General features: G+C 34.4%; 56 protein-coding genes, 4 tRNA genes and 1 riboswitch (2 of these 61 cut by a window edge). Of the genes, 10 read left to right on the forward strand and 50 right to left on the reverse strand.

Annotation, left to right across the window (positions count from 1 at the left end; genetic code table 11):
• Positions 1–626 carry the 5' portion of a hypothetical protein gene (locus H0Z29_00220; protein MBO8129925.1) on the reverse strand. It extends 502 nt beyond the left edge of the window, so 626 of the gene's 1,128 nt are visible here — the first part of the coding sequence; its start codon is at positions 624–626; its stop codon lies beyond the left edge, outside the window.
• Positions 623–1,837, reverse strand: coding sequence for a peptidoglycan DD-metalloendopeptidase family protein (locus H0Z29_00225; GenBank protein MBO8129926.1), 1,215 nt, complete (start codon positions 1,835–1,837; stop codon positions 623–625). The genes H0Z29_00220 and H0Z29_00225 overlap by 4 nt, the downstream gene beginning before the upstream one ends.
• Positions 1,838–1,931: 94 nt before the next feature.
• On the opposite strand from H0Z29_00225, the gene H0Z29_00230 reads away from it, so the two are divergent.
• Both H0Z29_00230 and H0Z29_00235 read left to right on the forward strand, forming a co-directional pair.
• Entirely contained in the window at positions 1,932–2,444 is a 513-nt protein-coding gene (locus H0Z29_00230) for a cyclic nucleotide-binding domain-containing protein (protein ID MBO8129927.1), read from the forward strand.
• On the forward strand, positions 2,444–3,520 hold the full coding sequence (locus H0Z29_00235) for an AI-2E family transporter (GenBank protein MBO8129928.1): 1,077 nt from the start codon (positions 2,444–2,446) through the stop codon (positions 3,518–3,520). The genes H0Z29_00230 and H0Z29_00235 overlap by 1 nt, the downstream gene beginning before the upstream one ends.
• Here H0Z29_00235 and H0Z29_00240 read toward each other — a convergent pair whose 3' ends face one another.
• On the reverse strand, positions 3,521–5,269 hold the full coding sequence (locus H0Z29_00240; protein MBO8129929.1) for a hypothetical protein: 1,749 nt from the start codon (positions 5,267–5,269) through the stop codon (positions 3,521–3,523). It lies immediately after the preceding gene.
• 125 nt (positions 5,270–5,394) lie between these two features.
• Here H0Z29_00240 and H0Z29_00245 point away from each other — a divergent pair, with 125 nt between their 5' ends.
• Entirely contained in the window at positions 5,395–6,036 is a 642-nt protein-coding gene (locus H0Z29_00245) for a SagB/ThcOx family dehydrogenase (GenBank protein ID MBO8129930.1), read from the forward strand.
• A gap of 98 nt (positions 6,037–6,134) precedes the next feature.
• Here H0Z29_00245 and H0Z29_00250 read toward each other — a convergent pair whose 3' ends face one another.
• The 6 genes from H0Z29_00250 to H0Z29_00275 form a co-directional block, all read right to left on the reverse strand.
• Complete coding sequence (locus H0Z29_00250) at positions 6,135–6,875, reverse strand: DUF1295 domain-containing protein (protein MBO8129931.1); 741 nt, start codon at positions 6,873–6,875, stop codon at positions 6,135–6,137.
• Entirely contained in the window at positions 6,868–7,860 is a 993-nt protein-coding gene (locus H0Z29_00255) for an NAD-dependent epimerase/dehydratase family protein (GenBank protein ID MBO8129932.1), read from the reverse strand. The genes H0Z29_00250 and H0Z29_00255 overlap by 8 nt, the downstream gene beginning before the upstream one ends.
• 231 nt (positions 7,861–8,091) lie before the next feature.
• Positions 8,092–8,865, reverse strand: a complete 774-nt coding sequence (locus H0Z29_00260; protein ID MBO8129933.1) for a hypothetical protein — start codon at positions 8,863–8,865, stop codon at positions 8,092–8,094.
• Between the two features lie 201 nt (positions 8,866–9,066).
• Positions 9,067–9,654 carry a hypothetical protein gene (locus H0Z29_00265; protein ID MBO8129934.1) on the reverse strand — a complete coding sequence of 196 codons (588 nt, stop codon included), beginning with the start codon at positions 9,652–9,654 and terminating at the stop codon, positions 9,067–9,069.
• 121 nt (positions 9,655–9,775) lie between these two features.
• Positions 9,776–9,979, reverse strand: coding sequence for a hypothetical protein (locus tag H0Z29_00270; GenBank protein MBO8129935.1), 204 nt, complete (start codon positions 9,977–9,979; stop codon positions 9,776–9,778).
• 15 nt (positions 9,980–9,994) lie between these two features.
• A complete protein-coding gene (locus H0Z29_00275; GenBank protein MBO8129936.1) occupies positions 9,995–11,152 on the reverse strand; it encodes an ATP-dependent Clp protease proteolytic subunit in 1,158 nt (385 codons plus the stop codon).
• Between the two features lie 193 nt (positions 11,153–11,345).
• Between H0Z29_00275 and H0Z29_00280 the strand changes: the two genes are divergently transcribed.
• A complete protein-coding gene (locus tag H0Z29_00280; GenBank protein MBO8129937.1) occupies positions 11,346–11,492 on the forward strand; it encodes a hypothetical protein in 147 nt (48 codons plus the stop codon).
• 415 nt (positions 11,493–11,907) lie between these two features.
• On the opposite strand, the gene H0Z29_00285 is transcribed toward H0Z29_00280, so the two are convergent.
• The 33 genes from H0Z29_00285 to H0Z29_00445 all read right to left on the reverse strand — a co-directional run bounded on the left by H0Z29_00285 (position 11,908) and on the right by H0Z29_00445 (position 45,913).
• Positions 11,908–11,979 (reverse strand) — tRNA-Ile (locus H0Z29_00285).
• A gap of 60 nt (positions 11,980–12,039) precedes the next feature.
• On the reverse strand, positions 12,040–13,359 hold the full coding sequence (locus tag H0Z29_00290; protein MBO8129938.1) for a nucleotide sugar dehydrogenase: 1,320 nt from the start codon (positions 13,357–13,359) through the stop codon (positions 12,040–12,042).
• 2 nt (positions 13,360–13,361) lie between these two features.
• A complete protein-coding gene (rfbB, locus tag H0Z29_00295; GenBank protein MBO8129939.1) occupies positions 13,362–14,378 on the reverse strand; it encodes a dTDP-glucose 4,6-dehydratase in 1,017 nt (338 codons plus the stop codon).
• A complete protein-coding gene (locus tag H0Z29_00300; protein MBO8129940.1) occupies positions 14,379–15,704 on the reverse strand; it encodes a UDP-glucose/GDP-mannose dehydrogenase family protein in 1,326 nt (441 codons plus the stop codon).
• Between the two features lie 62 nt (positions 15,705–15,766).
• A complete protein-coding gene (locus tag H0Z29_00305) occupies positions 15,767–17,617 on the reverse strand; it encodes a hypothetical protein (GenBank protein MBO8129941.1) in 1,851 nt (616 codons plus the stop codon).
• 255 nt (positions 17,618–17,872) lie between these two features.
• Positions 17,873–18,874: a tRNA (adenosine(37)-N6)-threonylcarbamoyltransferase complex transferase subunit TsaD gene (gene tsaD / locus H0Z29_00310; protein MBO8129942.1), complete on the reverse strand. Its 1,002-nt coding sequence runs from the start codon at positions 18,872–18,874 to the stop codon at positions 17,873–17,875.
• 2 nt (positions 18,875–18,876) lie between these two features.
• Positions 18,877–19,881: a hypothetical protein gene (locus H0Z29_00315; GenBank protein ID MBO8129943.1), complete on the reverse strand. Its 1,005-nt coding sequence runs from the start codon at positions 19,879–19,881 to the stop codon at positions 18,877–18,879.
• A gap of 72 nt (positions 19,882–19,953) precedes the next feature.
• Entirely contained in the window at positions 19,954–21,942 is a 1,989-nt protein-coding gene (locus H0Z29_00320; protein ID MBO8129944.1) for a 30S ribosomal protein S1, read from the reverse strand.
• Between the two features lie 3 nt (positions 21,943–21,945).
• Positions 21,946–22,626, reverse strand: coding sequence for a (d)CMP kinase (locus H0Z29_00325; GenBank protein MBO8129945.1), 681 nt, complete (start codon positions 22,624–22,626; stop codon positions 21,946–21,948).
• 83 nt (positions 22,627–22,709) lie between these two features.
• Entirely contained in the window at positions 22,710–23,264 is a 555-nt protein-coding gene (gene scpB, locus H0Z29_00330) for an SMC-Scp complex subunit ScpB (GenBank protein ID MBO8129946.1), read from the reverse strand.
• Positions 23,245–23,985: a segregation/condensation protein A gene (locus H0Z29_00335; protein ID MBO8129947.1), complete on the reverse strand. Its 741-nt coding sequence runs from the start codon at positions 23,983–23,985 to the stop codon at positions 23,245–23,247. Before H0Z29_00335 ends, scpB begins: the two co-directional genes overlap by 20 nt.
• Positions 23,986–23,987: 2 nt before the next feature.
• On the reverse strand, positions 23,988–24,980 hold the full coding sequence (gene trpS / locus H0Z29_00340; protein ID MBO8129948.1) for a tryptophan--tRNA ligase: 993 nt from the start codon (positions 24,978–24,980) through the stop codon (positions 23,988–23,990).
• A gap of 15 nt (positions 24,981–24,995) precedes the next feature.
• Positions 24,996–25,508 (reverse strand): HNH endonuclease, encoded by a 513-nt coding sequence (locus H0Z29_00345; protein MBO8129949.1) that lies wholly within the window; start codon positions 25,506–25,508, stop codon positions 24,996–24,998.
• Positions 25,509–25,513: 5 nt separating this feature from the next.
• On the reverse strand, positions 25,514–25,975 hold the full coding sequence (locus tag H0Z29_00350; protein MBO8129950.1) for a hypothetical protein: 462 nt from the start codon (positions 25,973–25,975) through the stop codon (positions 25,514–25,516).
• A 431-nt stretch (positions 25,976–26,406) separates the two neighbouring features.
• Positions 26,407–26,479, reverse strand: a tRNA-Ala gene (locus H0Z29_00355).
• A 128-nt stretch (positions 26,480–26,607) separates the two neighbouring features.
• The gene (locus H0Z29_00360) at positions 26,608–27,093 is read right to left on the reverse strand and encodes an ACT domain-containing protein (GenBank protein MBO8129951.1); all 486 of its coding nucleotides are present in this window, start codon (positions 27,091–27,093) and stop codon (positions 26,608–26,610) included.
• A gap of 94 nt (positions 27,094–27,187) precedes the next feature.
• Positions 27,188–27,574 (reverse strand): response regulator, encoded by a 387-nt coding sequence (locus H0Z29_00365; protein MBO8129952.1) that lies wholly within the window; start codon positions 27,572–27,574, stop codon positions 27,188–27,190.
• Positions 27,549–28,028, reverse strand: coding sequence for a hydrogenase maturation protease (locus H0Z29_00370; protein MBO8129953.1), 480 nt, complete (start codon positions 28,026–28,028; stop codon positions 27,549–27,551). Before H0Z29_00370 ends, H0Z29_00365 begins: the two co-directional genes overlap by 26 nt.
• A gap of 2 nt (positions 28,029–28,030) precedes the next feature.
• A complete protein-coding gene (locus tag H0Z29_00375; protein ID MBO8129954.1) occupies positions 28,031–29,332 on the reverse strand; it encodes a Ni/Fe hydrogenase subunit alpha in 1,302 nt (433 codons plus the stop codon).
• 20 nt (positions 29,333–29,352) lie between these two features.
• Positions 29,353–30,099: an NADH:ubiquinone oxidoreductase gene (locus H0Z29_00380; protein MBO8129955.1), complete on the reverse strand. Its 747-nt coding sequence runs from the start codon at positions 30,097–30,099 to the stop codon at positions 29,353–29,355.
• Positions 30,096–30,938, reverse strand: coding sequence for an FAD/NAD(P)-binding protein (locus H0Z29_00385; protein MBO8129956.1), 843 nt, complete (start codon positions 30,936–30,938; stop codon positions 30,096–30,098). Before H0Z29_00385 ends, H0Z29_00380 begins: the two co-directional genes overlap by 4 nt.
• Before the next feature lie 23 nt (positions 30,939–30,961).
• The gene (locus H0Z29_00390; GenBank protein ID MBO8129957.1) at positions 30,962–32,023 is read right to left on the reverse strand and encodes a 4Fe-4S dicluster domain-containing protein; all 1,062 of its coding nucleotides are present in this window, start codon (positions 32,021–32,023) and stop codon (positions 30,962–30,964) included.
• 138 nt (positions 32,024–32,161) lie between these two features.
• Positions 32,162–32,821, reverse strand: coding sequence for a hydrogenase nickel incorporation protein HypB (hypB, locus tag H0Z29_00395; GenBank protein ID MBO8129958.1), 660 nt, complete (start codon positions 32,819–32,821; stop codon positions 32,162–32,164).
• Complete coding sequence (locus H0Z29_00400; protein ID MBO8129959.1) at positions 32,781–33,176, reverse strand: hydrogenase maturation nickel metallochaperone HypA; 396 nt, start codon at positions 33,174–33,176, stop codon at positions 32,781–32,783. The genes hypB and H0Z29_00400 overlap by 41 nt, the downstream gene beginning before the upstream one ends.
• A gap of 1 nt (position 33,177) precedes the next feature.
• Entirely contained in the window at positions 33,178–34,185 is a 1,008-nt protein-coding gene (gene hypE, locus H0Z29_00405) for a hydrogenase expression/formation protein HypE (protein ID MBO8129960.1), read from the reverse strand.
• 2 nt (positions 34,186–34,187) lie between these two features.
• Entirely contained in the window at positions 34,188–35,276 is a 1,089-nt protein-coding gene (gene hypD / locus H0Z29_00410) for a hydrogenase formation protein HypD (protein ID MBO8129961.1), read from the reverse strand.
• 63 nt (positions 35,277–35,339) lie between these two features.
• Positions 35,340–35,588, reverse strand: a complete 249-nt coding sequence (locus H0Z29_00415) for a HypC/HybG/HupF family hydrogenase formation chaperone (protein ID MBO8129962.1) — start codon at positions 35,586–35,588, stop codon at positions 35,340–35,342.
• 1 nt (position 35,589) lies between these two features.
• Positions 35,590–37,902 (reverse strand): carbamoyltransferase HypF, encoded by a 2,313-nt coding sequence (gene hypF / locus H0Z29_00420; protein ID MBO8129963.1) that lies wholly within the window; start codon positions 37,900–37,902, stop codon positions 35,590–35,592.
• Between the two features lie 302 nt (positions 37,903–38,204).
• Entirely contained in the window at positions 38,205–38,615 is a 411-nt protein-coding gene (locus H0Z29_00425) for a carboxymuconolactone decarboxylase family protein (protein ID MBO8129964.1), read from the reverse strand.
• The gene (locus H0Z29_00430; protein ID MBO8129965.1) at positions 38,594–39,622 is read right to left on the reverse strand and encodes a branched-chain amino acid aminotransferase; all 1,029 of its coding nucleotides are present in this window, start codon (positions 39,620–39,622) and stop codon (positions 38,594–38,596) included. Before H0Z29_00430 ends, H0Z29_00425 begins: the two co-directional genes overlap by 22 nt.
• Positions 39,623–41,644, reverse strand: coding sequence for a transketolase (locus tag H0Z29_00435; GenBank protein ID MBO8129966.1), 2,022 nt, complete (start codon positions 41,642–41,644; stop codon positions 39,623–39,625).
• Between the two features lie 291 nt (positions 41,645–41,935).
• Entirely contained in the window at positions 41,936–42,574 is a 639-nt protein-coding gene (locus H0Z29_00440) for a response regulator transcription factor (protein ID MBO8129967.1), read from the reverse strand.
• Positions 42,575–42,586: 12 nt separating this feature from the next.
• Entirely contained in the window at positions 42,587–45,913 is a 3,327-nt protein-coding gene (locus H0Z29_00445) for a response regulator (protein ID MBO8129968.1), read from the reverse strand.
• Positions 45,914–46,095: 182 nt separating this feature from the next.
• Between H0Z29_00445 and H0Z29_00450 the strand changes: the two genes are divergently transcribed.
• Positions 46,096–46,479 carry a hypothetical protein gene (locus H0Z29_00450; GenBank protein MBO8129969.1) on the forward strand — a complete coding sequence of 128 codons (384 nt, stop codon included), beginning with the start codon at positions 46,096–46,098 and terminating at the stop codon, positions 46,477–46,479.
• A gap of 149 nt (positions 46,480–46,628) precedes the next feature.
• The gene (locus H0Z29_00455) at positions 46,629–48,002 is read left to right on the forward strand and encodes a TrpB-like pyridoxal phosphate-dependent enzyme (protein MBO8129970.1); all 1,374 of its coding nucleotides are present in this window, start codon (positions 46,629–46,631) and stop codon (positions 48,000–48,002) included.
• Between the two features lie 6 nt (positions 48,003–48,008).
• Here the strand turns inward: H0Z29_00455 and H0Z29_00460 are convergent.
• Positions 48,009–48,092: transfer RNA gene (locus H0Z29_00460), tRNA-Leu, on the reverse strand.
• Between the two features lie 93 nt (positions 48,093–48,185).
• Between H0Z29_00460 and H0Z29_00465 the strand changes: the two genes are divergently transcribed.
• A complete protein-coding gene (locus H0Z29_00465) occupies positions 48,186–49,994 on the forward strand; it encodes a TonB-dependent receptor (protein MBO8129971.1) in 1,809 nt (602 codons plus the stop codon).
• Here H0Z29_00465 and H0Z29_00470 read toward each other — a convergent pair.
• From H0Z29_00470 to H0Z29_00480, 3 genes are read right to left on the reverse strand one after another with little or no spacing between them, the layout of a single operon-like run.
• Positions 49,991–50,344, reverse strand: a complete 354-nt coding sequence (locus H0Z29_00470; protein MBO8129972.1) for a response regulator — start codon at positions 50,342–50,344, stop codon at positions 49,991–49,993. The genes H0Z29_00465 and H0Z29_00470 overlap by 4 nt on opposite strands.
• A complete protein-coding gene (locus H0Z29_00475; protein MBO8129973.1) occupies positions 50,341–50,988 on the reverse strand; it encodes a LysE family transporter in 648 nt (215 codons plus the stop codon). Before H0Z29_00475 ends, H0Z29_00470 begins: the two co-directional genes overlap by 4 nt.
• Entirely contained in the window at positions 50,957–52,291 is a 1,335-nt protein-coding gene (locus H0Z29_00480; protein ID MBO8129974.1) for an MFS transporter, read from the reverse strand. The genes H0Z29_00475 and H0Z29_00480 overlap by 32 nt, the downstream gene beginning before the upstream one ends.
• A 198-nt stretch (positions 52,292–52,489) precedes the next feature.
• Here H0Z29_00480 and H0Z29_00485 point away from each other — a divergent pair.
• A tRNA-Pro gene (locus tag H0Z29_00485) sits at positions 52,490–52,564 on the forward strand.
• A 119-nt stretch (positions 52,565–52,683) separates the two neighbouring features.
• Positions 52,684–52,866, forward strand: coding sequence for a hypothetical protein (locus H0Z29_00490; GenBank protein MBO8129975.1), 183 nt, complete (start codon positions 52,684–52,686; stop codon positions 52,864–52,866).
• Between the two features lie 91 nt (positions 52,867–52,957).
• Here H0Z29_00490 and H0Z29_00495 read toward each other — a convergent pair whose 3' ends face one another.
• The 3 genes from H0Z29_00495 to H0Z29_00505 are packed head-to-tail and all read right to left on the reverse strand — an operon-like array spanning position 52,958 to position 55,713.
• On the reverse strand, positions 52,958–53,149 hold the full coding sequence (locus H0Z29_00495; GenBank protein ID MBO8129976.1) for a hypothetical protein: 192 nt from the start codon (positions 53,147–53,149) through the stop codon (positions 52,958–52,960).
• Positions 53,150–53,182: 33 nt separating this feature from the next.
• Positions 53,183–53,572: a YjbQ family protein gene (locus H0Z29_00500; GenBank protein MBO8129977.1), complete on the reverse strand. Its 390-nt coding sequence runs from the start codon at positions 53,570–53,572 to the stop codon at positions 53,183–53,185.
• Entirely contained in the window at positions 53,560–55,713 is a 2,154-nt protein-coding gene (locus H0Z29_00505) for a TonB-dependent receptor (GenBank protein MBO8129978.1), read from the reverse strand. The genes H0Z29_00500 and H0Z29_00505 overlap by 13 nt, the downstream gene beginning before the upstream one ends.
• Before the next feature lie 40 nt (positions 55,714–55,753).
• Positions 55,754–55,960, forward strand: a riboswitch (cobalamin riboswitch).
• Positions 55,961–56,069: 109 nt separating this feature from the next.
• On the opposite strand from H0Z29_00505, the gene H0Z29_00510 reads away from it, so the two are divergent.
• Positions 56,070–57,110, forward strand: a complete 1,041-nt coding sequence (locus H0Z29_00510; GenBank protein ID MBO8129979.1) for a hypothetical protein — start codon at positions 56,070–56,072, stop codon at positions 57,108–57,110.
• 34 nt (positions 57,111–57,144) lie between these two features.
• On the opposite strand, the gene H0Z29_00515 is transcribed toward H0Z29_00510, so the two are convergent.
• Positions 57,145–57,671, reverse strand: the 3' end of a protein-coding gene (locus tag H0Z29_00515; protein ID MBO8129980.1) for an asparagine synthetase B. It continues 697 nt past the right edge of the window; the window shows 527 of its 1,224 coding nt (coding positions 698–1,224); its start codon lies off the right edge, out of view; its stop codon occupies positions 57,145–57,147.

Raw genomic sequence — 57,671 nt, forward strand, 5'->3', positions numbered from 1 at the left:
TTGATACTCGGGATGTAAACATGTTGACATCTCGACTTTATTGTTGGCAAAATCATCTCTGGATGATCACTTAGAATCAAAAATGTTGTATCTGGAGGCGGCTCCTCGAGTATTTTTAAGAAAGCATTGCTCCCTTGCTCTGTTAGATTATGAGCATCAAAAACAATAACCACTCTTCTTGATGATTCCTGCGGTTTTAAATAGGCTCGTTTACGTATCATTCTTATAAAACTTATCGGTATACTGCGTGCGTTTGTTACTTGGAATTTTTTATAAGGATCTACTGCTTTTTCACGCAATATTGACTCTATTTCATCAAAAATCCTATTTGATACGCCCTTAAAAGGATCATCACCAGGAGATTCTTCTCTTTTTGGTAAGGGATACACAAAATCAAGATCTGGGTGTTCTAAATACTTTACCCTTGTACATGATTCACATAACCCACATGGTGTCGATTCATTATTCTCACATAAAAGCATCCCTGCAAATTCAAGAGCTATAGCTTCAATGTTTGAAATATCTTTCCCATGCAAAAGATATGCATTGGAAATTCTTTTACTGAAAATTATTATTTTAAATTTATTTAACAGCTCTTCATTGTCCAAAATGTTAAAAAGGCTCATGTCTTTCTAGCTAACCACTCTTCTGGATTTAGCTTCGTCTTATTTTTCCATACCTCAAAGTGTAATAACGCACCTTCGAGTGAACCAGTATCACCAACAGATGCAATTACTGTACCTATTCGAATATATTGTCCCTCAGCCACATATACTTCGTCTACATGAGTGTAGACCGTGTAAAATCCTGATCCATGATCAATTATTATGGTATTTCCATACCCTCTGATATATGTAATGGTTGTTACAACACCATCGAGAACAGCTCTTACTGGGGCACCCTTTCTCGCTCTTATATCAATACCCGGATTTTCAGTTATGGTCTTTAACCTTGGGTGTTTATGTAATCCGAACCTTCCAATGATTTCACCTTCAACAGGCCAAATGAGGCTCCCTTTCATACTATAGAAAGGCTCTTTCTCTCGTACTCCAGCAATCTCTCTTTGACGATCAATTTCCTTCTGCCTTTTATCTCTTTCCTTTTCAAGATCAGCTATAAGATTCTGTAATTCCTTTATTGCTTTTTCCTTTTCTTTAACTTTTGAAGCTAAATATTTCTTATTTCTCCTTGCCTGAGCCAGCTGTCTCTCTCTGCTCCTTTTAATCTTTCTGATTCTATTCTGATACCTCTCTTTCTCTTTTATAATTTTTTCCCTCTGCTCAAGCTCCTTTTCTAAAACAATTTTCCTTTTATCTAATTTGGTAATGTTATCCTTTATTTCATTTATGTTTCTTCTATCAATTTCAGCAAGTATATTGAGATATTTATAACGATAAATAGCCTGATTTATCGAATTAGAACTTAAGATTAAACTCAAGTCGTGAGTCCTGCCATTCTTATATAGATAAACCACCCTTTTCGCAAAATTCTCCTTTAGCTTATCAAGCTTATACTTCAGCTCATTAATTACCAACCTCGACCTTTGAATTTCAATTTCGCACCTTTTTTGTCCTTCCCTTAGCTCACGCAGAACCTTTTGTATGATCATTATCTCTTTTTCAGTATCCGCTAATTTAGACAACAAATCTCTTTCTTTTAGTCTTTCAGATTCAAGTTTCTTCCTGAACTGCTTAAGCTCTTTTTTCACTCTCTCAAGCTCCTGCTCTCGTACCTTTATCTGGTTATCAATCGCTCTTATTTCTTTATCAGTTAATTGAGCAAAAACCTCCAGACTCGAGATTAATAGTAATGCAACCATTACAACTTTGTTTTTCATTTCAATATCATTTCTTTATATCAACACCAATAAGTTATAAAATTTTTTTAATAATTTTATTATATTAATAAAATAGACAAATGGGTGCTTTATCATGGAAACAATCTGGGAATCAATTTTAAAAACTGAAAAATCAAATGAAGAAGACTCCCTTTCGATCCTCAAAAAAATTCCACTTTTTAACAATCTATCGAACAAAGAATTAAAGGAAGTTGAAAAGATTATGTACTACCGCCATTTCAGAGAAAATGAGCATATCTTTCATCAAGGAGACCCAGGACTTGGAATGTACATAATCGTAAAAGGAATGGTAAAAATTATCGATGAAAAAGCTGAAACAGGCAAAAACATTATAGCAATTTTAAATAAAGGAGATTTTTTTGGTGAACTTTCACTCCTTGCGGAAGAACCAAGAAGTGCATCCGCAATCTCCAGTGAAGAATCGGCAATATTGGGATTTTTCCGCCCTGATTTTCTTGATCTATTAAAAAGAAAGCCTAAACTCGGTAATAAAATATTACTTAATCTTGCTAATATCATAGGGGAACGATTAAAAAAAACCAATCAACTTTTAATTGAGGAAAGAAAAAAATCTGGGAAAATTTGATGAACAATGGAAATCCAACTGAAAAATTTTATCAATTTTTAACAAGAATAATAATCGTAGTTCTTACTTTCGTAGCTATTTATTTAATATTTCCATATACAAAAACTTTCATAGTAATACTTATTATTTCATGGTTATTGAGCTTGTTATTCGGTCCAATTGTTGATTATTTTGAAAGCATCAGTATATCAAGAACAGCTGGTTCAATAATAGTCATCTTGTTTATAATAGCTGCTACAGCTTTCTCACTAAGTTTTTTAATACCGGTTATTATAAAATCAATAGAAGCTATTATTGGAAAGTTGCAGGGAAATACCATTTCTATTTTTAGAATAAAGTTAGAAGAATTTTTCACTCGCTATTTTAACAAACCAGAGATGGCCGATGAAATTATATCCAAGGTGAATAATTACTCTGTCCAGCTTTTATCATCTTCCCTAAGTGCTTTAAAAAATATCGGTTCCCTTATAGCAACGGCCGTAATAATACCATTTGTAACTTTTTTCTTAATGAAAGATTCAAGAAAATTTAAAAAGGCATTAATATCTCAGATACCCAATAAATATTTTGAATTGAGCCTGAACGTAATGCATAAAATTGGGGATCAGGTATCAAGCTATCTTCGTGGGCAGGCTATCGATGCATTGCTCGTTGGTATTCTTTCAACTATAGGTCTATTTATTGTCAATATATTCCTGAATAATCCAGTTCCATACTTTATTTTTGTTGGGATGCTTGCAGGACTTGCTAACCTCATTCCCTATTTAGGACCTGTCGTTGGAGCCATTCCAGCTCTCGTAATTGCGATAATAACAAATCCACCAAATCTATTAATGGTTCTAATATGGATTGTTATAGCATTTATTTTAGTTCAGCTGATAGACAATACCATAATATCACCCCTTGTTGTATCTAAAAGCGTTAATATGCATCCCCTTACTGTTGTGGCGGCGGTCCTTATAGGCAGTAAACTAGCAGGTCCCCTAGGAATGCTTTTTGCCGTTCCTTTCGTCGGCGTTGTTAAAGTAATGATTTCAGAAATTTCCTGGGGTATAAAAAACTACCAATCTATTTAATTAATATTTCTCAATGGCAAATAAAATACCGTTTTGAAAATATAAATGGAGCTCTCCTTCCGGTAATAGATAATATATCCAGAGTGAATATTCATTTTTCACCCTATCCTCAACTACAGATTTAAAAATTGGTTCTCCAGCAATTTTCAATATTTCCGAATTGGTCATCCCTATATCAATCATCTCCATACTGGTCACACTTACAATTTTTGCCCTATATTTATTTAATTGTTCCCTCGAAACAGCATTTCTTTCATTTTCAATTTTAATCTGAAGTAGATCCACAACATCCTGAATCTCAGGTTTTATATCATCACTTATCTTTGAAGCTTTTTTTAAATACTCGATAGCAAGCTCAATATTCTTTTCTGAAATTAATGCTTCTGCATCAGACAGATACCCTTCAGCTACCTTTTTCAGCCAGGCGTTAACTTTTGGCTTAAGGGAAGGATCAGACCGGACAGCCTTTTCAAAATATTCAGTGGCTCTACCCCAGATTCCATATTTAGCAAGTAATTCACCCCTCTTAAGATAATAATAACCAATGTATTTCCTTGTATATTTTGCAGAACCCTTTACTTTAGATTTTAAAACTAATTCAATTCCCTTCGATGCCTCATCAAAATTACCTCTATCAAGCAAATTATCAAGTTCTTTCTCAAACTTTTTTATTGCTACCAGGGAAATAGAATCAACCTGTCGCAAAATTTCAGGGTTCTTTGAAACACAAGCGCTCTGTAAATGCTCCAGCGCCTTTAAATTTTCCCCCCTATAAATCTTACTAACTGCACTATCTATATGAATTGTGGAAATTTTGTCATTACATAGCTCAATCATATATTCAGCTTTTTTTACCTTTGGGTGCTCTGGGTAATTCTTTATAAATTCCAAAAATTTTGCTTTAGCAAGTGAATAATTACTGGATATATATAATTTTCTGCCTTCGTCACCAACAGTTGGTTTACCTCCCTTTAGAAAACTAACTGATAGTAATAGAGAGATTGAGTTCAATTTAATCCTATCGATCGGGGAAATATTATATTTATCATTAACCTCCTTCATTTTATCAAAATTCAGTCTGAATTCAATTCCGATTGAGTTCCTGAAACCTGATTCATATTCCTGAGATGAAAGTCTACGATAACCGAAGGAAATAGATAGTAAATTTCCCGTTGTTGTCAGGTATTTTTTCCCCTCAATATTTCTATAAAACGATGCCATTAAGCTAGCATAATCCAATTTTGTAAATATTATATCAACATAACTTAGCTGATATATAAAACTCTGAGTCAATTTGAAACCATATGCCTCAGATTTAAAAAACATTTCATGGCCAGATACCGGGATTTTATTATGCCAGTGAGAAGGTAGACCAACCCTGCTTGGGCCTACTCCATAAAAAAAACCAACGCCAATTAATATATCGATAAAATTTTGTTTGAAAAGTCTATTTAAAATATTGTATTTAATAGGTTCAAGCTCCGCAAATATTAAAAATCTTGAATTGAAATTATTGAAGCCGGGAAATTCCGTCTCAGTAGAATCAAGTCTTAAGGAACTTCTCACAGAAGGCATAAAAAGGAATCCGGTTTTAAAATCGATTAAATTATACGTAAATGGGATACGGTATTCTATCGGACTTTTAAATATATCTGAGGCTTTAAAAAAAATATCATACTTTTCCCATGGATATATTGTTCCTATAATGGAAAGTGTAATTACTGCTAATTTTAATATTGATTTATTCATTCCATACATAAAATATAAAACTGTTTTAAATTAAAAAAGGATAGAATTGATTGGAAAAAGTATCTCAATCCCTTTGAAAAACCTGAAAATTATTTTAAAATCTATGACAATTACAGGAGGTGATAATGAGGTTAAATTTTTGCTCATTGCTAATTATATCCATATTTGTATCAATTGCATTTTCTAAAGCACCAGAAATCATCAAACTAAACCCACCCGATATGAAGAAAGGAAGTTTAACAATGGAAGCATTCAAATTAAGAAAATCTACAAGAGAATTTGACACAAAGGATTTAAGCCTTCAGGATCTATCAGATCTTCTCTGGGCTGCCAACGGGGTAAATCGCCCTGAAGAGAAAAAACGTACTGCACCATCTGCAATCAATGCGCAGGATATAGACATATATGTAGTCACAAAAGAAGCAGTATATCTCTATAATGCTTTTGAAAATCAATTAGAAAAGATTACTGATGGTGATTACAGGAACATTGTTGCTGGAAGACAGGAAAATATGGCTGTAGCTCCGGTGTTTCTCGTACTTGTATCCGACTTATCAAGATTTAGGTTTGGAGATGAATCAACGAAATTAACCTGGGCAGCGATGGATGCGGGAATTGTATCCCAGAATATATCGATCTTTTGTGCATCCAGAAACCTTGCAACTGTACCAAGAGCGACAATGGACAAAGATAAACTAAGAAAAATATTGAAACTAAAAGATTCACAAAAGCTAATGCTAAATCATCCTGTGTCGTATATGAAATAACATTAAATCTGACCCCTGATCTCTAAAACGAAGAAATTTTATTAAGCTCCTCTCTCATGCCTGAAACTTTATTGGACAAAAAATTTTGCCAGAAGCCTTTAGATCAAAAAGGGAATAAGAGCTTTTCTATTTTCAGGATAATTCTCAAAGTTTTCCTTATACCATTTATGACTGGACAAAGCCCTCGGTAGCAGGTTAATAACCGTCCAGAAAAAGAAGGAAAAGCCTGCCACATTCGAAACAATCAAAAACCAACCAAACCACTCCAGAATTTCACCAAAGTAGTTCGGACACGATACATATCTGAATAAAAAACCTTGCGGGACCTTGTAGCCGTATTCTCTATATCCCCTCAACCCAATAAGTATTTTATCAGATTTGAAATGGATGTAGAAACCAACAATGAAAAGGATGACCCCCGGAATTTTATTCACAAGGACGGGCTCGTTATTGCTTGAGCAAAGCAGGTAAAAATTGAAAAATGAATTTATGATATTAAACAATATCCCTAAACCCACAATTGCTGGAGAAACATTCCTTCTATTTTTTATCATCAGTGGAAATACAAGCGATCTGTAAAAATAGTGCGCTATCCACAAACCTGATACTAATAAGATGTAAAAATTTATATTCTCTTTGAACACTATAATAAATAAAACAGGAATAACCAATGATGGCAACTCCATTAGAAACCAGGCAACTCTGGAAGGTAAGCCTGCACTTCTTCTTCCCCGATAAAACTTCCCATAAGGAGCAGTATATTTGAAAAGCAGCACAAAAAAGACAACTGCCCCCAAAGCAATCCATATCCAGATCAGCTTAGTAACTAAACTATCCATTTAGAAACCCTTTGTCTTTGAACCATTTAAATAAATCCTCAATAGTTTTTCTTATAGGCGTATGTTTATATCTGAGAATTTCTTTTGTTTTACTATTATCTATGCGGTTTTTCCATTTCAACGCTTTCAATGATTCTCGCGTGAAAATCAGTTCTTTCCCATTAAAAACCGAATGCCAGAATTCATTGAAAAAACCGCCAATCTCCGCAAAGGTAATTGGAAAGCAAAATCTGGGCACTTTAATATTGCTAACATCTCCCCACAACTGAGCTAATTCTTTGACAGATAGAAATTCTCCGGAGAAGATGAACTCCTGCCCATTATAATCTCTCTCCACCAGCTTGACAGTATACTCTACAACATCCCTCACGTCAACCCAATCAAATCCCCCTTTTACCAGGGCCGGAAAGTGGCCTTTATAAAGAGAAATTAGAAACCGACCAATGAAGGATGGCCTCCAATCTGCTGGACCAATTATAGCTGTTGGATAAACAATATTCACATCAAAATCATGTCCTCTCTGAAAGTTTCTAACTATTTTTGTAGCTTCAGCCTTACTTTTGTCATAATCGGGGTAATTACCTCCCTCTATCAAACCTGTAGACTCTGTTATCACATCATAATTCTTATAATCAAAAGCGTGGATGGAGGAAAAATAGATTAATTTTTCTACGTGGGTTTTTCTTATTGCTTCGAGAAGGTTCTTGGTCCCCTCTACATTTACTTTTTTTACATATTCGCCTTTGCTTTTCGTGACAGTTATAGTAGCCGCAGTATGAATTACTATATCAACGCCCTTTAGTGCATCAACCAGACTTTTCTTATTAAGAACATCTATTCTTGCTATCTCACAACCAATCCCATCGAGTCCAAGCATGGATTTATGCACTAAGGCTCTTACTTTAAAGCCAGATTCCAGAAGCTTAGCCACCAGATTTACTCCAACATGTCCAGATGCCCCTGTAACGGCAACAACTACTCCCACCTCGCAAATTTACCGAAAAACTTCAATTCTTCATACTAATTGATTTAAACAGCTGAAAGCACAGATTTAATCAAAAGTGTTTATAACTTATTGATTGTCAGGTAATGGAAATTCCAATTCTTACTATAAAAATTTTTCAACGTAATTCTTGAAATGAAAAACAAAAAAGACGGGGTATGGGCTTTGATCGATTTTACAACAGTCATTGAAGTGTTATTTTTATAATCACTTTTATTCATAAATAAAAGTATGTTTTTCATTCCCAATTGGAATTGTTATCGATAACTTGGATAAATAATTATAGTCTACTTTCACCAAAATACAACCATTTATGTAAGAATACTCCAGTAGAGTATTTGATGTAAATAAAAACTGATCAAGATATTCATATCGTGCTTCCTCCTCAAGTTCTTTGACATTACTCCACATTCTTTTGTATTTCCACGGATTATAATCAAATTTTTCGATACTAAAAGTACCGGTAAATCCTTCCTCCAAAAGATCTTTTCTACGTGAGAATTGGCCTTTAAATTTCGATCCTAATCCAGTATTAATTTTAATATCCTCTTCTAATATTGTATTTACAAAATTTGGGTTACCGAATTCTAAGTAAAATTTATAAAGAATATTTAAAATTTTATCACATTTAATATTTTCAATACATTCATCAGTCGAAAGAATCTCAAATATTTTTTTAGATTTTAATGAATCATATCCTATGACTTTAATATTTTCTGGAAAAATATTTACCATATCGTATCCTGTGTTTACAAAAACTACGTGTAAAATCATTTTAGAATCTATAATCTTCTTATATATAGTAAATATGACGGCACTATTTTCCATTTCTGAATATATACTTCCTTTCCCATACCTAAAAACCAAAACTTGTTCTCCGATTGCCTTTGGTTTTAAATTAAATTCTGCTTCTGAATAAGAAATTTTTGAACAATTTGATATACAAAAAATTATAAAAATTAAAAATACTAATGCATGCCACTTCATTTTCAAACCCTTTATATTGTTATATCAATATGTTGTTTAAATGTAAAAAACAATTAATAATTCTTCCAATAAGAAAATTAACACTTATGTCCACTTATAAACATACTAACTTGTTAAATGGGCAGTGATGCTTAACGGCAGGCAAATAGGTGAAGTCATCAAAGTTGGTTTTGGCGAAAGAAGCGAATCGCAAACACGCTGTTATGTAAAGTCTCGTAATAAATCTTTTATATGATCTGCTATCTTCTCTTTTTCATTCTTTGACACATGCACAAAATCTGGATGAGTCTGTCCGTTGATTACACCATCCCACTTCATGAAAAAGACCTGAGTAAAGGATCTATCAATTACTGGATCCCTATATTTGATTGCGAATATAATATACTGGGGAGGCACATTTGTTGGTAATTGAAGACTGTCATTATACCATGGGGTAGGCGTTTTAACTGGTATCTCGTTAGCAACAGAGAAATCAAATGTGAACTGAGGTCCGCTTTTCAGATTCTTATTTATGATGTAAATCTTTCCCAATAAATCATATGCAGGACGACCTCCAATGTTCTCCATAGTGATTTGGATGCGATACGGTGGACTTTGCGGCAGTGGTTTAATGCCAGGTTCTGCGATTGTGAAGTATGGTCGGTTAGATCCTATCTGTTCTTTCCACGCAATTCTCGCATGATAGACAGTCAATAACGCAGCTATTGCTGCAATAGCTCCCGAGATTGCTGCAACTATCGCCCAAGTTTTTTCATTACTCAGAATTTTAACAATCTCACTATAATCCATTGGTTTTACACCTACTATATAGAGATTTCAAATAACGTTTTGCGAACATGCGAAATTTGGTTACCTCGAATTTGGGCGGAGTGAAGCGTAGCCATATGTCCGCTGTTATCGGAAGTGGTGTTCATCTGCCATCTGTGGTTTCAGCTACTTTATACTCTTTCAGGCTTTCCTCGTAGGATATTTCTATCTTTTCTATATTTGTTGACTGGGGCTCTACATAAATTGGTATTTCCTTTTCCTCAAACTTTTCTTTCCTTGAATTAATCATCAATCTCATGTGGCCAAAAGGCAATATATTTACAGAGACTTTTATGTTTTCTATCATGATTTCACCTCCTTTTTATATCTCTTCAATCCATTTACCCCCTAATGCTCTTCCTTTTATTCCTATAACTGGAGACTGTCTCTCTATTTCCTGCTGAACAATGCCTGGTATCATCTGTGATACCTGATTTAATAGTTGATTTAAAATTTGCTGTACTTGTTGAGGTATTTCCTGAATATTTACACCTGCCGGTAGCTGCAAACCCAAGTTTATGTTCATTTGTGGATTTGGTGGTATATTTCTCTCTTTATTTAATTCAATATTTGTTTTGAAGATATGGAGCTTTTTGGCACTTTCGATAATCGCTATAGGCATATTTTCTATTTGACACTGATACTTATCCTTGAGGATGAGCTCCGGATGTATTGGTTCTCTGAGTTTTAAGAAGTCCTCATATTTTAAATATAATTCCCACATTAGATTTTCAAGTTTTTCCTCCGGATATTCCACAGGAAGGCCAATATCTTTTGCCTCACGCCTCCCTATTGCGTGCCCATGAGAGTAGATCTTCTCCGTTAATGTTTCTATAATCGTGGATATTTTCTCCTCATCAAGTTTCTCTTGTCGTGAAGTTAGAAGTTTTCGAGCAACAAGTCTAATATGATGATGTTGTCTATTTACACTTCCCAATGTCAGAGGGCCTATTTGGTTGATCAGTGAATTTAATATATTTGCCACGGCGTCTTGGTCATTAATGTTTGCTCGTTCTTTTATAAATGATAAAAATGAACTGACATCTTCAACAGCAATTTCCTGGGGTGGCACTGCAGTTTCACCTATCGTAGCCTTAACTAATGTTGGATCAATCGGACCTAATTCTGCTTTCTTCCCCATTACTATATTATCTGCACCCATAGATAACAAAGTAGCAGCACTTTGCGCCCTGTAGGGTATCAACACGTTAAATTCATCACAGAACTCTCTTATCATACTTACAATTCTCCAAGGTACACTGACATCTCCACCCCTACTATATAGAAAAATATCTATTCGTTTATCATTTTCATTAAATTCTAAATTTAATAAATGATCATACAATGGCCTCACGGCGTCTTCTGCAATACGTGACCCAAAAGGATGTCTGTCCCCTGTGAAATACACTATTACTTTACTTTTTCGTTTTTCTTCTATTTTCTCTATCAATTCCTTACCGATGTGATTATTTCCTGACATCACCATACTTCCGTAAAGTTAAATCAGTTTTAAACCTTTCTATTGCCATTTTCGATAAATCGAGTATATACGAACTTTTTACCTATACTATCATTCTTGGTAATATAACCGAACTACCTACATATACTACATTACCTATACATCTCATTTGTAAATATTAATTAAAAATTTAAAGAAGTCAAGTTCTTTTTTAGTGGGATACGGAAAAGTTCATGCACATGGTGGTACAGTAGAATTGATTAAATTAAGGGTAATGAGTGATGAAAGCATAGCTCGTGGACAGGCTATGCTCTGTGAGATTTTTGGAAAAGAAATCAAAGATAAGGATATAAAAAAATGACCTATCCCGATTAGGGCTCCTATGGATAGTATCATAACAAATAACAAGTTAAAAGACAATCCAAAGGATCTCTGTGGGAGAAAATAATGTTTAAAAAAACCTTTCCCGAAAGGGACTCTACGAGCCGCCATATTAACGGTTCTTAGCCGATGTCTATATTCAAAGGGGAAATTATAGTAATAGAAAAGATTCTCTTCATGTAGAGCAAATATCTTATCTCAAAAGAAATCCTTCGAACTTAACAAAAACAATTTAGAAATTATGGGTATGCATTATGGGTATACCTAATGGATATACGCAACTAAATCGACGGGGAAAGATCTCATATTTTTGCGTGTTTTTGCAAGGTAAAATAAGCGATTTTATAGACTTAACTTTTACAAAGTTCTTTGATTTATCGACGAAAAATTTTTTGTGGGCCCCGCAGGATTCGAACCTGCAACCGACGGATTATGAGTCCGGCGCTCTACCGTTGAGCTAGAGGCCCTCTATAAAAATCGCGTAAAATTAATCTGAATTATCTATAATTTCAATAAAAATATAATGCTCATTTATAAGCTATTAAACCTCTTGCACCGAGTTTTATTACATTGCTGTATTTACCTTTTATAGCATTTCTGGTATCTATAACAATTGAACTATACTTTTGTATCATCTGGTAATCAATATTAGAATGGTCAGTTATTATTACCACAGCATCATATGATTTTAGTTTATCCTCATCTATATCAACTGATCTTAAATCCTTTCCATCTAAAATAAATTTCCCTACATATGGATCATGATATTCTAAGGAAGCACCTCTTGCTTCAAGAAGTTTCATAACATCAAGCGCAGGAGACTCCCTTGTATCATCAACATCTCTCTTATAAGACACGCCAATTATCAGTATTTTCGAACCATTTATTGGCTTACCCTTTAAATTCAAACCATCGGCAACTAATGTCACAACATATTCTGGCATTGATGAATTTATCTCACCAGCCAGTTCTATAAATTTTGGATTATAATTTAACAGCTTCATTTTCCAACTTAAGTAAAAAGGATCAATTGGAATACAATGACCACCCAGTCCAGGACCTGGATAAAATTTCATAAAACCGAATGGCTTTGTCCCCGCCGCCTCAATTATCTCCCATACGTCAACACCCAACCTATCACACATCAGTGCCATTTCATTAACGAGTCCAATATTTATAGAGCGGAATGTGTTTTCAAGCAATTTCACCATTTCAGCTGATTCTGTACATGAAACAGGTACCACTTTTTCAATAATTTGCTCATAAAGCAATTTTGCCATTTCTGTACAACTTTTTGTAATACCACCTAAAACTTTTGGGGTATTTTTAGTCTTGTAAATCGGGTTGCCTGGATCAACCCTTTCAGGTGAAAAAGCAAGGTAAAAATCTTTACCAACTTTCAATCCACTTTTTTCAAGCATTGGTAAGACAAGCTCCCGTGTCGTACCAGGATAAGTTGTACTTTCCAGAACGATTATCAAATCTCTGTGGATATACTTAGCAATTTCTTCAGTAGCAGCTATTATATATGAGACATCAGGATCCTTAGTCTTTCTCAGTGGAGTAGGCACACAAATTGAAATTGCATCAATATCCTCTATCACACTATAATCAGTGGTAGCCCTAAAAAGCTTTTTTTCAATTGCCAATTTTAAATCACTGTCATTGACATCAATTATATAATTCTCACCTTTATTAAGTTTATCCACTTTCTCTCTTGATACATCAATACCAATAACACTAAATCCCTCCTTCGCAAATTCAATTGCAAGGGGAAGTCCCACATATCCAAGACCTACTACTCCGAATTTTGCTTTTTTGCTTTTAATTTTTTTCTCTAATTCCATTTCTACAGCTCCATCTTATAATGCTTTCTATAAAACTCGAGAAATTCACCACTTTTTAAAGGTCTCCACCAATCTTCATTATCCACGTACCATTGGATTGTATATTTTAGTGCCTCCTCAAAACTATGTTTGCTCTGCCAGCCCAACGAACGAAGCTTCGAATCATTAAGTGAGTACCTCCTATCATGACCCAACCTGTCCTCTACGTACTTAATAAGGCTCTCTGATTTATTTAAATATTTCAAAATTAATTTTGTGATTTCTATGTTCTGCTTTTCATTCCTTCCCGCAATATTATATACATCACCTACACTCCCGTTATGCAAAATAAATTCTATCGCATCACAATGATCTTTAACATATAGCCAGTCCCTGACATTTTTACCATCACCATATAAAGGTAATGGTTTATCCTCCAACGCATTGGTTACAAATAGAGGAATCAACTTTTCGGGATATTGATAAGGACCAAAGTTATTTGAAGCTCTTGTAATAATTACTGGCAAGTCATAAGTAACATAATATGAATATGCAAGCCTATCTCCACCAGCCTTACTTGCTGCGTAGGGGTTACTAGGTTTTAACGGAGACTCTTCAGTAAATGATCCTTCTTCTATGGAACCGTATACTTCATCAGTGCTTATCTGAATAAATCTTTCAATACCATACTTTTTGGTATTTTCAAGAAGAACATATACCCCATACATGTCGGTCTTGATAAAGCTCCCTGGATCACCTATACTTCTATCCACATGGCTTTCAGCAGCAAAATTAATCAGAAAATTGGGTCTGTATTTTTTAAAAATTTCCTCAACAATTTCAAAATCGCATATATCGCCACGAATAAAGATGTAATCCTTTCTCTCCTCAAGATCTCTAAGATTTGCCGGATTACCTGCATAAGTCAACTTGTCAAGATTCACCACTTTAATATCATCATATTTTTCAAATATATAATGAATATAATTACTTCCTATAAAACCACATCCACCTGTAACAAAGTAAGTTCTATCATTCATTTATTGACTCCTGTATTTTTCAATATTCCTCCCTACACAATCGTATAGAAAACCTTCCTTTAAAACTGTTGCTGGATCGTAAATATTCCTAGCATCTATCATTATTGATTTTTTCATAACTGATTTAATGAATTTCAAGTTCATATTTCTGAATTCATTCCATTCAGTTAAAATAATCATTGCATCAGCATCTTTTAAAGCATCATAACTTGAAGAAACATAAGTCACTTGAGGAAATAACTTTCTCATCTCATCCATAGCCTTTGGATCATAAGCCTTTACCCTTCCACCCCTTGAAATTATTTCCCTGATTATATCAATTGCTGGAGATTCTCTTATATCATCAGTATTTGGTTTGAAAGATAGCCCAAGAATACCAATAGTTTTCCCTCTAAGCTTGGGAACAAATTTGAGTAATTTTTCAAATATTCTTCGCCTCTGCAACCTGTTTACTTCAATAACAGCCTCTACGATTCTTGCCCTTGTCCCGGCTCTTTCGGCTATCTTTGTCAATGCCAGTGTATCCTTTGGGAAGCACGACCCACCAAAACCTGGACCAGCATGTAAAAATTTTTGTGAAATCCTACCATCCAGTCCCATTGCTTTTGCAACAACCTGCACATCAGCTCCTACCTTTTCACAAATATCGGCAATCTCATTTATGAAAGAGATTTTGGTTGCAAGGAATGCATTTGAGGCATACTTAATCATTTCTGCGGTTTTTATATCAGTTGCAACAATCGGTGTTTCAATAAGATACAAAGGACGATAAATGTCTCTCATTATCTCAAGTGCTTTTTCTGACTCAGTCCCAATTATTACTCTGTCAGGACGCATGAAATCTCCAACTGCAGAACCTTCTCTTAAAAATTCAGGATTCGATACAATCTCATATAATTCTCGTTTTACACCCTTTTCTAAAAGCATATTAATAATTTTTTCACCCGTTCCTACAGGAACTGTACTCTTAGTTACTATTACTTTAAAATCCTTAATAACATTTGCAATGGTTTCAACAACGTTAAAAACATAACTTAAATCCACATCTCCATCATCCTTGGAGGGTGTGGGTACGGCTATGAAAATAACCTGACATTTATTGATTGCATCAGCCACATCAGTAGTAAATTTAAGCCTTCCCTTTTCAACATTATTTTTAACAAGCTCTAACAATCCAGGTTCATAAATAGGTAAAATCCCATTTTTTAATTTCTCAATCTTTTCATCATCAATATCTGCACAAATTACTTCATTGCCAAAGTCTGCAAGTCCTGTTCCGGACACAAGGCCAACATATCCAACACCAATCATTGCTATTTTTTGCATTGCAACCTCATATTTTACTCATTATAAATTTCATAATAATCTGCGAAATTTATAAAAAATTCCTATAAGTAGCCTGTTCTTTTTCTCACAACCCATTCCACAACAAGAAGACCAACTATAATTATCATAATCCACAAGGAATTGTAAAATCTCACAATTTTCGATTTACTTACTGTTTTTGTTTCCAATTCTATCCCATTAATCCAACTATTATCTTTATAAAAATAAAATTTTCCTTTATTCCTTTTTGCTATTTCTTTTAACACATTTATATTCAAGCCTGTCTTTAGCTTTTCAATTTGAATATTCATTACTTCTACTAATACAGTATCTCTTCCGAGTAACACATCATTTCTGTAACCTTCACCAATTAATTTATATTCGCCGGGATTTAATAAGCTCAAAGTTCCTCTGTACATATTATTATTTAATTTAAGTTCCTGAATAAAATCAACTTCTCCCTTTTGATCAATCACTTCTACTTTAAATCTCCCATCATTTACTGGACTCCCGTCAAGCCCATAAATAACTCCAGCCACATTTAATTTTTCGCCAGTATAGCATATGTTTTTGTCTAAGTTCAAATACACCTGCCTATTTCGATTGAAATCCATCATAAACTTCACTGTCGTTATTAACAGGTCTTCAAAAAATCCCTCAGTTTCAGTTTCCAGTGTCATAAAGTACCATCTCCAGAAATCTTCACCTATCATTAGCAATAGTCTATTATTTCTACTTATTGCAATAATAGGCATCTTTTTTATGCCCTGGGTTTCAAAAAAATATATAAAATCATCAGGTAGTGATACATAACTAAACAAGTAACCAATCGGAGGAAGTCTTTTTATCGCTTTAGGAACGTTGTAATTAACTGACAAATTCCTCACAATCTGATGATCGGCACTACTTAATGAGGGATATACAAAATTCATTTTACCAGTCTTTAGTTTTATATTTTTTATAAACTCTCTATTTAATGTCTCAGGATCTATATTAGAATTTATTAGCAATACAATCGGGACATTTCTCATACTTTTTTTAATAAAATTGATCACAAAAATTGAGGAATTTCGACCTGGATATCCATTTAAAATGATTAGATCAGGCTTCTGCTTAAAAAATTCTTTTGCATAATCTGGTATCAATTTGCCATTATCAACAATGTTCAGAACTTCCGTATCATCTATTTTTTTTAGAATTAGTTTAATAAAACGACTGTCGAAATCAGCATACGAATTAATTAAAAATATTCTTCTATTATTCCTTTTTACATTTACTACAATTTTTTTCACATTATTACCAGGATTTCTATCATTTTCAACTTTCAGAGCTATGTGATATTTAATAATTCCAGTTCTGCTGGGAAATAATCTATAGTTTATTTCTCCCAAGAGTTTACCTGTTTTATTTCTCAATATTAACGAATCAACTAAATTTTTACCATCTTCGGATATTATAAGATATTTTCTTCCGGTAGCGCCGTCATCACTATAAATTATTCTCATAAAAAGCGTATCACCAAGTTTTATTGCACCTGGCGCAATAATCCTATCTATATATGGATCAGCCAATTTAATCGTATCGCCTATACCTATTGTAAAAAGGGGAAATTTCAAATTAGCGTTAAAAAATTCAGGCGCTTCACCGGCGTTATAATTACCGTCACTTATTAATACTGCAGCTGATATATTCTTATCATTAGCACTTTTATCAAGATATTTTAACACCGAGGACAGATTGGTTACATTACCATCAAAATTTAGCTCTTTAAGATTTCTATCATATACTTCGACTGTGTCAGCAAAAGTAAAATATCTAGCTCGAGCCTTTTTGTTAGATAAAAGTTCCCTAATAGACTCTAATGTTCGTATAAAATCATCTTTATTAAAACTTTTATGTTCCCTTATACTCATTGATTTATCAATAAAAATACAGACTTCCGGTACCTGGTTCTTTTTATATTTAAAAAAAATGTCCGGTTTTAAAAGGACAAAAATGATTAATATCGCAGTAATTAATCTTATAATAAGAATTATATGGTAATTTGGATAATATCTCCCCTTTATTCTTTTGAATGACAGCCATAAAGAGAAAATAAATAAGAGAATTATTAAAAAAGCAAAGATACCATTATAATTGAAATAAACAGAAAAGTTTTTCATTAAAAATTAAATACCAAGTTTTAAATTGGGAAATGGTGATATATTAAGCGGTGATGTATATCCTCTCTTTAACATTTCATATCCTGTATAAGCTATCATTGCTGCGTTATCGGTGCAATATTCAAGAGGTGGATAGTATAGTTTCACGCCTCTATTTTTTAATTCTGTATTAAACATCTCTCTTAACCTGGAATTAGCAGCGACTCCACCTGCTAAAACCAATTTATCTACACCTGTAAACTCAATAGCTTTAATTGTATTGGTTAATAACATCTCAATTATAGCCTCCTGATACGACGCACATATATGATTTATATTGGTTTTTACCCAATTCATTCCTTTTTTCTTAACAAGATATAAAAGACTGGTTTTTATCCCGCTGAAGCTAAAATCAAACTCCGATGATTTCAATTTTGCTCTTGGAAATGGATAAAAATCTTTTATACCAGATGCTGCCAATTTATCTATTATTGGACCACCTGGATAGCCCAGACCGAGAATTCTTGAACCCTTATCAAAGGCTTCACCCACTGCATCATCTACACTACGTCCTATCAATTTATATTTACGAAACTCCTCAACATATATTAGCATTGTATGCCCACCGGACACCAGAAGACACATAAAGGGGTATTTTAAATCATAGCAACTTAGAAAGTTTACCATAATATGGGCTTCAATATGATTTACAGCAATAAAAGATTTATTTAGAGTACATGCTATCCCCTTAGCAAAAGAAAGACCTACCAATAACGCTCCCATTAGCCCCGGACCATATGTTGCGGCTATTCCATCGACTCTATTTATATCTTTAATTGCTCCATTGATTGCATCCCTTGCAATCACTTCGATTAATCTTATATGTTCTCGAGATGCAAACTCAGGTACAACACCCCCATATTCCCTATGCAGTATCTGAGAAGCTACAATATTTATCAAAACATTATTCTTATCTACAATAGCTACAGATGTTTCATCACAAGATGTCTCTATGCCCAAAACAATCATATTTATCTACTCCTAATTATCCTCAATTCAATGCTATCTGGTATAACCTCATAGGAGATAATATCATTCGGAACTTTTACCAGTGGTTGATACGAAATAACACCTCTCCTATATTGTTTCCTATAATCCCATGTAACTTCTATATCATCTTTGTTTGCTTCCTTTAAAATACTAACTGCAGATACAAGCTTTACATTGACTACAGGGGGGTTTGAATAGATTTCTACATCCGCAGGTTTATTTAATATTTTTACGGGAATATCTTTAACAACCAATTCACTGATCAAATCGACTTTTTGGTAACATTCTACATACTCATGTGACAATCTAATATTATAACCAACTGGTTTTATTATCTTTAACTTTTCTTTAACATCTCTTATAGCGTTATTTATAACTTTTGATTCTGTAGTAAGCACCACGATTTCCTTTAAATAACTATGCGGTCCTTCAACGGTAACAGTATCAGGATTAATTTCAAGGTCACCAATCTTCATATAACCAGGAGCTACATTTATTTTGATCACGGGAACAATGAGCAGTTCCTTCCTGACATACTTGTCAAGTACAATTTCAACGGAATCAGGCCACACTATCTGATTGAAAGCTATGTTCGACTTCCTTGGATATATGATCTTTTCTGGATTTCCTACAAAATAAGAGTTTAAATCAAACTTGTAATAATAATTTATCCTTTGAATATCAAGTACGAATTTAAAGGAAGAACTTGGTGCTATAAGTAGGTATATTAAATCAAGTCCTCTTCCGGTAAATTTAGCTTTGACTTTACCGGGGACAAGATTCTTCAGTATTTTCCCTTCCTTAACATTGACCACATCCAATTTAACATCAAAGGTGTAGGAATATTCATTATTCAGTGCTGTAATAACCCAGATAAATAAAGTTATCAGAAGAATAGTAATCTTTGCTCTTATATCAATCGTAAAAAAGCTTTTTACTATCTGATAAAGTTTATTTTTTCTTTTTACACTTTTGTCAATTGCCATAAATAATGATAAGAAAAGGGCTTGGAAAAACCAAGCCCTTTTATAATATCATTTACTCAATTTTGACCATAATCATTTTTCTGATTTTTTATCCTTATCTTCTTTGTCCTTATTTTTATTTTCGGACTCTTTTTTCACCTTCTTTGTAGATTTCTTTCGGGTGGTCTTTGCTCCTTTCTTTTTCTCCTCAGGTTTTTCTTCCTTTTGTGCACGTGTTTTTCCCTTAGGCTTCTCCGCTTTCTCTTTTGATGCTTTCTTCTCTTGCTCTAATTCAGCTTTCCTAATTCTCTCTATTATTTCCTGTGGTATCTCTATCTTACTGGTAGCTTCCTTTACCTCCAATATATCTGCAATATCTGATTTTCTAGTTTTTCTACCCCCGCTAACCAATGTCAAAATAATTCTTTTCTCTTCTTTATTTAGATCCTGAACTTTTAACTTTACCTTATCACCAACTTTTAACTTTTTACTGGTTTTTTTCCCAGTAATAACTTCAGGCAATAGTACAATACCTTCTATCCCAAACTGCAATTTCACCCAGGCAACTTGCTCACCGACTCTATCTATCTCAGCTTCAATTATTGCCCCTGGCACATACAATTCTTCAAGAGTTGGCCATGGATCCTCTTCGACCTGCTTCATTCCAACTGTAATTCTTCTTGCATCTTTATTTATATCTAAAATTTTCACTTCTACTTCCTGTCCTCTCTTTAGTACCTCACGGGGGTGATTGATCTTTTTCGTCCAAGAAATATCGTCGATCGACAGGAATCCATCAATATTTTCATCCAGTTCAATAAAAGTACCACTTGACAGAATTTTTTTAACTACACCCTTATATATTCCACCAACTTTAAACTTCTCATCAATTCCCTCCCAGGGATCTGGAAATAGCTGCTTATATCCCAATGAAATTTTTCTTTCTTCAGGATCAATACTTAATACCTTCGCTTTCACTTCATCACCTATCTTAAACAGCTCAGATGGGTGCCTTATATGCTGCGTCCATGACATCTCGGAAACATGTATCAAGCCCTCAATGCCTTTTTCAAGCTCAACAAATACACCATAATTAGTCATATTGACAACTTTTCCCTTTACCTCTGATCCAACAGGGTATTTTTGCTCTATACCTTCCCACGGATGTGGCTGAAGTTGTTTTAAACCAAGAGAAACTCTCTGTTTTTCAGGATCAAAATCAATAACTTTTACTTTTATTTCCTGATCCAGCTGAACAACTTCGCTCGGATGATTTACTCTTCCCCAGGACAAATCAGTTATATGTAACAACCCGTCAAGACCACCTAGATCAACAAAAACACCGAAATCAGTTATATTCTTTACCCTACCGGTTAGTGTCTGTCCAACTTTTATTTTAGATAATAACTCTTCACGCTTTTCCTTAAGATCCTCTTCTAGCAGTACTTTTCTACTTAAAACAATATTTTTTCTCTTTTCATTCAGTTTTACAATTTTAAACTTGAAAGTCTTTCCTACATAGGAATCAAAATCAACAACGGGGCGAACGTCAATCTGTGAACCCGGGAGAAATGCATCAATTCCCATAACCTTAACAACCATACCTCCCTTTACCCTACCTTCAATTTTACCTTCAATCACTTCACCTTTATCATATATCTCACGAATTCGCTCCCATACCCTCATAAAATCCGCTTTTCTTTTCGAAAGTATCATCTGTCCATTTTCATCCTCAAGAACTTCAACAAACACTTCTATCTGGTCACCAATTTTTGGAAGATCACTCTCGTCAAACTCATATCTTGGAACTATACCTTCTGTCTTAAATCCTACATCAACGACTACAACATCTTCCCCAATAGAAACAACCCTTCCAATCAATCTTTGTTCGTCCGATACCTCCCTCAAACTACTTTCGTATATTTTAAACTCCTCTTTATCAAGTTTTTTCTCAATTTTCTTCAACTCATCAAGTGTAACTACTTTTACTTCCGCCTCGTATGGACCACTTTTTATTTTTTCAGTTCTGATAGGATTTACCTCTTCTATGGCTTCTTCTCTTTCTCTTCTAATATCCGTCATTACTTATTCACCTCCTTTTAGGCATCTATCTTTAATAATCTCCACTATTTTTTTTACCTGCTCATCAAATGACATATTTGTTGTATCAATTACAATAGCATCTTTTGCCTTTTTTAAGGGAGCATAACTTCTTGAAGAATCTCTATGGTCTCTTTCCTTTATTTCCTCAATAACTTCTTCCATCGAAATTTCTTTCCCAATCTTTTTATAATCCAACATTCGTCTCTTAGCTCTTTCCTCAACAGATGCTTCCATATAAATTTTTACATCGGCACCAGGAAAAACATTAGTCCCTATATCCCTACCCTCCATCACAATGTCATACTTTTTACCATATTCCCGTTGCTGAGCCACCAACATGTCTCTTACCTCAGGTATTACACTCACTGCACTAGCTATCTGACCTATTTCATTGGTTCTTATATCGATAGTCACGTCCCTATTATCCAGGAAAACCTTTAGCTCTCCATTTTCCCATTTGAAATCTATCTTAGAATTTTTAGCTATATCAATAATCTTTCCTTTATCCGATAAACTTAATCCCAACTCTTTTAACTTTAATCCTACCGCTCTATACATAGCCCCTGTATCTATATACAAAAAACCTAAGATTTTAGCGACTTCCCTAGATGTAGTACTTTTCCCTGCTCCTGCAGGACCATCAATAGCTACAATGATTCCCATTTATTTCCCTTATCTAAAAAAGCCTGTTAATTTAAGGAAGATCAACAAAAAAACCATTTATAAATTTAAGAAATTGACAATTATTACTTTCCTTTATTATCACTATCAAATAATGCTGATTGTGTTATCTCATCAATTTGTTTTATATCTGGTAAATCATTTAAAGATTTCAAACCAAAATACTCAAGAAATTTCTTTGTGGTCCCATACAACAAAGGACGTCCAGGTACTTGTTTCCGTCCCTTTATCTCAATCAATTTCTTCTCAAGAAGGGAACTAATTGGCCCATCTGAGTTAACACCTCTTATTGAATCAATTTCTATTTTAGTAATTGGCTGCTTGTAAGCTATTATAGCAAGCGTTTCCAAGGATGATCTGGTCAAATGTAGCTGCCCTCTTTTCTGGTATAATCTCCTTATCCATGGATCATATTCTTTTCTTACCACCATGCGGTATCCATTCGCTACCTCTTTAATAGTAAGAGGGCTTCCCTCCTTCTCATAGTAGTTTTTAATTTCATCAATAACTTTGGTTAAATCTATCTCCTCACCTATGCTAACTCTTACCTGCTCCTCCGTTAGCGGTTCTTCAGCCGTAAAAAGTAAAGCCTCGACAATCCTATGTGTTTGCGACAGCATCTACCTCTTTTTCCTTATTACACTTTATAATTATATCCTCAAAATTTTTATTCTGCTTTAACACAACCTCACCATTTTTAACCATTTCCAGTATGGCAAGAAATGTGATAATTATTTCAAATCTATTCTCAACACTATTTCTCAAATCACTAAATTTTAATTCTTTCTTTCCAACAAAGAAGCTTCTCAGTTGCTGGATTTTATCAGATACACTTATTTTTATACCTTCAATTTCATAAAGTGTGTTTTTCTGCATTGACTCTAAAAATCTCTTAAAAAGGGCAGCAAGATCATATAAATTAACATCTGATAAAAATAAATCAAGGTCTATCCCCTGAGTTCCCTTATCAACAGATACAGGATGAAATTTTAAGTTATCCTCCCACAGTATTTTCAAATACTCTCCTGCCCTTCTATATTTCTGATACTCTTCCAGCATTCGAACAAGTTCAGACCTGGGATCCTCGACTTCTATTTCTTCAATTTCTTCTTTGCTCGGTAACAACATTTGTAATTTTATCTTAATTAAAACTGCAGCCATTAATATAAACTCTCCGGCAATACGCAGATTCATATCACGCATAAGTTGAAGATAATTGAGGTATTCCTCTGTGATTTTTGCTATTGGTATATCATAGATATTTATTTCATCACGTTTGATAAAATAAAGTAATAAATCTAATGGTCCCTCAAAAACTTCAAGCTTTATATTATATGACATGTCTATCCAAGTTTCATTGCACTTCTAACTTCATTCATCGTATTTTCTGCCACTTCTCTCGCCTTTTTCTCTCCATCAACTATTATATCTATGATAAAATTTTTATCTTTTTCGAGTTCTTTTCTTTTATCCCTATATGGAGCAATTTCTTTATTTATTGCCTCTGCTATCTTCATCTTACATTCGACACACCCAAGTTTACCACTTGTGCATCCATTATATATATCTTCTGCATTTTCCTTATTAAATTTCTTATGGTAAGTGTAAACAAGACACAACCATGGTCTACCTGGATCTCCAAGTCGAATTTTCTGAGGATCAGTAAATGCAGTTTTCATTTTCCTCTTGACCTCTTCATAATCATCAGAAAGTAAAATTGTATTCCCCACTGATTTACTCATTTTCTGTCCGTCCAGACCTGGCAATCTTGCTGTCTCAGTCAACTTCGCCTCTGGAAGTGGAAATACAACCCCATAAGTAGAATTGAATTTCTTTGCTATTTCCCTTGTAATTTCAATATGTGGAACCTGATCTTCACCAACCGGTACCACCTCACCCTTATATATTAAAATATCTGCCGCCTGCAGTACAGGATAACCAAGATGACCATAGGTAATAGTTTCAAGTTCAAGGTCTCTTATCTGCTCTTTTAAAGTAGGATTCCTTTCCAGCCTGGCAGTCGTTATTAACATGGAAAATATAAGAAATAACTCAGAATGCTCTTTTATTTTGCTTTGACGGAAAATCGGACTGACCTTGGGGTTAATCCCAACCGCTATCCAGTCAATTACCATCTCAATAGTATTATTAAAGATTTCGCTGGTATCAGGATTCGTTGTAAGTACGTGATAATCAGCAATCAAGTGAAAATTTTCATATTCTCCCTGCAATCTCACCCAATTTTCAAGCGCCCCTACATAATTCCCCAGATGCATTTTCCCAGTTGGTCTCATTCCGCTAAGAATTCTTTTTTTCTTCTTTCCTCCTTTACCCATTAATATACTCCCGTCTTATTCCATAAACAGATATGGCCTCCATTCGTCAACTGGAGAATCAAGAAACTTTTGTAATGTATGAATTCTGTGAACTTTCCTTGGTTTATTCAGCAACCTCATCCCTGCTTGCTCAGGGGTTTTATTCCCTTTTTTGTTATTACATTTTACACAAGCTGTAACAAGATTTGTCCATGAGTCTTCCCCGCCAAGAACTTTTGGTATGACATGATCAATAGTCAGCTCAACTCCGGTAGCACCACAATATTGGCAGGTATACCTATCTCTCTTAAAAATATTTTCCTTACTTAGAACTGGCTCCCAATATTTAATATTAATATATCTCTGAATTCTTATAACACTTGGGACAGGAAATTCAGAGCTAACAGTATGAATAACACGATGGTCTACTGTCTTAACTATTGCAGCCTTCTGACTTACAACAAGAACAATAGCTCTTTTTACATTACAGATATGAATCGGTTCATACGACTGATTTAATACAAGAACTGCCCGATCTAAAATTCCCATCCCTTTTATAAAATCATCTTTATGAAGTTTTGATCAATCTCTAATTGCATGAAATCAAAGCTTACAATTTTCAAAGTATGATCAAAGCACCCCTTCCTAAGACATCCAACAATCTGTCCCTCACCTGGTAAATCGAATACAAATGTTGGAGCTGAGCAGGACCTGCATAGCTCTTTTTCATTTTTTAAAGATAGACTACAGTTGGGACAGTAAAATTCAACTATTTCACCATCGGGAACGTCAACTTCTGAAATGTGTTTATAACTACCAAACTCAGGATCTAAATAAATCATCCCTGATTTATCTTTCCAAACTAATTTTACACCTATTGATTTCATACCCCTTATCCTTACATCTGAATTCATTAGATCGCACCCATTTGGACAATGCGCAGATTGAATGTGAATTTGTGTCCCCTGAGGGACAAGATTAATCTTTTTTGCTTTTTCCTCATTACTTATTGACATAATAAAAACCTTGTGATGTATTCAAACCATGTTAAAATTAAACTATTATCCTCACATATGCAATTTATTGACACTGAATTTTTATAAAAAATGTACACTATCCTGTTTACCAATAACAGGCATAATCTCATCCCTCCAAGGTATGCATGAAAATTCTGTAGAATACTTACGTGAGAACCCACAACTTTTCATACAATTTAGAATTGAAAATGTACAATGTAGAATTTTTAAAAATAGAAAAGGGAGTATAGCTTTTTTACTTCATTAATAATCATCTCTTAAATTCTAAGCATTCTCAATTATACATTCTACATTTTCAATTAATTTTTATTTTAACAATTGGACTCAATGCAAATTAGTACTAAATAATCTTTCGAATGCCATCCTTTATGTTTGTATTATTTATTATATACTTAGCTAATTAAGATTTGTGGAGCTGATGGGATTCGAACCCACGACCTCTTGAATGCCATTCAAGCGCTCTCCCAACTGAGCTACAGCCCCATAAAAAGCAATTCAATTTAATTTATTGTTCTATATAAATCAAGATGAATTAATATAAGTTATCTAAGGCTCTCCTCACTTTTTCACTGCACTCAATTTATAGTAACAAAATTTAGAACCACCAAAACCTATTTCGGTATCTCAAAAACTTTATCAATAGCTTTTTTTGTTCTATCTAAATCATTTTTACTTATAACACAGGATATTGTCGAAATACTTGTTGATATACTCAAAATGTTTACGTGTTCTGAACCGAGAGCCCTAAAAAATCTACCTGCAATAGCTGGCTTCTCCCTGAAATGTGGTCCATACACACCAATAATTACAACATCAGTATCATACTTTATATCTCTCGTCTTTATTTTTTCAAAATAATCTTTCAAAATATTCTTTACCTTATCAAGATCATCCTTTTTTATACAGAAATAGATATCAGCACTATCATCTGCATTACTCCCTTCAGAAATATAAACAACATTGATATTATTTTCTCCTAGTGCACTCATCACTTCACCGGCTATCCCTGGTCTATCTGAAACACCAAGCACAGAAATAAGTACCAAGTCCTTTATCTTTACTATTCCGCTAATTTTTATCTTGTTACTACCAGACATAACCATTGTAATATAAATAATTGTTAAAGGATAATAAACTTATTTTAACTAACTCTTTAGTATTATAAATATCTATGCGGGATGAAATAATATACTAAGTTCCCAGATGTTTTCTTATTAAATCCAATAATTTATCGGGAGTTACAGGTTTTTCTACAAATTCTTCGACAGGTAGGAAATCTTCATCTTTATCCTTATTAAATTTAAATCCAGTTTCATGCCCCACGGCCGTAAGCATAATAATTGGTACTTCCTTTAAATTATCCGTCTGACGGATTTTATAAGCTACGAAGAAACCTTCGTCCTGTGTTCCCATCATCACATCAAGGATAATCAGATTTGGATTTTCATTTACTGCCAGCTCATACCCTTTCTCACCATCTTGTGCATCAATTACTATAAAGCCCTCTTTTTCTAAAACAATTCGTAAAGCTTCAACCAGATCAATATCGTCATCAATAATTAATATTTTCTTCTTCATAAATATTATACTCCTTTACTACTAATTTTACCAATTCATCTAATTTATTTTTTACCTCATCGGTCATCTCCCTACCTGGGGTAGTATCCCCAGGCTCAATGCCCAGCACAATTATTTCGCTTATATCGGTAAAATCGTTAGTCAGCTCTATTATCTCACTTAATCCAAAACTGTGTGTAGTAAAATGATTCTCAATCAGGCTTAATTTACTCCTTTTAGATAGATTAAATCTATGTATGGTACCAGGTTTCGATCCAGCTCTTACTGCATCAACAATTATTACCGGTCTATTCTCTTCAAGCACTTTCAATAACAACAGTCCATCATTCCCTGCAAATATAATATCATCATTGTCAATAACCTCAGATTCTCTCAATTTTTCCAGGACAATCTCCCCTATTCCATCATCACCGTACAATATATTTCCAAAACAAATAATTATAGGTTTAATCATATCTACTCAACAAACTCCACATCAAGCATATGTACAGAACAGGATATACAAGGATCATAAGCTCTCACGAGCATTTCAAGTTTTTTTACAATCTCTTCTCTAGGCTCATCAATTATTTCAGGTACAAGCTTTCTCATATCATAGTCTATATTCTCAAGATTCTGACCCGTTGGTATAATGCAGTCTGCCTTTATAATTTGTTCTTTTCTATCATAGATATAATCGTGATAAAGAATCCCCCTCGGTACCTCCGTAGCTCCTATCCCGCGCCCATACTTTTTCGGTTCCTGATCTGGTTTTTCATCTTTCAAACCGCAATTGAGTAGTCTATCGATAATCCTTATCGCATCCTCAGCACAATGCACGCATTCAACTACCTGAGCTATGGTATTCATATAAGGGTTATAACACGGTGCTTTGAGGTTCATTCTTTCTGCAGCTCTTTGAGCCTTTTCACTCAGTTTCTCATGGTTATTATTAAATCTCGCTAAAGCTCCAACCATATATGATTCTCTATTTGCCCTACAGTGTTTACTCGTGGAATGTGGAACTACAAATTCGTTTGTCATTCTTTTATATTCCTCAACAGGAACTCTTCCTATATCCGAAGAGTAAATATCACCATCATACAGCGCATACTCATCATCACATTGCAAACTTATATATTCTGTCTCCCTTTCAAAATTCGGTATAGAATCAATCAGCTGCCTCATCAACTCCACAGTAAAATCGAGATCCGGCACAATCTCCTGAATTTTTTCACGCAAAGCCTTTAACTCACCCGATTCTGGTATTCTAGTAAATCCTCCTGGCACTGGAGTTATCGGGTGAACAGCTCTCCCGCCTACAACTTCGCTTACCAAATTTGCTACATATTTTATTTTCAACGCTTTTGCAACCACGTCTTTATATTCACCAATCATAGCAAATACACTTGATTTTCCCACAAAGTCAGGAGATGCAAGAAATAAAGCATGCAGAATATGACTTTGAATAGTAGCACCATCAGTCAAAAGTTTCCGTAAAAGCACAGTTTGTTCAGATACTTCAATTCCTAGTGCTTCCTCTGTTGCTTTAAGAGATGCCATCTGATGCCCGAGGCAGCAAATACCACATATTCTCGATGTAATAATAGCTGCCTCTTTATAATTTCTCCCTTTCAGAATAGCCTCAAAATATCTGGGAGCCTCTACAATCTCCAAATATGCTCTTTCAAGCCTGCCTTCTCTAACATTGACTACAATATTACCATGTCCTTCTACCCTAGTCAGATGATGAACATTTATATCAAGATTTACACCCATTCAGCAACCTCCAAACTTAGCTACATCTTCATCTCTGTTACATTGAACATATTCATTCTCTTAACAGCCTCTTCTACTGAGTAACCATATCTTTTCAAAACCTCTATTGAGGCATTCTGATTTATATTGCTTACAAATCCTCTGCACCCTATACACGACTGCCCAAAGCTTGGACATCTTGCCCCACAACCTGCTCTCGTTACGGGACCAAGACAGAAAATACCCCTTTGCAATAAACACTCATTTTCTTTCAATTTGCATTCTACACATACAGCATAATCAGGTTGCTGAGGCTTCTTCCCCATCACCAGTGATTTAAAAACCTTCAAAAACTCTTCCTGAGTCATCGGACAACCGTAGATTTTATAATCTACTTTTACAATGGCATGAAGTGGCATCGCTGGAAGAGTTGGAAAAAGATACTTATGTTCGCGATAAACGGTTTCTCTAACCTCATCTATATCGTGAATATTCTTCAAAGAATTTATTCCACCATTTGTAGCACATGCACCGATAGCAACAAGCACTTTACTCCTTCTGCGTATATCGTTTATCCTATTGACACATTCTGGAGTGGAAATACTTCCCTCAACAAAAGCAATATCATAAAATTCAGCTTTATCATCCATTGCCTCCCTGAACTCCACTATATCAACATGCTCAAGTATATCCAGTAACTGATTTTCCAAGTTTAACTTATTTAACTGACATCCTTCACAACCCGTAAAATCAAAAAATGCCACCTTTATTTTTCCCCTCTTCTTCATATTGCCTCCTCAAGACCCTTAACCTCAAGATAATTAAAAACAGGACCATCCTGACATACATATAGATTGTTTATCTGACAGTGACCACACTTTCCAACACCACACTTCATCCTTCTTTCAAGCGACATGTAGATATTCTTTTCAGGAAATCTCTTGCTCTTCAAAGCAAGCAGGACAAATTTATACATAACAGGTGGTCCCACAATTGCGGCAATTGTATTTTCAAGATCAAGCTCAAGAGGTGGTATTAATGTGGTGATAACTCCTACATTGCCTTTCCAATTTTCATCTGATCTGTCAACGGTAACATGGTATTCAATATCCTCTCTTTCCTCCCACATTTTTAATTCGTCTCTATATAACAACTCTGATGGACTTTTTGCACCATAGAGAATTATTAATCTACCATAATCATTTCTGTTATCAATTATATAGTTTATCAAAGACCTCAGCGGAACAATTCCAATACCACCACCAATTATTAGGATATCTTTCCCCTTAAAAGCATTTACATCAAAGCCTCTTCCATAGGGTCCACGAATACCAATTTTATCACCTGCTTCCAATTCATGTATTTTTTCAGTGAGCATACCCACTTTTCGAATGGTTAGCTCGAAAAAGCCTTTTTGTGTAGGGGATGAACAAACGGAAATCGGAGCCTCACCTACCCCAAATAAAGAGACCTGAACAAATTGACCAGGAATGTGCTTTAAATCTCTACCACCTGGAAGTTTTATCTTGAAAAATTTTTCTGTTGCAGTTAGAAACTTTGCCTCTATAATTTCAGAAATCTCGGGGGCATATAAAATTTTCTTCTCCTTTGCTAACACGGTATCCATATCCATCTCCTCACAGACCTCATTTATACATATACTTTCTCTCTTTCCTCATGCTCTTTTATTAAGTCATTAACAACTTCAACCATGTTTATATCAGCTGGGCAGTATTGAGAACATCTTCCACAGCCAACACAAAATGGATATCCGTAATGATCAGTAATGTATTTGAATTTTCTGTGCAACCTATGACGAGTCCTTTGATATAGTTCTTTCCTAAAATTTTCCCCGCCTGCTACCATAGCAAATTCATTTAACATACAGGAATCCCAGCGCCTTGTTCTGCTCCCCATTTCAATTTTCAAGTCCACATCATCTTCTACATCAAAACAGTAGCATGTTGGACATACCAGATTACAATTTCCACAACCGAGGCACCGTTCTGATACCTTTTTCCATACATCATAATTATAACACTTCTCAAATATCTGCGGTAACCTCCCATAGTGGTATTTTAACTTCGCCTTAAACTCTCTTTCCTTTAGCTTATATTCACCCGATTCAAAATCCTTTATGCCATATTCTTTTAATAACTCTTCACCAGTATTGTCACAGGCAAACACCACATAATTATCTTCATCAACAATATCTATAAAAATTGAAAATCCTTCAGTATTTTCAACATCTATCCCGACAGATCCTGAAAAATGATATTCATCAGGTTCAAAACTGATACCTATGAAAGTTGAGTTCTCACGTCTCTTTAAATAATTATATTCTGGTTCACCTCTTGAGAAAACATAATCAAGCCTTAGAACTCCCTGCATATCATAGGAATGTACCCCAAAGAATATTTTATTTTTATTATCTATATCAGGTAATTCATATGAGTTATCATTTATTGTAAACTCAAGCAGAGTTTCTATTGGTGGCTGAAAAAATTTCTTTAATGGCAGTATTGTTCTTGGATAATTAAAAACTACTTTTGAAGGATCGTCCACCTCCTGAAAAGAAAATGATTTTTCACCTTTTCTATGGGGTGCATACACTCTTCCCTTCGTCTTTAAAAATCCTGTAAAATTACGTAGCTGTTTTTCATTTAACCTGACCCTCTTAAACTGAACTAAACTAAGTTTCTTTTTATCCATTCATTCCCTCTTCTTTTAAAAAAATTCACATAATAAGTTACAAAGATAATGCCAGACATTAAAAATAGCCTGTAATTTCGGAAATCAATCAATTTTCTCATAATATAATGTTCAACATTTTCCAATATTTGAGAATTTTTATTCTTTTAATAGATGAATCTTAATCCAGGAAGCAACTTCATAAATGCCTTCTTTACTCTTTGCAGATGATGGAATAATATCAATTTCAGGCTTTATTTTTTTAATATTCTTTTTTATCACATCTAGATCAACATCCAGGTATGGTAAAAGATCGATTTTATTAATTATTGCAATATCACAAACTCTAAACATCAATGGATATTTTAATGGTTTATCTTCGCCTTCAGTGATACTCAAAACAACAATATTAAAGTCAGCTCCCGTATCAAACTCAGCCGGACATACAAGATTTCCAACATTTTCAATAAAAACTATATCCAGGTTACTATCCAACTGCTCCAAAGCAGGTAGGATTACCTCACTCCCGAGATGACAATCACCACCGAAGGGTTCTGTATTTATCTGAGACACAGGCACATCAAATTTCAACATTCTCTCAGCATCAAGGGAGGAGGTGATATCTCCTTCTATTACGCCAATTTTATACCCTTCGTTTTTTAATTTCGGAAGCACCTGTTCTATAATCGATGTTTTTCCAGACCCTGGTGAACTCATAATATTAAACATTGTGATACCATATCTGCGATTTCTTTTTCTGATTTGTGCAGCAAGTTTTTCATTTGCTTCCAAAACTTTCCTGACTATTTTTATCTCCATCCTTCTCCTCCTCAACAATTATTCTTTCCACATACATTTCTTTCCCATACAACACATCAAGTTTTGTCGATCCACATTCCGGACAAAAAAATTCAGGTACTTTTAAAATACCCTCATAATCGCAATTGTTACATTTAATTTTTATAGGTATTTCTTCAAACTTCAAAACAGCTTCTCTTAGGATTTTGCTTTCACTTTTTACAATATCAAAGCTAAAAATCAGTGACTCAGGGATAACTGCATTCAGGGCTCCTGCTTTAAAGTAAATTTCCTTTACTTTTATAACATTACCTATTTTCTCTACCTCTTCCTCAACAATTTCAACTATATTCTTTGCTATTGTAAGTTCATGCATATCAGCAAATCCTCGGCAGCATAACTCCAGACATCATATCAAGAATTCTCTCTGTACCAACAATTGTCTTCATTATCACCATTCCACAATTAGAATCCGTTACCTCACCTATAATTGCAGGTTGAGATGTACTATCTGAGTCTCTTAAAACCTGAAGCGTTTTATGTGCATCTTTCTTTGAAACAAATATTACTACTCTTCCCTCACAGGCCATATATAATGGATCAAATCCAAGTGGCTCACATAAGCCCCGAACTTCATCCCGAATTGGTACTTTTTCTTCATATATTTTTATTCCATATTCTTTGTTCAAAACAACCTCATTTAACAAAGTTGCCAATCCACCTCTTGTCGGGTCTCTCATAAATTTTATATCAATTGAATTTTTATATAACTCCTCTATAATTGGTTTAATACTGTCACAATCACTTTTTATCTCAGCTGATATTTCAAACTCCTCTCTTGAAACAAGAATTGAGGCTTCATGATCCCCAACCGGACCGCTAATTAGGATCTGATCCCCCGGTTCAATTCTATTGACATCTGGATCCCATCCATCATAAATAATTCCAATACCAGATGTATTTATGTACAGTTTATCCGCCTCTCCTGAACCAACTACTTTTGTATCACCTGTTGCAATCTTTACTCCATTCTTTTCTGCTTCCCGGCTAATAGACCTTACAACTTCCTCAAGTATATCTAAGTCGAGACCTTCCTCCAATATAAATCCACATGATAAGAAAAGTGGTTTAGCCCCCATTACACATAGATCATTGATAGTACCAGTAACAGCAAGTTTACCAATATCACCACCCGGGAAAAATATTGGTTTTACAACATGAGAATCGGTGGTAAAAACAAGCCTTCCATCGATATTCCCAATAAGAGCAGAATCGTCAAGTCGGTCTAGATATCTATTCGAAAAGTATTTTCTAAACAGGTCATTTATAAGCTTATGAGATTTTAATCCACCTGCACCATCAGCTCTAGTAATCTTTCCTTTCATCTTTACCTTGCTCCATATTTATAATAGATAGCACACGCCCCCTCACTACTGACCATACAGGCACCAACCGGATTCTCGGGAGAACATACTTTTTTAAAAAGTCTGCATTCTAAAGGAGTCTTTACACCCTTAAGGATTTCTCCACAGATACATGATGGATTTTCCATACCTCTTTTAAACTTTAGATCAAACTTCTCAACAGCATCAAAATCCGAATATTTTTTTCTGATTTTCAAACCACTTTCAGGTATCTCTGCTATACCCCTCCATCTAACACTGACCGGTTCAAACACCTCAGACATCACTTCTTGTGCCTTGCTATTACCTTCACGTCTAACTGTTCTTTTATACTGGTTTTCAACCTTTGCTCTACCCTCTCTAATCTGTAGTACAAGCATATAAATTGTCTCTATCAAATCCATCGGTTCAAATCCTGAGACGACACAGGGAACACCATAGTCCTTCGCTATAAATTCGTAAATCCGGGGTCCTGTTATCGCAGAAACATGGCCAGGACAGATAAATCCATCTATATTCACCTCCCCAGAATCAAGTAGAAATTTCATAGCCGGAGGCATTACTTTATGAGATGATAAAACAGAGAAATTCCTCACCTTATTGCTATATGCATTTAATATTGTAACGGCAACAGAAGGTGCAGTCGTTTCAAATCCAATACCAAGAAACACAACTTCCTTTTCGGGATTTTTAGTAGCATATTTCAAAGCTTCCGCTGGAGAATAACAAATCTTTATATTTGCTCCCTTTGCTCGCTCAAGCTCAAGACTGCTATTTGTCCCCGGAACCCTTATCAGATCACCAAATGTTGCTACGATAACATCCCGTCTATGTGACAATTCAATTGCCATATCAATAAAATCAACCGCTGTAACACACACCGGGCAACCAGGTCCACTTATAAGGTTTATATTACCAGGTAATAACTCCTGAATACCATACTTTAATATAGTTATAGTATGTCCTCCGCAGACTTCCATCAAATTGATATTTTTATCAGGATTTACTTCCTTTATCCTTTCTGCAAAATATTTTACTTTTTTGATATCTCTAAATTCATCAATATAGTTAATCAACAACAATCTCCATATTATTTAAAACAGCAATTTTTATTCGCATCTAATTGATTGATAAAATTAATCATTACCACTCTTATTATTCCTTTTTTCAAGTGTAGCAATCACCTCAGCCCAGGCATCCAGACTCTTTGAGGCTTCTTCCTCATCCAATTTCTCAATTGCAAAACCTGCATGAACAATCAAATAATCACCAATTTTAACATCGTCCAGCAACTGAATATTGGCTTTGTATTCTACACCAGAAACCTCGACAATCGCTTCATCTCCTTTTACCGACTTTACTCTCATGGGGATGGCAAGACACATATCACTTCCCCCTTTCTTTTAAAATTGCATCACCTATCAGCAGTTGACCAACTGAAATGCCTCCATCATTCGTCGGAATGGAATTGTGAGTAAAAACATTCAATCCTTCAGTTCTTAAACCTCTTACCACTCTTTCAAGAAGATACATGTTCATAAAAACCCCTCCAGAAAGCACAACATCAGATAAACCTGATTGTTTAGATACATCCAGGCAAACCTCCGTTACAATTTTCGCAAGTCCATTATGAAACTTCGCCGAAATATATCCAGCATTCTTTCCACTCAATACATCATCAACTACCTCGGTTATCAACATATCCCACATGATTACAAATTCATTGCCTTGTCTTTCAAAATACATATGGTAAGAATCATTCGTAATACCATCAATCGCCTGCTCAAACTCAATCGCCGCCTGCCCCTCGTAGTTAACCGAATTCCGTATCCCTGCAATGGAAGCAACACCGTCAAAAAGCCTACCACAACTGGTTGTAACAGGTGAGTTTATTTTTTTCTCGATCAATTTAACAGTATTTTTAACTTTATCGTCAGGTATACCCTCAAGAAAGGGCAAAGGAAATTCTAAAAACTCTTTTCCATAAACACCATAAAGATAGGATATCGCCATCTGCCAAGGATTTTTAATTGCCGATGTACCACCTGGCATAAGCACAGGGCTTAGATATCCAACCCTCATATACCTGCTGAACTCAGCAATAAGTATTTCACCACCCCAGATTGTACCATCTTCACCATATCCTGTACCATCAAAGGTAACCGCAATCACAGGACCAGTAATTTGATTATCCACCATACACGAGACAGCATGAGCGTGGTGATGCTGTACACCAATTTTTACAACATTACCAGAAAGACCCATTGCATACTTTGTTGATAAATACTCAGGATGTTTATCATAAACTATCACTTCTGGTTCTATTTCATACAACTTTTTAAAGTGATTAATACCATTTATAAATGATTTATAAACCGCAAGATTATCCATATCCCCTATGTGATGGCTGGTAATAATTTTATTTTCAAATCCAAAAGAAAATGTATTTTTTTGTTCTGGTCCTAACGCAAGTGTTGGCTTTTCAAACTGCCAGTTCTTAAGTAACATCTCACCAGGAACATATCCTCTTGATTTCCTGATTATATACTCTTTACCAGCCCATACTCTAGTTACAGAATCGTCACATCTAATATAGATTTCCCTATTGTGCAGCAAGAAATAGTCAGCTATACTTCTCAGTCGTAATAATGCATCATCATCCTTGTATACAATAGGCTCATCACTGAAATTACCGCTTGTCATGACAAGAGGTTTGTTTATATATCTCATTAATAAATGATGAACTGGAGTATAAGGCAACATTATTCCAAGGTATTTATTGCTATGTACTACCGACCACGCAAGGTCTTTTCCTCCAATTTTCTTTAACAAGACTATAGGTCGAGGTACACTTAGAAGTAACTCCTCTTCTTTACTAGTTAAATAACAGTATTTTTTTACCGTTTCAATATCAGGAAACATAACCGCGAAGGGTTTATCCTCTCTGTATTTTCGACATCTCAATGCCTTTACAGCTTTTTCATCTTCCGCGTTACAGGCAAGATGAAAACCACCTATTCCCTTTATCGCTATTATTTTACCAGCATTTATAAGCTCTCGTAGCTTTTTAAAAATTTTATCAACATTCTCAGCGCATTTACCATCTAAAAGTATTTTGCTTCTATTATCAACAAGGTATAAATGAGGACCACAAACAAAACATGCGTTTGGCTGGGCGTGAAATCTTCTATTTGTTGGATCATTATATTCATCTTGACACTGTTTACACATCTTGAAGACAGACATGGTGGTATTTTCCCGATCATACGGAATATCTTCTACTATTGTGAACCTTGGACCACAGTTAGTACAGTTTATAAAAGGATAAAGATATCTTCTATCTTCAGGATTAAAAAGCTCTGCAAGGCAATCATCACAAGTGAAAAGATCTGGTGAAATAGGAACTGTCTTTGCTTCGTTTTCTACACTAAAAATTATTTCGAAATCTTTAAAAATTTTCCCGTCTTTCTTGATCTCAATTGCTAAATCAGTTATTCTGCTTCTGGGGGGAGCTTTGGAAACGATATTTTTTTCAAATTCTTTAAGCTTCTGCACATTCCCCTGTATCTCAATAGTTACCCCTCCTGTGTCGTTCCGTACGTAACCATTAAGCCCAAGGCTCTTTGCAAGATTGTAAATGAAGGGACGAAAACCCACCCCTTGAACTATCCCTTTTATTTTTATTACATGTGTTTCCATTGAAAAAACAAGTTAGATAAAATTCCGCTGTAAATTAATATTTTTTATAGAAAATTCAGCCTTCATTTATACTCTTGTTAATCTAAATTGGCGTAATATTTAATTATAAGATTAGAATAAAGTTATCTCACAACCTTTAGTTTCTATATACACAGCCAGACTGGATAATAAATATATTGAAAAACAAGGTCACTACAAACGCTAGCGAAGCAGTCTATTTTAAAAATAGGCGTGAAATCCAGAATGTTTATAAAATTTGATATCTAGTCATTACAAGTAAAATTGATTACCCAAATCTCAAATTATCCGCCATTTATCTCATTATAAATCTTTTCCATGGACTCAAGCTCTTTTAGCACAAAGGGAAGCATCTTAAGAACCGTTGATAAGCCAACGATCGGTATTGTAAGAATTATAGTATCTATAATTTCATCTCTTGTAGCGCCGGCCTTAAGAGCTTTTGGAATTATTATTTTTATCGCTTCCGGAGATGGACTATTAACCTGAATCGCAAGCATTATTAGTTGACGCGTCTTATCATCCAAACTTTTACCTAGGGACAAAACCATCTTCTGATAATTTTTAACAACTTCTTTCCTATTTTCCATTAAAAAAGTAAGCCCATCTTTATCTAAATCTTCCCATTCAAAATTTTCCGTCATTTTTTCACCAACTTTAAATTTCCAAAAAATCAGATAACCTCTACCAGCCACCCCCACTTATCCTCTACATCACCAACCTGAAGGGAGGTTAGATATTCATATAATTTTTTAACAGTCGGACCTGGTTCCTTACCATCGGCGTAAAATTTATACCATTTTTCATTATAATAAATACTTCCAATGGGGGTGATCACAGCCGCAGTTCCACACGCCCCAGCTTCTATTACTCTCTCGATCTCACTTATATGGATTTTCCTTTCTTCAATTTCAAATCCAAACTCCTCCTTAGCAATTTGAACAACAGACTTTCTTGTTATACTTGGCAAAATGGAATTACTTTTTGGTGTGATAAGTCTTTTCCCCTCAAATATAAAAAATACATTGGAAGATCCTGTCTCCTCTATATATTGGTGCTCCTTGGAATCAAGATAGAGAACCTCATCAAAACCATCATTCTTTGCCAGTTTCAAAGGCAATAGGGAAGCAGCATAATTACCACCAACCTTTACATGACCTACTCCATTTGGAGCTGCCCTGTCAAAGTTGGTATCAACTTTTAAACTGATTGTTTTAAAACCATATTTATAATAAGGACCCACGGGACAAACAAACACTGAAAAGATATATTCAGATGCAGGTCTTACTCCTAGATTTTCTCCAATACCAATAAGTAATGGTCTTATATACATGCTTGCCCCATATCCGTATGGAGGTACATAGTCAGCATTAGCTTTGACAGTATCAATTACACCTTTCATAAAAAGATCAACTGGAACCTCTGGCATCATAAGACGCTTTGCTGAATCCTGAAATCTTTTTGCATTTTCATAGGGACGAAATAGCCATATTCTACCATCTTTTGATCTCTGGGCTTTTAATCCCTCAAAACATTGCTGTCCATAATGAAGACATGGCGCACTCTCATTTAAAACTATATTATTATCTGTTACCAGTTTACCTTCATCCCATTTCCCATCTTTCCAGTAAGCTCTGAATCGGTACGGCAGATTTTTATAGGAAAAATCAAGTTCTGCCCAATCAATATTTTTTAAATCCATCTAAAATCTCCTCTTTTTCTCTTCCAATAAATTTTTTGCTTTCATTGTAATAAACTCTGCACTTAACTCAAATTCTTTAATTAGTTCCCACGGTTCTCCACTCTCACCAAATCTATCATTAATACCCATCATTTGGAATAAATATCCAGAGGAACTTATTTCAGGACTTTCTGACAATACTGATGAGACCCAATTTCCAAAACCACCTTTCTGATGTTCCTCTACAGTTAAAATCACCTTAGTTTCCTGAGCCGATCTAACAATCGCATACTTATCAATTGGTTTTATTGTGTGCATATTAACAATTCTTGACTCAATATCAAATTCCTTTTTCAAAATATAAGCACTACGCATTGCTTCTGCAACCATTGGGCCACAGGCAATAATAGTTAAGTCCTCATTTTCACTTTTATATTTATAGGAAACTATATGCTCAAAGGCATCTATAAAGTTTTCTGACTCTTTTCTAAATCTAATTATATTTGCTTTCCCGAATTCCCATACCGTACCCCATTTTGTAACTATTGGCGTTGCTTCTCTGGCAAACCTCAAGTATTTTGGTCCCACTACATTGAACAAAAGATATTCTACTGCTCTCTCAGTCTCAATCACATCACATCCAGCGACAACATGCATATTCGGTAATCCACATACATTAAAAAATTCCTCCAGCGCTTGATGGGTAGCACCATCAGGTCCTACAGATACACCACCATGAGCACCTGCTATAAAGACATTATGATTACCATAGCATACGGTTGTCCGGAGCTGATCAAGATTTCTTGCAGATGCAAACACACCATAGGTTCCAATTACCGGCAATTTACCTTCTTTAGACAATCCTGCGGCAACACATGTCATACTTTGCTCTGCAATACCCATATTCAGAAACCTCTTTTTTCTCTCAGGATGGTTTTCATAAAATTTACTGATTGTTATTGATCCTGATATATCCGCACCAAGGCAGACAATCCTATCATCATCTCCCAACCTATTAAGAGCGCTCCCAAAACCCTGTCTTGTCGGTTTCATTTCTACCTTCATTTTATCACGCGAATTCCACCAGTAGTTCTTTGAAAATTTAGGTGTCTTTTCATCAAGGAACACATTAATCTTCTTCTGGTACTCATTAGCTTTTTTAAAAAGCCTATCAAGATCAAAGTAATCTCTCAATCCCAGCTCTGCCAGGCCCTGCAACATCTGCTCATAATTCGGAGCTTTACCATGCCAGCCAGCTACATTTTCAGCAAAGCTAACACCTTTTCCCTTAATTGTTTCAGCAATGATAACGGTCGGTTTACTTTTTATGCTTCTGGCTTTTTCAAAAGCATCTATAATTTCATTAACATCATGCCCATTGATCCTGATTGTTTCCCATCCAAATGCTTTATATTTTTCCTCAATAGGTTCAATATTCATTACACCTCTTACCCGGCCATCTATTTGCAGTCCATTAAAATCAATGATATTACAAAGGTTATCCAGTTTGTAATGCCCTGCCTCCATTATCGCTTCCCATATCTGCCCTTCTTGATGCTCTCCATCTCCAGTTATACAATAGACGCGAAAATCCCTTCTATCAAGCCTGCAAGCCAGAGCTTGACCTACCGCAAGACTCAAGCCCTGTCCAAGAGAACCAGTCGAAAACTCCACCCCTTTACATTTCAGCCAGTGTGGATGACCCTGAAAAGAGCTGAATAATTTCCTGAGAGTAACTACTTCTTCCACATTAAAGTACCCACTTATCCCAAGAGCTATATAAAGTGCAGGTGCCTTATGACCGGTGCTGAATATTACCCTATCTCTATCTTCCCAGTCTGGGTTATAAGGATCATGACAAATCTCTTTTAAGTAAAGGACTGCAGCTATATCCATAATCGACATTGTTCCCCCGAGATGACCTGATCCAGCTGCGCAAAGAGCTATAAGATTATACCCGCGCATTATATTAGCAACCTCTTTAATCTCATCAGCGCTATACTCTTTTTTTATTCTACCAGTTTTAAAATCAACTATTGGCATAGATACTCCATATATCAACAATTAAACATAGGTCAAAACATGTGCCAATTAAAACATCCTTTTAAAACTTTCTGGAATGACTCTTAACTCCCATGATAGAGTTGATAAAAAACTATTGATTCTTTCCAAAAATGGTAAAGGTAAAAATTATTAATTCTTATACTTAATAAAATAATTTTGAAATAGCATATATTTTAATTATTAAAGTTTTTATATAAAAAAAGTCCTTAAAATAATTCAATTTATTATCGAATCTGACTTCAAACCTCTGATTTAAATTATCTAAACAACTTATTCTTTATCTTCTTCATCCTTCATATACTCACCATAATATTTTTTCAAACAATCAGGGCATATACCATGACTGAATTGGGCATCAGAATGATCCTGGATGTAAGCTTCCAGTCTCTGCCAGCTATCGGCATCGGTACGTATCTTATGGCAAATCGAACAGATCGGAATTATCCCCTGAAGTGTTTTAATATGTTGTAGCGCATCCTGTAGCTCAGCAATTTTTTTAGATAACTCTTCCTGCAACCGAATTATCCTAATACCAACTTCTATTCTTGCTTTTAATTCATCTTTATCATAGGGTTTCGTTACGTAATCATCAGCACCCGCATTCAATCCTTCAACTATTTTTTCCTTTTCTGCTAATGCAGTTAAGAGTATAATATATGTTGGTAAACCTTTCTCGACAGAGATCCTTCGGACTTTTTGACTTTCCCTTACTTTCTTTATCACCTGAATGCCATCTATTTCTGGCATCATCCAGTCAAGCAGAGCCAATCTTGGACTATCATTAGAGATTAATTTTTCTAAAGCATCTTTGCCGTTGTATGTAGATATCACATCATGTCCCCATTTAGTTAAAATAGTTTTAAGAATTGTATGAGAAGTCAAATCATCTTCAGCTATTAAAATTTTCATATTCCCCCCTAATTATTTCAAAACCTTTAATAAATAGTCAAACTCCTCTTTTAATTCTGTTAGCAGCTTCATTGCTTCATCAAATTTCTTATTTATGCAGGCATTTTCCAAATTTTTTGCAATGTTACCAAATCCATATGCGCTAATGTTAAAAGCTGATCCTTTCAGTGTATGAGACTCTTTTCTGGCCTCTTCAAACTTGTTTTCTTTAATTAATTTTTCAAGTTTTGCAATCCTTTTTTGTGCACCAGTTTTAAAAGTATCCAATACCTGCAGTAGTACATCTTCATCTCCCATAAGTTTTTCCAATAATTCCGAACTGTTAAATCGATTCGCGTCAAATACAACGATACCCTCTTTATTTCTTTTTTCTTCTTTCTTCTTTTCTTTATCAAGTTTCAGATACTTATTGATCACATCTATAAGGGTTCCGGATTGAATTGGCTTTGTGATATAGTCATTCATTCCAGCTTCAAGACTCCTATCTTTCTCCCATTTAAGAACATGAGCACTCATTGCAATTATAGGCACATTGGGATTCTTTACCTTTTTACTTTTCCTTATTCTCTCTGTAGTTTCAAAACCATCTAATCCAGGCATTTCAATATCCATAAACACCAGATCATAATCATCTGACTTTAACTTCTCAATAGCCTCTTTACCGCTAGCTGCAATATCGACATCAAAACCAAGCTTGGTTAACATCGCTTTTGCAACCATTTGATTTGTCTCATTATCCTCGGTAACGAGAATTTTGACCTTCCTGCCACCCTTAGTATACCCTGTTCTTTTTATCAAATCCTCTTCGATCGGTTTCAATGCCTCTTTACCAAAAACGTAAGCAATACTATTAAAAAGTTGAGATTGTTTTACAGGTTTGATTAGATATGCAGAAAAACCTATATTTTCTAACCTTTTTGTATCGACACTTTTACCAAGAGAAGATAGCATTATTAACTTCATATCGGTTAATTGACTATCAGCTTTTATTAATCTCCCAAGCTCATCCCCGCTCATTCCTGGCATAGCCATATCCAGTATTGCGAGATCATATTTTATTCCTTTCTTTAATTCCTCCTTTAAAAAAGGTATTACTTCCTTTGGATCACCAAATTCAACATGTTTCATACCCCATTTCTCAAGCAACATGGATAAAAACTTTCGGTTTGTGTGATTATCATCAACAACAATAACACGTTTATCTTTCAAATCATATTTAAGTAAAATCTTCTTCTTTTTGACTTCCTTGGGTAGCTTTACTTTTATAAAAAACCAAAATTTTGAACCCTTCCCAACCTCACTCTCTACACCAATTTGACCGCCCATCATCTCTACAAGTTTTTTACAAATTGACAGACCAAGACCCGTACCGCCGTATTTTCTTGTTGTAGAAGAATCCGCCTGCTTAAATGGCGAAAAAATTTCCTGAATCTTATCCTTTGGTATCCCTACGCCAGTATCTTTAACCTCAAAATAGATTTCACATTCACTATCAGTTGCACTCTGCAGCCTCGCCGTAATACTTACCTCTCCCTCACCAGTAAACTTAATTGCATTGCCTATAAGATTTGTTAGTATTTGCTGTAAATGACCCGGATCGCCAATTACAATCTCTGGTACAGCTGGATCAATAAAACTAACAATTTCAAGTCCTTTTTCATACGACTTAATTGCTTGGGATTGAACTACATTTTCTATTATATCATATATATTAAAATCTGTTGATTCAATTTCCATCTTACCAGCTTCAATTTTAGAAAAGTCAAGAATTTCATTGATAACATTTAATAGTATTTCACCGCTCTTTTTAATAATCTCTACATAATCCCTTTGCTCCTTTGTTAGATCTGTCTCGAGTAACAAATCTGTCATCCCAATAATTCCATTAAGAGGTGTCCTGATTTCATGACTCATTGTGGCAAGAAATTCACTCTTAGCCTGATTTGCCAGCTCGGCTTCGAGAGCCATCCGATTTGCATGTTGTATTGCAAGTTCAAGCTGTCTATTGACCATTTCAGATTCTTCTTTTGCTTTTCGCAGGACTTCTTCTACCATCTTTCTTTCACTAATGTCATGTTGATACACATTTATCTCAACAACTTCATTTGCTCTATTTTTTATAGCAGTAGCAGAGCAATCAACTATGATAATCTCCCCATCCTTACGAATAAGTTCTAATTCTGAGGAAAACATACCTTCTTTGTTTATATTTTTCAAAAAATTCCCAAATTTTTCTCGCGAAGATTCAGACATAAGAGACTGCAATTTTTTACCAATTAGATCTTTTCGATCCATTTTGAGCATTTTTTCTGCTGCCGAGTTTGTGGACTTTATATTTCCCGCTACATCAATAATAAAAATGATAAAATTGGCGTACTCGATAAGCTTCTTTAAACGAGATTCGCTCTCTCTTATTCTATCTTCATATTCTTTTATTGCTGTTATATCTCTTGAAATACCTACCAGTCCCCTCAAATTACCATCTTTATCAATATATGGAACTTTTGTTGTTAGCATCCATCGTTTTTTGCCCATATAAGAAACTAATTCAGGCCTCCCGATGATAGATTCTTTAGTTGATAATATTTTTCTTTCATCTTTAAATGCTTCTTTAGCATGAGAATAATCAAAAAAATCAAAGTCACTTTTGCCTATTGCGTCTTCCGGTCTTTTTAAACCCAAGCTATCGGCATGGGATTTACTGATACGAATAAACCTTAATTCTGTATCCTTGAAATAAATGTGATCAGGTAGATTATTCATTAAAACATCTAGCATACTTTTCTCAGTCTCATACTTCCTATTTAATTTTATCCACTCAATTCTCCTTTTAATATGCCCAACAAGTGATGAAATAAATTTTATAAATTCTATAACGTCGCCAGATGTGATCTTTGAATTTCCACCAAATATTATAAAACCGTAGTCCTTGTTATTATATCTATTCTTTGCAATAATAAAATCTGATATCTCAGCGAAGTCTCTGATTAACTCATTTATTAGTCTTATAGAACCAATCTCTTCACGAGACAATTGTATGTATGCTCTATTTCTCAATAGTTTGAAAATTTCATCGATATTCTGTTTTCCAAAATATTTTCCAAGCTCGAAATTTTTATATTTTTCGTCAAACTTACTTTTTACAATCAATTTGTTTTCTTCAATCAGTCCAACCACTATTAAGTAGATACCAAGTCTATCGTCTATATCTCTAACATATTTTTCAATGGCAGCGAATATATCACTAGTGACAAGTGTGTCATCATCGATTATTCTTTTTAGAATGTCAAATTCAATTTTAACTCTTTCTTTAATAGCATTTAAATTTTCTTCACTCATAGACCGGCTCATAGGTCACTCCATTCAAATTTCATATTTAAATTAAACATTAAATATATTGATTGTAAGTCCTAATTTTCTATCTAACTTAACAGATAACGAACTTAATTTATGAAAACTTTAACTAAAGTCTATTTTTTCTGGACTTTTTATAAAAAAGTTATATATTATTAATGCTTTAGTTGAAAGGGGTTGTTCTGAGGAACAAAATCCAGGATAAATTTTACATAGCGTTTATTACAGCAATTCTTGCCATCTTAATAATATTTATGGGAAAAAGTAAAACCCTTCCTTCTGGCGTTGTCACAATCCAGCTCAATGGCATAAATAATCAAGAGCTGGTATCAAAAATTAACGATGCCTTAAAAAATATAGAGGGAATAAGACCTGTTTATATTGATAAAAAATCAAATACATGTACAATACGATACGATTCTAGTGTTGTAAATTATGATTTAATCAAAAGCAGCCTGATAAACTTTGGCATAAAAGTAGAAAAAAATGAAAATCTTAATAAAAACCAAAAAAAACCTGAACCGATTTTAAAAATAAGAATAATTAACTGATAAAAATGAACTCTTACCATAAATTTATTTGGTGGTATAGAAGTTATAATAAGGCGGGTCAGTGAAATATAAACAAAAAAATTTATTAGACCCGCCTTAAAAATGGCGGGTTTTTTATAATAAATATATGACTAATTATCGGAGGAACTATGGACAAAAAAATATTTTTATCGGAAAATGAAATGCCTCAAAGATGGTATAATATTATGCACGATCTACCTGAAAAACCAGCGCCACCTTTACACCCTGCTGAACTACGTCCTTTACAGCCAGATGACCTTAAACCGCTATTCCCAATGGAGCTGATAAAACAGGAGGTTAGCAATCAGGAATATATAGAAATTCCTGCTGATGTTCTTGATATTTATAGACTATGGAGACCAACTCCACTGGTAAGAGCTGAAAATTTCGAAAAAGCAATAGATACAAAATGCCGAATATATTATAAAAACGAAAGTGTAAGCCCTCCTGGTTCACATAAACCAAACACAGCTGTTGCTCAGGCTTATTATAATTACAAGGAGGGCATAGATACTATCACAACTGAAACAGGGGCTGGTCAGTGGGGAAGTGCTCTTGCCTTTGCATGTAACTTTTTCAAATTAAACTGCAAAGTGTTTATGGTAAAGGTAAGCTATTACCAGAAACCATATAGAAAATCCATGATGAAAGTATGGAATGCAGAAATAAACCCAAGCCCAAGTAACCTAACAGATTTTGGTAAAAAAGTACTGAAAGAAAATCCAGATAGTCCTGGTAGCCTTGGGATTGCTATATCAGAAGCCATAGAAGTAGCTGTAAAAAATGCCAATGCCCACTACTCCCTCGGATCAGTTCTGAACCACGTTCTTATACACCAGACAATAATTGGAGAAGAAGCAATCAGTCAAATGAAAATCGCTGGAGACTTTCCTGATGTAGTAATTGGATGTGTGGGTGGAGGAAGTAACTTTGCTGGGATATCATTTCCATTTATAAGAGAAAAAATAAAAGGAAAAAACTTGAGAGCTATCGCTGCAGAACCCACATCCTGTCCAACCCTGACGCGCGGAGAATACATGTATGATTTTGGAGATACTGCACAAATGACACCACTATTATTAATGCATACCTTAGGTCATGATTTTATTCCACCTAAGATACATGCGGGAGGCCTCAGATATCACGGTATGGCTCCAATGCTCAGCCATATGAAAAAACTTGGCTTAATCGAGGCAAGAGCTTATCCTCAGCTTGAAGTATTTGATGCAGCTGTTAAATTCGCTCGCTCCGAGGGTATAATTCCAGCTCCAGAGACAAGTCATGCAATAAAATGTGTTATTGACGTTGCCAAAGAAACAGACAAAAATGGTAAACCTTTAACCATTTTATTTAATTTTAGTGGCCATGGACATTTTGATATGGCTGCTTACGATGAATATTTCGAGGGAAAACTGGAAAATTACTATTTCAATTTAAAAGAAGCGGAAAAATGCATCACTGTATTGAAAGAGATAAACGAAAAGATAAAATCAAAAATTTAAAGAAGGTGCCCAGGGTGGGATTCGAACCCACAAGCCCTTGCGGGCACTAGGTCCTGAACCTAGCGTGTTTGCCAATTTCACCACCTGGGCAGTTTTCAAAAATCGAGGAATTAATTTATTCAATAAAGGAATGAACTTCAACAGTGTTAAATTAGTAAAGTGGAAAAAGATTGGGACTCGATCATGAGATTAGCATATTTTTGTATCGTATTGATAATTCTACTAAAAACAGTACCTACATACCCGCAAATATATCAGGTTTATGAATTCGAACCAGTAATTGTATATTCTTCAAAAATCGGAACAAGAATAAATGAATATCCCGGTATCGTAACTGTAATTGACAAAGCAGAATTAAATACTTTCAAAACTACTACCATAAATGAAATACTAAAATTTTTAACTGGCATCGATTTAAAAACAAGGGGTGTTCAAGGGATACAGGCAGACCCTTCTTTAAATGGCTTCAGTTTTGAGCAGATTCTAATTATGGTTAATGGAATTCCTCTGAATGATCCTCAAACTGGACATCATAATCTTGATCTCCCAATTGATATAAAGAATGTAGAAAGAATCGAGGTTATTTCGGGTGGGAGCTCACCAACAAATGGACAAAATGCCTTTGGAGGCACGATAAACATAATCCTCAAAAACATTGATAAAAATAAACTGTTGTTTAATGCAACTGTGGGAAGTCACAAATATAAAATTTTAGATTTTGGATTAAATAAACCATTAAATAACAAAGTACTAAATATTCAATATAATCACACCTCTTCCAATGGTCATAGGTACAATACCGACTTTAATATAAACAGGTTAAATCTTTCTGCATCATGTAATATTCCCGGTGGACAGATTGAATTCTCAATAGGATATCAGGAAAAAGAATTTGGTGCAAATAGTTTCTATTCTGAAAAATATCTTAACCAGAGAGAAGATACCCGTTCATTCTTGGCTTTATTTAATATAAAAAAACACATCAATGGTAGTTTACTAAAAATTAACATCTATACTAAATATCACTATGATCACTTTTTACTCGACTACCTCAATCCCTCGTTTTACGAAAATGAACATAAGAAATACACTTATGGTATTACCTCCGACTATCTGTTTAATTATAAAAATATAATAACAAATATTTCATTAAGGATAGATAACGATATAATAAACAGTAATTCCCTGGGAAACCACAATAAATCACTCTATGGATTTTCAACAACCTCCAGTTTTCCTATCTTCAAACATTTTACAATAAATTTCTCTACTTATATAAATTATTATGAAAAGTGGGGTCCACAAGTATGGCCTGGCGTTGCACTCAGCTATTCAATCAATAATAGCAATTTATTTTATATCAATTTCAATAAATCTTTCAGAGTACCCACCTTTACCGAATTATACTATAAAAGCCCCGCAAACGCTGGTAATAGCAATTTGAAACCTGAAAAGGTAAACTCTATTCAAGCTGGTTACCGATACGTATCAAATAAGATAATAATAAATCTTTCATCTTTTTATAACAATGCTTATAATACAATAGATTGGATACGATATAACAAAGATGAACCATGGACAGCAATAAACACCGGAAAAATAAAAATTTACGGTATTCAATATTCACAAAAAGCTATATTAAACCGTTACATATCATTCACTTCAACTTATACCCACAATTTTTATAAGATTTACACAAACAAAAAATATCAATCAAAATACACATTAAATAATCTGAGATATAAATTGACCGTTGGGGCAAATCTCTCATTTTCAAAATATAACACTACTTCAGTTATCATTAATATATTTAAAAGAAAAGAGGGAGAGCAAAGGAACCTTGTTGACATAACCTTCACAAAACATTTGAAATCTTTGAGATCAGATATATTTATCAAAATTGAAAATGTTTTTAATAAAATTTACGAAGATTACCCTGGCGTTGTATTACCCGGCAGATGGATTAAAGCTGGAATAGATACAAGAATTTAAAAAGATTCTATTAAATTTAGTAAATCCTCAAATTTAATTGGCTTTGCTATCCACTTGCATCCAAGGGATTCTATCTTTTCTATTATTTTCCTATCGTATTCATATCCTGTCATGAAAATGAAATTCAAGGTCTTATTTATCATTTTTAATCTATAGTACAAATCAAAACCCGTATCTTCATGCATTATTACATCTGAAATAACCACATCAGGGTCATATTTTCTGAATATCTCAATCGCTTCATCGACTTTATCAGCGGAGTACACTTCATATCCATGCTGAGACAAGAATTCTGAATAAAGCTCTAGTATTAAATTATCATCATCAACTATTAAAATTTTCTTATTCATAGTAATTTGATAACTGCTTCATATACAAATTTAATAGAAAAAAACGAAAGAAAAACACCACATATTACAAAAAGAACTTTCTGGAATGTCAACCCGAAAAATCTTTTGCCGTTATAAGTAAGTGTAGATAGTACAAAATACCAGAAGACATCACATGATAAATGCAGAACTATAAATATTGCCAGAACTAGCTTACCATAGGTCGCTACCTTGGTTATAATAGCGACACCTACAGTGACCCACCACAATATAAAATATGGATTCCCTGCACTTAGTGCTATACCTGCAAAAATAGAACTACCTCTATAGTCCTTATTACCAACCTTATTTGTATAAATACTTTTGAACATATCATACGCCATTAAACCCAGGAATATCCCTCCTATGATGAAAATAATAATCTGTAACCATTCGAGCTTAAATATTATTGACATTCCAAGATATATTAGAATGATGAGGGGTATCTCCACAACTCCATGACCTATGCCAATCAAAGCACCAGCATAGGGTGAACGTGCTCCCTTACCAATTACCACAGCCGTCAATGGACCCGGTGCAAGTACACCTGATAAGGATATTAACAATCCCTGAAATAGTACAAATAACGCCTGCTTATCCATTACTCTTTTTCTCCAATCTATCACCCATCCATCTTCCTGCCAAAATTAGTGCAATTGGGCTTACTGTAGCAATACACCCATAAATAAACCATAACATCTGAGTATTTTTAGCGCCCACTTCAGGACAGTATTTACTCAAAAAATATCCCGAATATAGGCTCGTTATCAATTTTGTTAAAAACCACGGAAATTGACCAATGCCCATATACTGTCCCGTTTTACCCTCAGGAGCAAGCTCAGCTATCACCTGCAAAAACCGTGGTTGCCACATCGCTTCACCAATAGACATTAATAAAATATAAGATATCAAAAATATCACATTTGTTCCAAGAGCCAATAAAAAGGTAGGCAACGCCATAACTGAGGTACCAATTATCATCATTTTATAGATATTGACTCTGCTCGTGATAGAGGCAATAAAAGGAGCCAGAATGAAAATTAATATAGGATTCAAATTAACAAAAAACTCCATATTTCTACTCACAAAGCCCGGATATGCCCTATAAACATACTGAGGCAATGTAAGCCACTGATGTGCAAACAAGGTCTGCACTGGAATAAGAATAAATATAAAAAAGGCAAATCGAGAATCCCTTAATGGGTGCTCTATTAACCACTGCTTAAAGTTTTTTTTCTTCTCTTCTCTAACCTGATTTTCAAAATTTTTCGAATCTATATCTGATTCATTTTTAAAATTTCTAAGTAAGATTAAAATGATCAATAATCCAACAAATGTAATAAGCGTATAAACTTTGTAAACACCCAGTATTCCGAATCTATGTCTGACTGGAGGTGAAATTATTCCAGGTAAAAATCCACCCAGATTCATTACAGCATACAGCATTGCATAACCCACAGCTGCACTTTTCTCGCTTGTGTATTTGCGCACTGCTGAATATGCTGCTGGTTGATACATGCCATAACCAATTACAACGAAAAACAATCCGGTTACAGCTGCAAAAAATCTACCTGACCACATCCCTGTGGAACCAAATATATTGCTATTGGATAATATCAATCTGCCAATTACCATCATACCCAATGAAATTATCAGTGCTTTCTTAACTCCCACTCTATCAGCCATTTCTCCGAGGAAAAACATAGCCAGAGTAATACCACCTGTGAAAGCTCCAACTATCCATCCAGCCTGCTGATCATTTAACTCCACATGTTTATTAAAGTATATTGCCAGTAGCGTAAGAATTCCAAAGTAACATAGTCCTTCAAAAAAGTAAGATATATTAACTCCCCAAAGTTCTCGAGGAGAGTGAATTAATGCGACAAAAGGTTCAGTAATCTCTTTAATAGGATTATTTTTATTTTCCATAGCAACCAATTACCCTTTTTATAAATAGGAATTCTATATAAATAACTACATAAAATCTATTATAAAGAAAAAGTATTATTCACAAAAAATCAACTATTTTATATTAAAATCCTAAAAACTCTAAAAAAGGCTTCCAAGATTTTATTTGACTTTTATGTATTTAAGGCAAAAATTTAGCACGATTTTTTCAGTAGAATTCGGGGCGTAGCGCAGACCGGTTAGCGCGCCTGCCTTGGGAGCAGGAGGTCGCTGGTTCAAATCCAGTCGCCCCGACAAATTTCAAAAGCACAAGCTTTATTAAATTTACCAAGTAGTTTCTAAAATAAAATCCTTGCCATTTTTAATAAGATTTTATATTATCATTATTGTCAATTGAACGGGGGAGGGAAAAAATGAAAAATCTATTCGTTGTCGCATTGATAATTGCGGTAATTACTATTATTCTTGGAATTATCACTCAACTTGTTGGGCACGCACTTATAATTTCAGCTGCAGCATGGAACGATCTTACTCAGACAGCATTATTATTTGCTTTAGCTTTCGGTTTATGGCAAATCATTTCTAAAAAAGAGTAGCCGTTAAACTAATGTTGCGGCACAGCTTATGCCCTGGATATCCCATCCAGGGCTTCTTGTTAATAAATTCTCTAAATTAAATATAGATAAATTATTCTTTCTTACATAGGTTCTGTGACAGAAGTGAAGCAATCGAGTATATTCCGCATATACCCGCAAAACGTAGATAAGACAATGGCTTCAAAGTAAAAATTTCAAAGACAAAAAGTTTTGCCAGAATACCAACTATAAGTGAAACAACTCCTGCGATAAAAAAGATATAAAATACAATTTTGAAATTCATTTTTCTTTCTCCCCCTTTTATACAACTTCTTTATTATTTAACAGCCACCCAAACTTTCCTTGTCCTTGGACCATCAAACTCGCAAAAGAATATTCCCTGCCATGTCCCCAGCATCAATCTGCCATTATTAACGATCAAATTAACAGTATTCCCGACTAAACTGGATTTGATGTGAGAGTCAGCATTTCCCTCTATATGCCTGTATCCTACACCTGCAGGTACAAGTTCATTTAATTTATCTTTTATATCCTGAATGACATCTGGATCCGCATTTTCATTAATAGTTAAACCAGCCGTAGTATGAGGACAGTATACTACACAAATCCCATCTTTTACTCCGGAAGCTTCAATTGCTTTTCTTATTTTTGAAGTAATATCGATAAACTCAATCCTTTTTGATGTTGAAATGCTTATCTCTTCCATGTTACACTCCTTTCACTTCCTCCAATAGAAATAGCAAGAGTGATTTGTCTACCAGGCATAGGGTAATATTCAAGCATATAATATTCAGTATCAAGGACATTATTTACTCCGATATTAATATCCAGCTTGTATTTCTTAAAAACTTTTATCATATACCCCATATTTAAATTAAGTAACCAAGAACTATTAAGATAAACCGTATTTGCTTCTGTAACATAATTTTTCCCAAAATACTGACTCACAATATTAAAATAAAACTTATTGAAAATAAATTCCAGTGTTAAATCCCCCTGACTTAGTGGTCTATACGGAAGGTATTTACCGTATAGGTTCGGTTGTCTTGTCTTATTAATAGCATTATTGATTGAAAAGCCAGAGTATACATTTAATCGCTGACCCAACTTGATATTTAAATGACTCGAAAGATTCTCTATTTTTGCTATATCATTATTAACAGGTATATACTTATTACTCCACGCCCTACGCCAGATTATTACGTCTCTCACATTGTTATTTAAATAGGAAATCTCAAAATGACATGGCAATATTAAAATTTTAAAATCAATACTACCACTAACGCTCAGTCCTCTACCTTTTTCGGGCTTTAAATCAGGATTCCCCTGGCTATATATATCACCAATCCAATATAACTGGTTAAAAGTTGGCAATTTGAAACTGCTACCATATCCAACTACAAATTTTAGATTAACTGACCCTATATATTTCTTATATGAAGATTCAAAATACAATGAAAAATTTTCTTTATAATCACTGGCATAATCAATCCTTAAAGGTAAAGAGAAGCTGATAATACTATTGCCCATTTGATAGTTCAATTCTGTATTTACTGACGAATAGAAAATATATCTCTTCTTTGAACCCATTGATAGAGAAGGTCTGACAAGGTCTTCAGAAAACATTCTTTCATACCTCAAACCCGAAGTTAAATTTATATCAACAGATTTGAAATTGTACTTTCTACTTAACTCAAGATTGGTAGATTCAATTTTATATGTTGTATTTATTCTTCCAAAGATACTTCTGGGTGAAGTATAAGAATTATTAAATTGATTATATAAGAATTTTAATTTATTAGAAATATTTCCAACATTGATTGAAAAAATAGTATTCTCATTCTTATTTTCAGTACCAATAGTCGGGTTATAAATATTTCCTGGAACTCCAAAATTTGATTTTTCAAAAATCGCCATCAAATCTATATTTATATCTTTTTTAGCAGGGCATTTTAATTTAAAAATTAAACGATTCTTCAAATATTCATTACCCTTTCTTGATATAATCTCACCATATATATCTCTATATGGAAAATCATTTTTACAAAATTCCTGACCAGCACCTAAAACTACCCCGATATTTTCAAAATTCTTCGATATTGAAAAAAATTGTTTATTATATCCAAATGTCCCTTTAGATATGTTAAATTCAAAAAAGTCCTCACTCTTTTGTCTGGTAATAATATTAATTACACCTCCTATTGCACTATTGCCCGCAATTGCAGATACACTGCCCTGTATAATCTCCACACATTCAATCATGTCCACCGGTATAACATCAGAATTAATATAACCTTTCTTAGTATCAGAGATTGGATTTCCATCGATCATCAAAACGACATCCTCCTGTGAACTGCCGGATATTTGGATTACTGTATTACCATATGTATCCCTTCTCAATAAGATTCTCGAATCTTTTGTTAATAACTCTTCCAGATTTTTAGCTCTGCCATCATTTCTAATAATTTTTACCTGTTCAGAAATACTGAAAAGCGAAGGATATGATGGAGAAATTTTATAAACAGGCTCAAGTTCTATCACTTTTGGTTCAAGGTAAACTTTCAGGCTTATACGTTTATCTGCGTATACATTTACAATTACACTTCTCTCATTATATGCAACATGTTTGAAAATAACTTTATAACGTCCCTGTGATATTCCATTTAAAGAAAAATAACCATTCCTATCTGTAAACGTTCCTATACCTAAATTTTCAATATAAACCTGAACATTTTCAATAGGATTAAAACTTTTATCATCATAAACATACCCCACTATCTGATCAATTGTCTGCGATTTTATATTTAAGCCAATTACGACCAATATTAATATTACTTTAACTTTCATAATTAAAAACTTCACTCTTAAAAAAAATAACAATTAATCTTCAATTTTGAAATAAATAGATTTATATTTAACCAGATTTTTGATTGGGGAATAGGATAGGGAAGCACGTGAAAATCGTGCACAGCCCCGCTACTGTGACCGGGGAGACCACCAGCACTATGCCACTGTCCGCCTTAGGCGGATGGGAAGGCGCTGGATGGTTGTTGATCCGGGAGTCAGGAAACCTGCCTATCCCCTTAAGTTAATCCAAACTTCGAGGGTGAGGGAGGATTAACAGGTGCTAACTTCTCCTATCAAAAGCCACTTGTTAATTCTTCCCCTCTTAAAAAGTAATCTTAATTAGAGGGGGAAAAGCAATGAAAATGAAAACTTTAATTACCGCAATGATCACTGTATCACTGTTCCTATCCTTTTGTGAAAAGAATCCATTCAAAGGCGATGAAGAATTAAAAACCGGAAAACAGGTATTTGTACTGAACGGTAATGCAAGAACTGTCTCGGTAATTGACCCTAATTCCGGCGATGTTACAAACGATGTGTTTACTACCGGGGACATCCCTAATAAAATTCTGTTCAACTCAAAATTTATAATTGTAATCAACTCGGGTACAAATAGTATAACTATTGCAAACAGGAATAACTTCAAGGAGGTAGAGAATATTATACTGGGTGAAAACCTCAATCCATGGAGTGGTTATGTGTATTATGATTCAATACTATTTGTAACAAATTATGCGGATAATAGCTTCTCCGTTATTAACCTTAACTCAAAGCAGTCAATTACAAAAGTACCTTGCGGCAGAAATCCCGAAGGAATTTACGTAAGTGACAATAGAATTTATATAACAACAGTAAACTTTAACTTAAACGACTTTTCATATGGTAATGGATACCTTTATGTTTATTCAGTCGATGATTATAGTTTAATTGATTCCGTTGAGGTAGGTATAAATCCTCAGGATATTGAAATTGGAAAAGATAACAAACTACATATCCTGTGCACCGGTGATTATTCTTCAACTTTCGGAAGCATTACTGTCGTAAATCCTTGTACTTTAAAGGTGGATACAGTTCTAAACATAGGGGGCTCTCCCGGTAGTTTTTGCGTGTGTGATGATGGAGTAGCTTATCTTGCCGCTGGTGGATGGGAGTATAGTGGTGATGAAAATGGATATATATATTCCTACAATACATACACTTACGAAATTTATCACAATGATAAAAATCCTATACTTACCCATAGAGGTATTATGGACATTGCAGTGGACTCTGAGGGTGTAATTTATGCAGCATGTTTTGAAGAAGATTACGTTGATATAATAAAAAACGGAACGGTAAGCAGCTATTTAGTAGGCGACGGACCAACAAGTTTAGTAGTAATAGAAGAGGAAAAATAAGGCTGTTATAACAAAAATTATCTAAAGAATTTCCTTATGTTTTCCGCTCCTTTTTCTTTGCGGAGGGGAATAGTATATTATTTAAAATCAATCTATATCCAGGAGAATTTTTATGTAAATCAAGGTTTGTCGGCGGATCACCTACAAAATGTCTGTAATCCTCAGGATCGTGTCCACCTAGGAACGTAAATGTTCCTTTCCCATATGTGCCGTGAATATATTTTACCTGAGGACTGTTTTCAACTTCACCAAGAATTACAACATGCTTTTTTATTCTGTCCCTTCTAAACCCTGTGGTCTGACCCATAAAGCCTTTTATAACACGAACATGATTCTGAGTAAGCATTGTTGGAACTGGGTCCCACTTTGCAGAAAATTCAAACAATGTAAAATAATCTTTATCAGGGCCAGGAGCTGTAGCTTCAAAACTTGGGGGATAATCTATATCAGAAAATTCATAGATATAAGGATCTAAATACAGCTTAAAATTAGTAAATGCAAGTGTCTGTGAATAATCAAGCTTTTCATTTGCATTCGGATCTGCAGGATCACCATCAAATA

Source organism: Candidatus Neomarinimicrobiota bacterium (assembly GCA_017656425.1).
Lineage (GTDB): Bacteria > Fidelibacterota > UBA2242 > UBA2242 > B5-G15 > JACDNV01.

Coding starts and splice junctions, on each gene's coding strand:
- H0Z29_00225 (MBO8129926.1), bottom strand. CDS start 1,837: ATGAAAAACAAAGTTGTAATGGTTGCATTACTATTAATCTCGAGTCTG.
- H0Z29_00230 (MBO8129927.1), top strand. CDS start 1,932: ATGGAAACAATCTGGGAATCAATTTTAAAAACTGAAAAATCAAATGAA.
- H0Z29_00235 (MBO8129928.1), top strand. CDS start 2,444: ATGAACAATGGAAATCCAACTGAAAAATTTTATCAATTTTTAACAAGA.
- H0Z29_00240 (MBO8129929.1), bottom strand. CDS start 5,269: ATGAATAAATCAATATTAAAATTAGCAGTAATTACACTTTCCATTATA.
- H0Z29_00245 (MBO8129930.1), top strand. CDS start 5,395: ATGAGGTTAAATTTTTGCTCATTGCTAATTATATCCATATTTGTATCA.
- H0Z29_00250 (MBO8129931.1), bottom strand. CDS start 6,875: ATGGATAGTTTAGTTACTAAGCTGATCTGGATATGGATTGCTTTGGGG.
- H0Z29_00260 (MBO8129933.1), bottom strand. CDS start 8,865: ATGAAGTGGCATGCATTAGTATTTTTAATTTTTATAATTTTTTGTATA.
- H0Z29_00265 (MBO8129934.1), bottom strand. CDS start 9,654: ATGGATTATAGTGAGATTGTTAAAATTCTGAGTAATGAAAAAACTTGG.
- H0Z29_00270 (MBO8129935.1), bottom strand. CDS start 9,979: ATGATAGAAAACATAAAAGTCTCTGTAAATATATTGCCTTTTGGCCAC.
- H0Z29_00275 (MBO8129936.1), bottom strand. CDS start 11,152: ATGTCAGGAAATAATCACATCGGTAAGGAATTGATAGAGAAAATAGAA.
- H0Z29_00290 (MBO8129938.1), bottom strand. CDS start 13,359: ATGGAATTAGAGAAAAAAATTAAAAGCAAAAAAGCAAAATTCGGAGTA.
- rfbB (MBO8129939.1), bottom strand. CDS start 14,378: ATGAATGATAGAACTTACTTTGTTACAGGTGGATGTGGTTTTATAGGA.
- H0Z29_00300 (MBO8129940.1), bottom strand. CDS start 15,704: ATGCAAAAAATAGCAATGATTGGTGTTGGATATGTTGGCCTTGTGTCC.
- H0Z29_00305 (MBO8129941.1), bottom strand. CDS start 17,617: ATGAGTATAAGGGAACATAAAAGTTTTAATAAAGATGATTTTATACGA.
- tsaD (MBO8129942.1), bottom strand. CDS start 18,874: ATGATTGTTTTGGGCATAGAGACATCTTGTGATGAAACATCTGTAGCT.
- H0Z29_00315 (MBO8129943.1), bottom strand. CDS start 19,881: ATGGCAATTGACAAAAGTGTAAAAAGAAAAAATAAACTTTATCAGATA.
- H0Z29_00320 (MBO8129944.1), bottom strand. CDS start 21,942: ATGACGGATATTAGAAGAGAAAGAGAAGAAGCCATAGAAGAGGTAAAT.
- H0Z29_00325 (MBO8129945.1), bottom strand. CDS start 22,626: ATGGGAATCATTGTAGCTATTGATGGTCCTGCAGGAGCAGGGAAAAGT.
- scpB (MBO8129946.1), bottom strand. CDS start 23,264: ATGCTGTCGCAAACACATAGGATTGTCGAGGCTTTACTTTTTACGGCT.
- H0Z29_00335 (MBO8129947.1), bottom strand. CDS start 23,985: ATGTCATATAATATAAAGCTTGAAGTTTTTGAGGGACCATTAGATTTA.
- trpS (MBO8129948.1), bottom strand. CDS start 24,980: ATGGGTAAAGGAGGAAAGAAGAAAAAAAGAATTCTTAGCGGAATGAGA.
- H0Z29_00345 (MBO8129949.1), bottom strand. CDS start 25,508: ATGGGAATTTTAGATCGGGCAGTTCTTGTATTAAATCAGTCGTATGAA.
- H0Z29_00350 (MBO8129950.1), bottom strand. CDS start 25,975: ATGTCAATAAGTAATGAGGAAAAAGCAAAAAAGATTAATCTTGTCCCT.
- H0Z29_00360 (MBO8129951.1), bottom strand. CDS start 27,093: ATGTCTGGTAGTAACAAGATAAAAATTAGCGGAATAGTAAAGATAAAG.
- H0Z29_00365 (MBO8129952.1), bottom strand. CDS start 27,574: ATGAAGAAGAAAATATTAATTATTGATGACGATATTGATCTGGTTGAA.
- H0Z29_00370 (MBO8129953.1), bottom strand. CDS start 28,028: ATGATTAAACCTATAATTATTTGTTTTGGAAATATATTGTACGGTGAT.
- H0Z29_00375 (MBO8129954.1), bottom strand. CDS start 29,332: ATGGGTGTAAATCTTGATATAAATGTTCATCATCTGACTAGGGTAGAA.
- H0Z29_00380 (MBO8129955.1), bottom strand. CDS start 30,099: ATGAAGAAGAGGGGAAAAATAAAGGTGGCATTTTTTGATTTTACGGGT.
- H0Z29_00385 (MBO8129956.1), bottom strand. CDS start 30,938: ATGGATACCGTGTTAGCAAAGGAGAAGAAAATTTTATATGCCCCCGAG.
- H0Z29_00390 (MBO8129957.1), bottom strand. CDS start 32,023: ATGGATAAAAAGAAACTTAGTTTAGTTCAGTTTAAGAGGGTCAGGTTA.
- hypB (MBO8129958.1), bottom strand. CDS start 32,821: ATGGAGATAAAAATAGTCAGGAAAGTTTTGGAAGCAAATGAAAAACTT.
- H0Z29_00400 (MBO8129959.1), bottom strand. CDS start 33,176: ATGCATGAACTTACAATAGCAAAGAATATAGTTGAAATTGTTGAGGAA.
- hypE (MBO8129960.1), bottom strand. CDS start 34,185: ATGAAAGGAAAGATTACTAGAGCTGATGGTGCAGGTGGATTAAAATCT.
- H0Z29_00415 (MBO8129962.1), bottom strand. CDS start 35,588: ATGTGTCTTGCCATCCCCATGAGAGTAAAGTCGGTAAAAGGAGATGAA.
- hypF (MBO8129963.1), bottom strand. CDS start 37,902: ATGGAAACACATGTAATAAAAATAAAAGGGATAGTTCAAGGGGTGGGT.
- H0Z29_00430 (MBO8129965.1), bottom strand. CDS start 39,622: ATGGATTTAAAAAATATTGATTGGGCAGAACTTGATTTTTCCTATAAA.
- H0Z29_00435 (MBO8129966.1), bottom strand. CDS start 41,644: ATGCCAATAGTTGATTTTAAAACTGGTAGAATAAAAAAAGAGTATAGC.
- H0Z29_00440 (MBO8129967.1), bottom strand. CDS start 42,574: ATGAAAATTTTAATAGCTGAAGATGATTTGACTTCTCATACAATTCTT.
- H0Z29_00445 (MBO8129968.1), bottom strand. CDS start 45,913: ATGAGTGAAGAAAATTTAAATGCTATTAAAGAAAGAGTTAAAATTGAA.
- H0Z29_00455 (MBO8129970.1), top strand. CDS start 46,629: ATGGACAAAAAAATATTTTTATCGGAAAATGAAATGCCTCAAAGATGG.
- H0Z29_00465 (MBO8129971.1), top strand. CDS start 48,186: ATGAGATTAGCATATTTTTGTATCGTATTGATAATTCTACTAAAAACA.
- H0Z29_00470 (MBO8129972.1), bottom strand. CDS start 50,344: ATGAATAAGAAAATTTTAATAGTTGATGATGATAATTTAATACTAGAG.
- H0Z29_00480 (MBO8129974.1), bottom strand. CDS start 52,291: ATGGAAAATAAAAATAATCCTATTAAAGAGATTACTGAACCTTTTGTC.
- H0Z29_00490 (MBO8129975.1), top strand. CDS start 52,684: ATGAAAAATCTATTCGTTGTCGCATTGATAATTGCGGTAATTACTATT.
- H0Z29_00495 (MBO8129976.1), bottom strand. CDS start 53,149: ATGAATTTCAAAATTGTATTTTATATCTTTTTTATCGCAGGAGTTGTT.
- H0Z29_00500 (MBO8129977.1), bottom strand. CDS start 53,572: ATGGAAGAGATAAGCATTTCAACATCAAAAAGGATTGAGTTTATCGAT.
- H0Z29_00505 (MBO8129978.1), bottom strand. CDS start 55,713: ATGAAAGTTAAAGTAATATTAATATTGGTCGTAATTGGCTTAAATATA.
- H0Z29_00510 (MBO8129979.1), top strand. CDS start 56,070: ATGAAAATGAAAACTTTAATTACCGCAATGATCACTGTATCACTGTTC.